Consider the following 41546-nt stretch of genomic DNA (forward strand, 5'->3'; position numbering starts at 1 on the left):
TGCAGATCCAGGAAGTCATTGATCAGGTTTGTCAGCCTTTTCGCTTCCTTATGAATCGTCTCAATATAACGCTTCTGCTTTTCAGGCTTCATCTCTTTTGTTAAAAGAAGTTCTGCAAAACCGAGTACGCTTGAAAGCGGAGTTCTTAATTCATGACTGACTGTGCTGACAAGCTCCGATTTCATTCTGTCAACTTCATAATCTTTCGTAATATCACGATGTACAAAAATGGTTCCTGTCCATTCTTTATCACGATAGACAGACATGCCATATACATCAAATACTTTTATATGATCATGATCATGATCAGATTTTAATGTATATCTGATTGAACGAGTTCCTTCGAATGCAGATTCAATCGCGGATTCCAAAAATGTTCTCAGTTCATCTTCTTCGTTCACTCTTGAAAGCATCCGTGCAAGCCATTCAGCACATTCAATCTTTTCATCCTCAGAAGGTTCTACTTCAAGCAGTCTGCATAAAGCTTCATTATGCTGGACCATACACTTCTCCTGGTTAATCAGCTGCAGCCCTTCTGTCATGTTATCAAGCATATCCTGTGTCAATTCTCTCGCGTACTTAATTTCATCGAAAGCGAGCAGTCGCTGAAATGCGATAGACATCCGCTGAACAAGCCCCTCAATTTCTTTACATTCAGTCTCTTCGAATGGTCTGCCAAATCGATTCGCTCTGAAGATCCCGATCAGTTCACCAGATGCACCGGTAATCTCAGCAGTCAGGTCATATACATAACTCTTTGGTGTATGTAGACCGTCTTCCTCAGGTCTCGCCAGTCTTTTACGTATTCTCAGACCGCCTTCAGCCTGATGAAAAGGCCCATTTACAATCTGCTGAATTTTCTCTGTTGAAACATTGATGGCAGAATAAGCGGAGTGATCTGCCATATACATCATGATCTGATCAAAAGCATACAGCCTGTTCATATACTGAACCATATCATCAAGGAACTTATAGCGATTTGATGTACTGGATAAAACACGATTCAAATCATTAAATAGCTCAAGCCGCCCTTTTGTTTCCTGCGTCTCTAGTAAAGTTGCAGCCAGCTGATCCTGCTGCTCATGCATCGCTTCCTGTTGAGCGAGCAGTTCTTCATTCTGTGCATGCAGTTCTTCTTCGTTATGCTGAAGAAAAGCTGTCATGTCGATAAAACTTGAAGTCAAAGCGCCCAGTTCGTCATTGCGCTCAGATTTTTCAATATCAGGTTTTCTGCCCTCCCTGATATCATTGGCAGCAACATGCAGTTTTTCGATCGGTTTAATGATAGATGCGATGACTTTCCACATAAATATAACCAGAATCAGAATCAGCACGCCTGTAATGGCTAATGAGAAAATAAATGAAGACAGCATGTTTTCAATGGATTCTCTTGAGACTTCATCGAGTCTCTGCTCAGATTCCGTCTCCACTTCTTTTGTATAACTCACAAAATCATTTACGGTAATATTCAATCCCGTTTGAGATAGCTCACGCAAACCTTCATAATCTCCAGCCTCTGCAAGCGCAATTGCAGCAGGAAGATTATTATTTTCATAATCCTCCATAAAACTGGTTAATTCATTTATTAGCAGCTGTTCCTCTGAAGTCAGATCAAGACTGCTGAATTCAGCAACTGCATCTTGGTACCTGTTCAGCGCGTCTGCCAGGCGTTCACGCTCCAAAGCAGATTGAAAAGCGTAGACACCACGCGCTCTGAAAAACACATCATTTAAAGCATCAGCCAGTTCTGAAGCCGCTTCCTGTCTTTCATAAATGTCCTGATGCTCTTCAAGCAGCTGATTCTGCTGCTGATTAATAAAGAACCCCACAATCAAAAAGCTGAGGAATACTGTAATGAAGACACCGGATGCAATAAATAAATATTTACTTCTCATGGTTTTCATCCGTTACTTTGCTCCATTAATCATATTTTCTACAAAATCACTCAGTTCAACCGGGCTGAACGGTTTTGCCATAAAATAGTCTGCTCCCGCTGCTTCCAGCGCTTCCCGATCTTCCTTTTGTGTTTTTGCAGTCAGCATTAAAATGCGCAGACTGCTTTTGACGGTCGGATCTAAACGCTCAAGCACATCACGTCCGGAAAGGCCCGGCATCATATAATCCAGAATGACAAAATCATATTCCCCGCTGCTCAGCTTTTGATACGCTTCATTGCCATCCACTGCTGTATCAATGTCAATTTCAAGGTTTTCCAATGTATCTTCAATCAGCATTCTCAGAATTTCCTCATCATCTGCAATTAGTAATTTATTCAACTGATTTCCTCCTTTTCACGCTTGGCTGGTTTAGTGATTCTGCTCAGACGTATCAGCTGATGCATGTGAACTGTACCTGCAAGCTCTGCTGTTTCACTAGTTAAATCAAATTGATAGCTGTTGAGATTTGATTTGACTCTGTCAAAATCATTACTCAGCATTAAGATGTCATTCCCATGACTCTTTTGCTGAATTCTGGCCGCCAGATTTACCGTTCTTCCGAAGTAATCCAGCAGATCATTCGCATTCACTGCGATCACCGGTCCTGAAGTAAGCCCAAGCTTTATAGATAGCTGCACCTGCTGTTCCAGATTGAATTGATCAATCCCATCCTGAATATCAAGGGCAGCCAGACACGCATCCTCTTCCCTGTAAAAAACAGCCATAACCGCGTCACCGATCGTTTTAACAACCGTGCCGCTGTGCGCTTTAATATGTTTCTTCAAATATCTGAAATGCTCACTCACCTGGTGATAAGCGCCAGCATCTCCCTCTTTTTCATATAATGCAGTAGAAGCTTTCAGATCACTGAAAAGAACTGTCATTGACTGCACACCAATCTGCTGATCTGGAGAGAGCACTTCCGAGGAGAAGAGATCTCTGAATAACTGAAGTGAAGTAATTTCAGCCGCAGTAACAGCCTGACCATTCCAATCTGTCTTCTCATACACCACAATGATTTCTTCATCAGAACGATTCATGATCATCAGCGAACCACCTGATGAACTCAAAGCAGCAGTTGGACTGTTCCAGTGTTCCCCGTCAAAAGTGTATGACTGGCTGTTGTCAGACTGCCCCTGCTCCATGACTTTATTATGTTTTAACAGTCTGACTCTTGTACGGCCTTCAGCTGGTGGATATTGCAGCTTTACCTGTGCACCTGGCGAAATCCTTCTTTGCGCAAGTACGTGTGACGATTTCGCAGGACCCGTCAGGCAAAATGTCTGGTCAGTCGCTTTACGCACTGAAGGATGAACTGAGAATTGCATTTCAATATACTGATCAAAGCTCATTTCATAATTGACCCCGCAAAGATCACAGTGAACCTGATCTTTTATTTCCTTCATTGAAGAGACGGTCGTTTTTGACACGCGGCAATTCGGACACATCAGGTGCCATTCCTGCATCAGCAGGCTTTCTTTTACTGCGTAAAGGAATAAAGTCAGCATTTCCTTGCGCGGAAACTGCCATTTATCAGCTATTACATAAGGCTTCATATGAAGCACCTCATCATCGCCGGCTGATTGAAGATGATAACATAATTGCTTTACCTGCTCAGGATAGGGGTGTAATGATAAGAGCTTGTCCGCTATTTTGTTCATTCTTCCCTGATCAATTTCCGGGGGTGATTTAACAGGCATGGTGTCATAGCCGCTATGGTGGTTTGATTCGATATATTTATCAAGATACTTCATAATTTCTTTTATTGATTTGAGTCCCGCAAGAGGAATCGCTGCGTGTCCAAGCACATTTGCAGGTGTGAACCTTGCAGTACCGGTTACCCGGGTGCCATAACTTCCATCAGCAAGCCGTGTCTCAGAATCCTCCAGGGCGACTTCCCATAAAAGAAGTCTGATCGGTCCGCTTTCGTATCGGCGCTCTACAGAATAGACTTCTTCTTTCACCCATTCAAAAGGGTGCTCCCGCCATTTTAAAGGAACTAATCCAAATGCTTTTGCTTTTGCATAACGAAACAACTTCTGATCTTCAAAGGCAGAGTCTGAAAAATCCACTGGAAATAGTCCCGATACACGATTCAAATGCTCAGTATCAGCCAAAAGATCCCATGCTTTTTGTCTCGGTATCGGGTAGTCTCTCTTAAAGACGTACAGTTTTTCTTTCATACAATCCCTCCTCAGTTTTCGTCAGTATACTGTTCTTTCACTTTTATGATTGCATCCAGATTATCGAAAAATGCCTCCACAAGGGCAGGATCAAAGTGCTTTCCTTTTTCCAGACGAATTAATTCCAGAATCTTTTCAAGCGGCCACGCTTCTTTATAAGGCCTTTTAGAACCGAGTGCGTCAAAAACATCAGCAATCGCCACGATCCTGCCATAGAGATGAATGCCCTCTCCGCTGCGGCCGGCAGGGTAACCTGATCCATCCCACTTTTCGTGGTGGTCCCTCGCAATCAATGCCGCAGCCTGAAGGATTTTTCTCTTTGATTTTTTAAAAATACCGTATCCAATTTCAGCATGGTTCTTCATTTGGTTAAATTCTATATCGGTTAATTTGCCCGGCTTATTTAATATGGCATCGGGAACCGCAACTTTTCCTATATCATGCATAGGACTCGCAAGCTCGATCAGGCGCGATTCTTCTTCTGACAGACCACTGCCTTTTGCAATCAGATATGAATAAGCTGCTACTCTTTTTACATGCTGACCAGTTTCACGTGAGCGGCTTTCACCAATATTCCCCATTGTCAGAATCATTTCTTTCTGGGATTCAATCAGTTCAGAGTACAAGATTGCTTTTTCCATTGACTGACCTGTATACGTAGCGGCGAGGGATAAATAAGTCGTATCTTTTTCAGTGAAATGTGAAGGAGAGGTCTGTTTGTTGACTGCCTGGTAAACACCGATCATTTCCTGGTCTGCATTACGGATTGGAATACATAAGATCGAATATGTACGATATCCGGTTTTCTGATCGACTGCCGGATTGAACCGACTGTCTTTATACGCATCATTAATAGAAATTGATTCACCTGAATGGTAGGCAGCCCCTACAAGACCTGAGTCAATGGGGATTTCAATTCTATCAATACCATGGGCAATCTTCGTCCATAGCTTTTTCTCTGAAGGATCTGCAATCCACAGCGTACAGCGATCAGCGAGCGTCAGCCTTCTGCCCATTTCAGCCATTAATAAATGCAGCTGATCCAGGTCATTTTCATGTGCGAGCTTAGATGCAAATTCAAAGATAATTTTCAGCAGTTCTTCTGCAGGAATGTCAATTGATGACCCAGAATGTTTTTTCATACCCGCTGTCCCCTTTTACAATTTTTCATTTTCTCTCTATATTCTATGATATATTAATTATATCAAATTAAAGAATAGAACTAAAGAACTACAAGAGGTGAAAAATGACGCCATTTTCTTATTTATTTCTTTCTCATCTAATTGGGGATTATTTGTTTCAAACAAGCTGGATGGCCGGACGTAAAAAAGATCATTGGCCAGCACTGCTTACACATTGTTTTGTATATACTGCAACGGTTTCAGTGGTTGCATTTCTGACATTCGGCGGGCTGTCTTTATTCGGGATTCTATTTATTTTTATTACTCATGTCCTGATTGATAAGCAGCTGGTTGTGCAGTGGTGGGTTACACATATTATGAGTCCTCCCCCCAGTGAACAGAAATGGCTGACGATCGTTGTTGATCAGACTTTTCATCTGATTGTATTAGCTATTGCTTTATTCCTTTAAAGAAAAAAATAGCGCTGATTGTCTGAGAGACAGTCAGCGCTATTTTTCAAGTGATAAATATTGATTCTGAAATTCCTGTGCCTGTATAGCCTCGCTGTAATGGTAGCCCTGAACAATCTGGCCGCCAGTCTGCTGATATAGGTGAAGCGCTTCCTGCGATTCAATTCCTTCAGCCACCGGTACCGCACCTAAGGTTTCAGCCATCTGAACCAGAGACTGAACTACTTTGAAAGCTCTATTGTCTGAAGTCATTTTTTTAATAAATGACTGATCAATTTTAAGAAAATCCACATTCACATCAACTAAATGGGCCATAGTATTGAATCCTGTGCCAAAGTCATCAATTGATATTTTTATGCCGATGTCCTGCAGCATACTGACCTGAGATACCCATACGTCAAGTTCTGTATTGATTCTTTCTGTCAGCTCAAGTGTAATATATGATGGATCAATTTGATAACTGTGAGTCAAGTGGGCAGTCTCTGTCACGAGGGATCCGTGAACAAAGTGGTTGCCAGAGATGTTCAGCGCGATATTTGTTAGTTCCTCACCCTGCTCCTGCCACTCTGCCTGCTGCCTGAACAAACGTCCAAGTGTCCATCTCTCAATATCTATAATCTGACCTGAATACTCTGCCTGTGGTATAAAACTGTCCGGGTACAGTACGCCCCGTTCAGGATGGTGCCATCTGATAAGTGCTTCAGCTCCAAACAATTCACCGGTCTTGACATTAATCTGAGGCTGGTAATATAGTTTGAATTCATCTGCCCGCATCGCCCTTTTGACTTCATCACTAAATGAAAGCTTCAAGGCTGAGACTGAAGCAGGTGGATTCATGTTCTTTTTACCATCTGAAGAAAACGGCGTATTCTTCGACGCCTTTACAGCAGCACTTCTCGGTGAAAAATAAGCGACATCCAACGTTAACACCCCTTCAGAAACCAGCGTATTTATATTCATTATAACGCACTCTATGATTATTTCATACTATTTTTTCTGAATTTTTTAATAATATTAAACAGGCCTTTATTCATAACTTTTTCGTTAACCATATTTCTTTTGATGCGCCTTTTTCATCGCAAGATATTCTTCATCTTCACGTACCTTGATCCACTTCTTTTCAAAAATCGAAGCAGACTCCGCTTTCTCTTCATCAATATCGCGATCATTGATATCACCGCTTTTATCGTACTTTTTTCCACCTTTATAATTTGCATAACGCCTTGAACGTGTATACCCCATCTGTATAAACTTACGTGCCATATCCATTCCGACAAAATCATTTTTATCCTTGTAATCCAAATACATTTGATAGATTTTTTCAGAGGATTCTTTTGCAATTCCAGGTGTTTTGAAGCGCCAGTGAGGAAGAATCTCGCTTTTATACGGTTCTACAAGGAGAACACCTTGCTCCCCCCGCCCCACTCTATATAATTCAGGCTGTTCCCTGAAATCAATGTTGTCGAAGTCTAAATCGTAATCAAATGCCATTGCTGTCAGCCTCCTTTGTACACCATACCCATTTTAAGAGCTTGGTAAAATAAAGGAGTATAAGAAAAGAGACTGGGACAAATTCTCAGCCTCTTAACCGTTTCGTTGCGTTTCAGGCGAACGCTTTCCGCGGCCGGGCGGTGAGCCCCTCCGGCTTCGCCGTATGACCTGTCCCTTTCCGCGAGCCGCCGATTTCCGCTCCACTACAATTAAATTCCAATCAATATACTGTTTAACTCAACAAAATAGATTGTTTATTCTTCATCTTTCAAGAAATGGCTGCTTTCGTTTTAAGTCTATTCAGTAAGTAACAGCACATGATCACGCCTGCCAGGCTTAATCCGCCGGCTCCCATGAAGAAGTAAAAGAAGGCATTTCCGCCAGCTGTCGGGGAGTTTGCGATCGCAACGCCTGCAACTATAAACATTCCGGCTGTCAGGGACAGCAGCATCATCCATCGCTTCAGGTCAGTCCGGAATGTGCGATATGCAATCAGAAGAACGATATACAACACACTTATCATCATAACAATAGGAAGCAGAGGCTGAAATTTTGCTGCATATACAAAATGATCAAGCTGTGAAATCTGTCCTGCATGCAGTACTTCTCCATTTAACAGCTGGGAAAATGGTGTTGAGTAAGCCCATTCCCATGGGTCGTCGATGATTGCACTTCCCTCATACCATGTTCCTGCCGCTGCAACTGCAAGAAAAGTAATGGCAACACTTAAATGAGTTGAAAACCCCTTCAAGAATCTCACTCCTTTCATGTCTCATTAATTAGAACTACAATTCACATTAATATTACCTTAACATAAATTTCCTGATACGTTCAGTTCAAATTGACATTTTTCCAAACTAAAAACCTGGCAAAAAATCTACATGATTTTTTGCCAGGTTTTATGATTATTCCTCAGTCAATTCCACGATTCATGCCATTTATCTCATAAGCTGCATTGGAATCTGCTGATATTTTTAATTGTTTGTGCTCTGACAGAGGGAACACTCTGCAGGTAAAAACTGCTTCTCCATCATTGACAAAGATCTCTGCAATACTGTGATCAACGATGATATCCAGCTGCTTCAAGTCCTGTGAGAGTGTGACTTCTCTCGTTGTGCCAAACTGCGGCTCTGTTACATGCTTCATTTCCGAACGATCCACTTTTACTTTTTTAGAAGCCTGATCATACGTGAGGATAAACTGTTCCTGATCTGAGCTGAACAGTTCAAGCTTTAAGCCGCTTATCTGTTCTGTATCAAGCTTTGCTCTCCAGGCCTTTTCATCTCCAAGCTCAATATCAGCTGATCCTGATACTTCTCCTTGTGCAACAGTTACACCTTTTAACAGCTCAAGCGACTCAGCCGGACGCTGCAATAAACGATTGCCGCTGCGCACTAATTCACGCGGCAATGTCAGGCAGTGTGCCCATTTGTTTTGATCAGTCGGGAAGTCCACTTCCCCTACACCTGCCCAGCCATACAATAGCCGCTTTCCATCTGCATCAAAGCTTTGCGGCGCATAGAAATCAAAGCCTTTATCAAGCTCGTGATATTCATCCACCTGGAATGACAGACCTTTTATATCAAGCGTTCCGGCTACATAGATTGTGTTGAAGACGTTATGATAATTTTCTCCTTCAGGTTCGATTCCCTGAGGCGAGAAGATCAGAAAGTCTTTTCCGTCAATCTCAAAGTAGTCCGGACACTCCCACATATAACCGGCAAGGTCAATGTCCACTGAAAGCTCCCCAAGAAACGTCCAGTTCAGTGCGTCAGGAGAATCGTAGACAATAATTGCACCGGTCTGATCTTCCCGCTGTGCACCCAGCAGCATGTAGTACTGCCCCTCTTTTTCAAATACTTTCGGGTCTCTTACATGACCTGTATAACCCTCAGGCACACTTTTAATCAAAGGGTTGTGTTCGTACTTACGAATCTCGCCATTCTCATCCATGATTGCCAGACACTGATGTGCATCCCTTGCTTCTGCATCATACTTCACATTGCCTGTGTAATATAAATACAGTTCGTCGCCTACCTGCAGTGAAGCGCCGGAATACGCGCCGTGGGATTCATAATCCTCAACAGGTGTAATGGCCGTGTCGTGTCTCTCAAAACGGGCAAGGTCCTTTGACGATACGTGTGCCCAGTGCTTCATCCCGTGATATGCACCATAAGGATACCACTGATAGAATACATGGTATTTCCCTTTAAACCACGCAAGGCCATTCGGGTCATTTAATAGTCCGTACTGAGGGTGAATGTGAAAGGATGGCTTCCACTCATCATGAGCCGACAGCTCTTTTAAAGCTTCAAGCTCTCCTTCTTCAGCCTCTAAAATTGTTCTGTATTTCGGTTCAGAATAACGGGTCATACTGGTCCTCCTCTTAAACATCAAAGCTTGGTTTCTTCACCTTTCCATAAGCCGCTGTAAATACTGCACCTAATGCAAGCGCTGCTACATTGGCAATCACGTAATGAAGGTGTCCGCCACCAGTGGTAGATACAATCGCAATACCAGGTACTGCTGTTGCACCGAATCCAAGTGCGTTAATATTCAGGAAGAATACATAAGCACCAGCAATCGCACTCGCAAGACAGCCTGCGATCAGCGGAAATTTATAGCGTACATTAATCCCGAACAGTGCGGGCTCTGAAATACCAAATAAAATCGATCCAAAAGATGAAATACCAATTTGACGCGCTTTTTTATCGTGCCAGCGAAGGTAAAGGTAACCAAGTACTGCGCCACCCTGTCCCATCAGTGCTACAGACATCAGCGGCATAATGAAGTTTAAGCCTGTATCTGCGATCAATTGTGCTTCCACAGCGCCAATCACGTGGTGAAGACCTGTAATTACGATCACCTGCTGCACACCTGCAAAAATAACAAATCCAACAACACCAAGGTTTTCAGTTGCCCATAGCAGACTTGACGTCAAACCTTCAGCAAGGAAACGGCCAATTGGTCCAACGATAATGAACAATAGTAAACCTGATAACGTTACAGTTAAAAACGGTGCCAGGAATAACTTAATCATGTCAGGAACGACACGCGTGAAGAAGTTATCCAGCTTTGCTACAACAAGACCCATCAGCAGGGCAACGATAATTCCGCCCTGGAATCCTACAAGCTCTACATTCAATCCTAAAATGTTGATCATTTCAGCATCAACATCACCACTTGCCACTGCATAGGCGTTACCAAGGTCCGGATGAAGCATAATTGCCCCGATGACAAGACCTAAAACGGGGTTACCGCCAAACCTCTTAGTAGCAGACCATACAACGAGCAATGGCAAAATCGTAAAGATTCCCGTAGACATAATCTGAATAAATCGGTTAATACCTGTAATTGCAGGGAACATGTCTACAACTGACTGTTCTCCAAACACCCCAGGCTGACTGAGCAGACCGGTGATCCCCATTAATAATGCAGCTGCTAAAAGCCCCGGGATAATCTGTACAAACACATCTGATAACGCTTTAATCCCGCGCTGAAATGCATTCTGCTTTTTTGCTGAAGCGCCTTTGACATCGCTAAGTGACATGTCATCCATTCCAGCCTGCTGCTGAAATACTTTATAGACATCATTCACAGTGCCTGCGCCAAAAATAATCTGCAGCTGGTCACCTGCAATGAATGCGCCTTTGACAAATTCAAGCTGCTCTATATCTTTTACTGAAATTTTGTCCTGATCTTCTGTGACGATCCGGAGTCGCGTTGCACAATGTGCCGCTCCCTGGATATTTTCTTTCCCGCCTATGAGACGAATGACTTCTTTAACAGTTGGTTCGTATTTTTGAAGCTTTCCACTCATGAAGTTTCTCCTTTCGACAAAGCCGGTTTTATGCAAAAACAGTGGAACCGGTTCCATTTTAAGTCTTTTTATAAGAACCGGTTTTTACGATTGTAGAACCGGTTCCACAACATGAGTTTAAAACAGAAATTCTAAAAATGCAAGACTTTTTGTAAGCGCTATTTTTTTCCTTTTACACTTTCGCCTTCACGGATTTTAAAATGTGGACGCTGAAGCTGATCAACTTCCTCAGACTGCATCAGCTTCACAATTGTAGAAGCTGCCAGATAACCTGTTTCCTGGTAGTCGAATTCAACTGTCACAAGCGAAGGATGAATCATTTTGGATACCGTGTACCCGCCGAATCCGCTGACTGAAATATCCTCCGGAATACGGTAGCCCTTTTCTCTGATTACCCTCATTGCACCTAAGGCAATGGTATCTGTCGCACAAATAATGGCTGATGCCTGTGAATGCTCCAGGCTTTTTTCAGCCGCAAGCATTGCACTGTCAAAGTCAAAACCGCTTCTGAAAAATTGTATATCTTCAGCTCCATTGTCTCTGCAGGCCGTTTCAATTCCTTTTCTCCTGCGCTGACCTACAGCAACATCTGTTTCATCCACCCCGATATACGAGATTTTTTTATGCCCTGCTGAAGCAATACACTCCCCCATTTTATAGCCGGCCTGAAAATCGTCGAATACAATACAGTGGGTCTGGTCTGTTTCCTGGCCGATGATTAACAGAGGTACAGTCAGGGATTCGATCAGTTCAAAGTGTGCAGGTGTGAGTTCCGTTGCAAACAGGATCATGCCATCAACCTTTTGACGCTGAAGATTCTGCAGACTTTCGATTTCTCTTTCAATGCTGTGACTCGTATTACTGATCAGCGTTGTGTAACCGCGGGTTCTCAGCTCTTCATCCATTCTGATCAGGATCTTAGAGGTAACAAACGAATCCAGAGCAGGCGCCACCACTCCCACAAAGCCTGTCTTTCTGGATTTCAGACTTCTGGCGAATGAGTTCGGCTCATAATTATGCTCTTCAATAATCCGTTTGATTTTTTCGCTTGTTTTCTGGCTGATGCGCCCTCCGTTTAAATAACGGGAGACAGTACTTTTTGCAACACCTGCCTGTTTTGCGATGTCATTAATCGTGACTTTCATAAAATCCTCTCCGTATCGTTTCTTTGAATTAAGCATAACGGAAATTGGGGATTTAGGTAAGTGGTGTAGTGAAACAGCAGTTGTAAGAGGATGGCTGAGTGATCGCCTGATGGTGAGGCGCTGGCGGCATTGCGTTCGGTGGCGGCGGACTTTCAGTCATTACATCACCTTGCAGGATGATTCCGCCACCTTTTGCGGTTATTCTATGATCCTCTACACCTATTCCATCACCTTTGATTCACTCTGGTTTTTTCACCTCACCTTTGCTGATGATTCAATCACCAATCTGATTAATTCCGCCACCTTTTTGAGGATTCAAACATGCTGTCTTAACTCACAACCTGATACGAAAAGTCAAAACCCAAGCATCCAAAAAAAGATGACACAAAGTGCCATCTTCCAATCCTGTTATCCATTAATCTCCCCGCATGCAATCCTTGCACCGGAATTCCCTGACGGATCTGTTTTGTAGTCATCAGGACCTTCATGAATCACAATGGCACTTCCATCCTCATCCAGCAGAGAATGCGTATTGTCTTTTTCAAGCGTCAGTTCTTTCACAGTTAATTCAAGGTCAATCGTACCGTCTTCATCAACCTTCAGATTTGGCAGGTCGCCGGCATGGTAACCCTTTGGATTCTCGAACCCGTGCTGCTTCTTTCCGGGGTTAAAGTGACTGCCGGCAGAATCAAATTCAGGTGGGGTACATACACCTGTTTTATGAATATGAACCGCTTTTTCTCCCGGCTCCAGTCCTTTGACAGACAGCTGAATGACGACACCTTCATCACTCTCCTGAAAAGTGGCTGTTCCGATTTTTTCGCCCCCGCTGTTCACCATTTCAGACTCAATCACTGGTACTGCGCTCGCGGGAACTGTACTGTCCTGAAGCATCTGACACCCGCCGAGCCCTGCTGCAATCATGCTGATGACAAGACCAATCGTATAGTTTTTCATAAAAAAGGACCTCCTATTCTAACAATAGGCTGTCCTGATTTTGTATAAATTAAACTACCTTCTTGCCATCGACATGAGTGTGAAACCGATGTTTGCCGGTCTTTCAGCTAAGCGTTTCATAAAATAGGTGTACCAGTCTTTACCAAACGGTACATACACAACCATGTTCCATCCTTCTTCAGCAAGTTCCTTCTGCTTCTCTTCCCGCATACCCTGAAGCATCTGGAATTCAAATTGTTCTTTCGGAATGTCATGCTCTTTTACAACCTGTTTCACAAAATCGATCATGTCATTATCATGTGTGGCAACCTGTGTATAATTCCCTTTCAACAGCTGCGTCTTGACCAGTTTTTTATAGTTTTCATCTACATATGATTTGTTATTGATGTCTACATCACGCGATTCAATATAGGCCCCTTTGACAAAACGGATTGCCGGAGAAAAGGGATCAAGTCTTTCAACGTCAGTCTCTGTTCTGAAAAGATTCGCCTGCAATGCAATGCCAATGTTCTCATGGTTCTCTTTTAATGTTTCAAAAACAGAGATAATATCCTCGCAGTTTTTGTATTCTTCCATATTGATTGTGACAAACACATTATACTTTTTTGCTTCCTTCAGAATTTCATCCATGTTCCGAATCGCAGTCTCTTTCCCAACTTCCAGTCCAACACTGAAAAGCTTGAGTGAGATTTGTGCATTCAGCTTTTCATCTCTGATGGCATGAATGGCTTTAAAGCAGTTATCAACATATTTTTTTGTATCTTCCTCTGTTTTTACAAATTCTCCGAGACAGTCAATCGTAGCACCAATTCCGTTACTGTTTAACTTTTTAACCTGCTTCACCATATCACCTGTTTTTTCCCCGCCAACAAAATGAGAACCGCCAAGGTCCATACCGTTACGTCTTGAAATATCAATGAACAGCTGATTATAAGCCAGAGTTGTAAAGAACTGATTTAAAGCAGATGCAATGATCATGAAAAAGCCTCCTTCTACTTTCAAGTTCTTTACTAATTCCCTAATTGATTCTTTAAAAACAAATGGATTTGAAATTTTCTTTTGACAGCACTGCGTGATAAAATAGGGATTGGACTAAACACTAAAGGAGTGCTAAAAATGGCAAAAACAGGTTACATTGATTTAACAAATGGACATAAAATTTCTTTTGAACTTTACCCTGAAGAAGCACCGGGTACAGTTCAAAACTTTGAAAAGCTTGCGAATGAAGGTTTCTACGACGGTCTTAACTTCCACCGCGTGATCCCTGGTTTCGTAAGTCAGGGCGGATGCCCAAACAAGAATGGTACTGGCGGCCCCGGTTACACAATTAAATGTGAAACTGAAGGCAACCCGCACCGTCATCAGCCAGGTTCACTTTCAATGGCTCACGCCGGCAGAGACACTGGCGGCAGCCAATTCTTCATCGTACACGAGTCACAGCCTCACTTAGATGGCGTGCATACAGTGTTCGGTAAAGTAACAGAAGGTCTTGAGCATGCACAAGGTATGGAACAGGGCGCAGGCATCAACGAAATCCGCGTGAACGGTTAATAAAAAATTTTAAAAAGCTGAGACAATTATTACATTGTCTCAGCTTTTTAAATTGTTTCGCTGCGCTTCAGGCGGACGCTTTCCCCGGGGACGGCGGTGAGACTCCTCGTCGCTGCGCGCCTGCGGGGTCTCACCTGTCCGTCACATCCCATTGGAGTCGCCACCTTACGCTCCGCTACACTTGGATTTCAATATAAATATTGTCTTACGTAATAACCTTTATAAATTGACACAGACTTTTTAATTTCATTCAATCATCCGTATCTGTCCACCAGTACACCAATATCATAAAGAGTATCATCAGAATGCCAGCTACAATGTAGAATCCGTCAGGCACATACTGTCCCCCAAAAAAGCTGAATAGCAAATGATCCCTCCTCACAGCTTAATTGATCTGTAAATAAACCAGCCCATTGAACTGAATAACAGTGTCAGAAAAACAGGCATGACCCCGGCTGACAAATTTGCACTGCCTCCGGTTCCGATCAACGTAAGTTCATATGTAATATAAGCAAATAATAACACGCAGAGGTTCTTTATGACATTCATCATTAATACACCGTTCAAGTATTGCTTCTCTGCATTTTCTTCAGTTATTTTCCCCAAATAATTATAAGTATGTGGCACTCTTTCCAGTGCAGTTAGGCTTCCCCACATGACAAAACCGATCACCGGCAGCATGATTGCACTCCATTTACCGCCAAATCCATCTGCTTCACCGGCTGCATTAAAGTGAATCGGAATCACATCTGAGAGGTTTCCCCATGAAATTGCAAGATATGCTGTAGCCACCACGAGTAAGATCAGCGAAATCAGACTGAATAGTTTTGCCCAAAAAGGTTTTTCGATTTGAATAACTGGTCTGTTTGGATGAAGCATAACATGTCCCCCTTAAATCATCTTACTCTATTATACGATTACCGCCTTTAAACGTTCCCTGCATCTTTATAAAAAGCTTTTTTAATAAAACACTTCGCTTCTCAACATTTTTTCTGAATGATCACTCACTCTTTTTAGTTCGATTTTCGACATTTTCCCAAAAAAATCAGGCTATTTTAAGAAAATAACGATCGATTCAGACATTAGATTATTTCATTAATGGTTTTATTTACATAATAAACATGAAAAAAGATTATACAAATCTTAAAAAGTTCATTCTTAATGTATAAGATTACGAGAAAATTTTCCCGATAAACAAACTCGGATTCCTCTGATAGGATGAAATTGTTCTCAAAATATTACGAAAAAAGGAGTCGGGAAAATGAAGAAAAGAAGTATGCTTATGAGTTTATTGCTTGCGGCAAGCTTATCTGTTCCTTCAGTGGCAGGTGCTGCACCTGATCAGGAAAGAGGTCAGGAAACATTCAGAGTATATGTTGAGGCAACTGGTGCTTCTGCAAAAAGTGCTAAGCAATCTCTGAAAGAACAGTATGAACCCCGCTGGGAATTGAGCGAAAACGGCTTTTCTACTGAAATGAATGAAAAGCAGTTCAACGCACTTCAGAAGAATAAAAATATCAAAGTAACAAAGGTTCAGGAAGTACAGCTTGAAACGGATGTCCGTGCAAGTGAATATGAAACAATGGCCGGGGAGTACCCGACTCAGCAAACACCATGGGGAATTAAAGCAATCTACAATAACCCTAACCAGACAACAACTTCAGGTGGTGCGGGTGTCAATATCGCAGTTCTTGATACAGGCGTTTTCACAAGCCACTATGATCTTGTCAACACTGTAGAACAGTGTAAGGATTTCACACAGTCTACACCACTTGTAAATGGTGCTTGTAATGATGCGAATGGTCACGGTACACACGTAGCCGGTTCTGCTCTTGCTGATGGTGGTAGTGATAAAGCCGGTATTTACGGCGTCGCACCTGATGCAGATCTTTGGGCTTATAAAGTACTGGGCGATAACGGATCAGGTTATTCAGATGACATCGCAGCAGCGATTCGTCACGCAGCTGATCAGGCAACAGCTACAGGAACAAAGACAGTCATTAACATGTCACTTGGTTCTGCAGGTCAGGACTCACTGATCACAAATGCAGTAAACTACGCATACAGCAAAGGTGTACTTGTCGTTGCTGCTGCTGGTAACTCAGGTCCAAACCAGGGCTCTATCGGATACCCTGGCGCTCTGACAAATGCAATTGCAGTAGCTGCTCTTGAAAATCGTCAGCAGAACGGTACATACCGCGTAGCAGACTTCTCATCACGTGGATATGCTGCAACTGATGGTGACTATTTCATTCAGCAGGGTGACGTTGAAATCTCAGCGCCAGGTGCTGCAATCTACTCAACATGGCCTGGTGGCGGTTATAACACAATCAGCGGTACATCAATGGCTACACCACACGTAGCAGGTCTTGCTGCGAAAGTATGGGCTGCTAACCCTGGTTACTCTCATACACAGCTGCGTACAGTGCTTCAAAACCGTGCAAAAGCGAACGATATCCTTGGCGGATACGGCGCTGCTTACGGCGATGATTATGCTTCAGGATTCGGTTTTGCAAAAGTGAACTAATTGACCTGTACGATAGTCAGGTCCGGCATATAGCGGGTTGCCCCTCGCGTTTGCCAAATTCAGCATAGTAACACTCTATTTTACCCCCTTTACACATATTTTAAAGGCTGTCCAAAGGAAGCAGAATCGCTTCAATGGACAGCCCTTTTTTTATTATTTAAAACAGTTTTCCCTGCTTATATAAAACGGTTGATAGCTTCATCACTGAATGAATGTAGCAGTTTTCACGAAGAGAATGCGGGTCCCCGAAGTATTTAGGAAGAATTGTCTCCATTGTCCCCTGCATTTTATCGTAAAGTTTCTTATAGATCTGCTCTTCTGAATAAAACTGTGTTTCCCTTCCCTGCAGCCATTCAAAATATGACACAATCACCCCGCCGGCATTAGCAAGAATATCAGGAACCACAATGACACCTTTTTCATTTAAGTAGTCATCTGCTTCTGCTGTTACCGGGGCATTGGCACCTTCAACAATGACCTTTGCCTTGATTTTATCCTTATTTCCGTTATGGATCTGCTCTTCGAGTGCTGCAAGCATTAAAACATCCACATCCATCGTCAGCACATCATCACGATGAAGAATGTCAGCCTGAACACCGCTTTCTTTAAGCTGCTCATCTGTATGAGGAAGATCCCCCTGATTTGAAGCAGTGTAAGAAACAAGTGCAGGTATATCCAGCCCGTCATCGTTAAAAAGCGTACAATTCCGGTCACTGACTGCGATTACTTTATTTTGCAGCTGCTGGCATTTAAAAGCCTCAAGTGCCGTCACTGACCCTACATTACCAAACCCCTGAACCGCTACCTTCAAAGGTTTTTCATATAGCGACAGGGCTGTTTTTGCATAGGGGCTGCCCGTTTTTTCAAGCCATGATTGCTGCTTTTTAATAAAATCAGACATCAGGTAGCGGAATGTGAAATAAACCCCTTTACCTGTGGCTTCGCGTCTGCCAAGAGAACCTCCGTTAATCACGCTCTTACCCGTAAAGCTTCCTCTGTAAGGCTGGCCCGGCTTAATATTTTTATATTCTCCCATCATCCAGTCCATCTCACGCTCCCCGCTGCCCATATCAGGCGCAGGTATATCCTTATCAGGACCAATGACATCAGCAAAATATTGAACATATTTTTTAGAAATCAGGTTCAGTTCTTTTGTGGTAAATTCACGCGGATTGACGACTACTCCACCTTTTCCCCCACCAAATGGTACATCGTGAAGTGAATTTTTCAGGGTCATCAGAAACGCCAGGTTAATGACTTCATCTTCATTTACTGATTCATGAAAACGAATTCCTCCCTTATAGGGACCCATTGCATTGTTATGCTGAACCCTGAAAGCAGGTATCCGCACAATTTCGCCTTTTTCAAGAACGATTCTGAGAAAGGATTTATGTATCTTGTTAGGTGTAGATAACACTGCCCCTAAAGATGAGAACGCTTTCTTTCTCGGTCCGTTTAGAAGATCCGGCAAAAACATTTTATCATCCATCAGTGCATCTAAAGATTCCTGTACGATTGATCTTGTCTGATATTGCATGTTCCATTCCCCCTTGAATGTAGTGAAATATCCTTACAATGACGGTACCCTAAATGAACTGTATATGTAAAGAGATGAGGTGGAGCTTTTTATTTCTCCCCCTCATCCGGTGCACCTGACTAACTGTTTGCAACTAAGCTTTATTCATTTTTCCCAAAGTTCATTCTTGCATATCTTCCTCTGATGATTTCATAGACTGCGTACAGAACCAGACCTGCTGCTGCAAGACCAAGCAGTACCTGTCCGTATGGCTGTGAAGCGATTTCTCCCAGTGCGCCATCAAGCCCTTTTGACTGATCCGGATTTGATGTAATGGCGGTCTGTATGAAAAAGAATCCCACCATTGCCAGCACAACGCCCCTGGCAGTCAGACCAATTTTTCCAGATTTACGTGCGAGTTTTTTCTCACTTTCACTCATATCGTTTATGATCAGCTTGCTCATAAACTTCTCCTTATAACCTGTATAAATGTTATATAACCCGTAGATAATGACGCCCGCACCTAATATACCGACAAGCCACTGACCAAAAGGCTGACCAAGCAGCATAGCGGAGATCGTCTGTTCTGAATTTCCTCCACCGCTCCCTGCATTCATCGCAATCTGAAGAGCGGATACAGCTAGCCCGGCATAAATCACACCGCTCACTGCATAGGCAATCCTTGTAGCAATTCCTTTTGCATCATTGCCTTTATGCTGAGGGTCGAATATTGCACGTACAATTTCCCACATTACATAAAAGAAAAGCCCAATCCCGACGATCCAGAGCAGAACTTCTCCAAATGGAAGTGTCGCGACCTGCTGAAGCGCACCTGATGTATCAGTCGTTTCGCCGCCTACTCCAAGTGCAGCAAGCAGTGCAAGTATTCCTACAATGCCATATACCGCACCTTTAGACATATAACCGAAACGTCCCAACCGGCGAACCCATGGTTTCACTTCCTCCGACGTGTCATTTGATTTCATTGTCAGCTGACTCATGATTTTCCTCTCCTTTTATTCCTCAATATTTTGTCCCTGAAGCTGACCAACACCGTTTTTCTTAATAATCGTGTCTGACATTCTTAAATGGGAAGCTGCTTCATACAGCATCTGAGAACAATTCGATTTGTCTGCTGGTTCTTCAGTATCAAGGCTGTAGCATTCTCCATTTTCTCTCTCGCTTGTCAGATCAGCTTTATAATAATAGTCATCATAGATAAATGAACCATCCCTGAATACAGTCAATCTCGGGTCTTCACTTAACAGGGAATTACCCATCATATACCCTTTATCCAGTCCGAGTAATGACAAAATCGTTGGCGCGATATCCATTTGTCCCCCGGTCTGTTCCATCACGCTGCCATCCTGCATGCCGGGCAGCTTCATAAATAACGGCACCTTCCTCCCGAGATTCAGGTAATCAACCGCTGATTCCGCCTGAGCCATCTCGGCCATGTCTCTTTCAGGCTCCTGAAGCCCGCTGTCATGGTCACCGTAAGCAACCACCAGTGCGTCTTCCCATATTCCTTCATCTTTTAGCTTTTCAACCATTGAACCAAATGCCCGGTCTACAAAATGAATATTGTGATAGTAATTCTGAATAATTTCTTCTTCAAGACTGTCCAGATTCAATTCTTTTTTATCATCTGGAAAGTCATATGGTGTGTGGCTCGTTAACGCCACCATAAAAGCGTAAAATGGATCATTCATCTCAACCATCCGGTCAACTGATGATAAAAAGAAATCTTCATCATTTAACGTCAGACCGATGATATCCCCTTCTGGAAAATCCGCGATGCTGTAAAAATGATCAAATCCAAAGTTTTCATATACTTCATCACGGTTCCAGAATGTTTTTTCAAACGCATGAAAGGCTGCCGTTTCATAGCCTGCTGACTCCATTTTTTCAGGGAGTGAATCATATGAATGATCAGGATATCTTGTATAAACCGACCCTGCCTTTAATGGATAAAATGAAGTGTTCAGAATAAATTCAGCATCCGAGGTTCTCCCCTGATGTGTCTGATGATAAAAGTTAGGAAAATACATGACTTCATTTTTAAAGTCATTTAAAAATGGAGTAATCTCCTGACCATCGATTTCCTGATCCAGCACAGAGTTTTGAAAGGATTCCAGCTGAATCACGATCACATTGGGCTTTCCGTCTAAAGCTTCATCAGCTGACCCTGCACGATTACTGTCAAAAAAGCGCTGCATCTCACTTAACTGAGAAGCAGTCAGCGTTTTCTCTTCAATGAACTGATCATCCAGCTCTCTTCCTATATCAAGTATATGGTGACCGATCATTCCGAGCTTGAAGTAATTACGCATATTAGATAATGAATCCTGCACAAGCCATTCATCCCGATCTGCTGCACTGATGACGAGCGGAGTAAAAAACAGAACGATACCAGTTACAGCAGCGATTAATGCAGCTTTGGAGCGCCTCTTCGCCGGATAATCAGCAAAGCTTCTTTTCCGGTCCTTTAACCGCAGCGCAGCCCAGATGAATGAATCTGCAAACAGCAGAAAATCTGCCGGGTAAATTAAATCCTCAAGGCCACCTCCAACTGCACCCATCTGCGGGATCTGAATAATCAGCGCAACAGACAGTAAATCTGTAAAATAACGGTAATACCATATATTAGACGCGATTAATATCGTAAGCAATATACTCAGATAAAATAAAACCCAGCGTCTGATGCGTGGTGAAATCCATAGAGACCAAAAAGAAATCAGTATAATGGCACCAAGACTAACAAAAAATAAATGAATACCGAAATAAGTACCTGTCGCAGGTCCTACGATGATCATTTTAATAAGTAAAATAAGTATAAAAATCAGATAGTCTCCATACATCAGCCATGCTTTTTTCAATTGACGACCTCCCTTCCGTGTTATCCTTTACCCTATGTAAAGTAGATGTAATCTGCATGAAATATGGAATTTCACATAGAAAAAGAGACAGGAAAAAATATTCCCGCCTCTTATTCGCTTATGCTAATTTAAACTGCTTTAACAGATCATTCAGCTGAACCGCTTCATCCTTAAGTGAACGTGCGCTCCGGTTCACTTCTTCCATGGAAGCACTTGATTGCTGTGATGTGGCTGACACTTCCTCAATGCCGGCAGCTGATTCTTCTGATACAGATGCAATGCTCTCAATGGATGAATTCATCACCTGTGTTGATTGGATGACTTCATTAATTGAGCCTGTTACACTTCCCACCTGATCAGACACACGGTCAATGGTTGTTTTCAATTCACCAAACAGTGCGCCGGTATGAGAGATTTTCGTTGTACCGTCTTCTACCATTTCATAGCCATCTTCTAAAAACGTGACAACTTTTTTCGCTTCCTTCTGAATGCCGCCGATAATATTCGTAATATCTGCAATTGAGGTTGTCACACCTTCAGCAAGCTTTCTGACTTCATCAGCTACAACGGCAAACCCTTTACCATGCTCACCTGCGCGCGCCGCTTCAATTGCTGCATTCAGTGCCAGCAGATTGGTCTGATCTGCAATCTGCTGAATGACTTCAGTCAGCTTGGCAATATCCGTTGTCTGCTGATCAAGTCCCTTCACCATTTCGAGTGACCCTTTTACTTTCTCATCAATGGCTGCCATTGTCTCTACTGATTCCGTCATCGCTTTACTGCCTTCATTTGTAAAAGACATCATCGAGTCAGAGTTCGCCTTGACCTGATTCTGATTTTCTTCAACCTGACTCATCACTGCAGAAAAGTCATTCATTTTTTCAGACAGATCTGAAGAGGAGTGCGCCTGCTCTTCAGCACCACTTGAAAGCTCCTGCATAGTAGAAGCAATCTGGTGGCTGCCTTCCTGCACCTCGTCTGCGTACTGGCTAAGGACTTCACTCTGGGAATGAACAGTGTCTGAAACAGCTGACACCTGGGTGAGCAGCTGTTTTAAATTCCCCTTCATTGTGTTGAATGAAGTGCTCAGCTGACCAATTTCATCTTTACTCTGATAATCCATATCTTCAACTGTCAGGTTGCCGTTTGCAATTTCATCCGCAAGGCCTACCACCCGATTCATCTTGCTTCTGATGCTACGGCTGATGAGGAACAAGGTGATGCAACTGATCAAAATAGACAAAACAACTGCTATGATCATCACAGTTATACTGGTGGCAATAGAACTTCTGGCCTCCGCCGTCGCAGCCGCACTGTCTTCCATCACTAAACCGGTTAATTCCTCCAGCAGACCCGCTGTCGTCCCTCTTAATTCCTGTGCAGCTACCCTTGAAGCAATTAATGCATCACTTCGATCGTCCGAATAATTCGGTATAATTTCATTCGTAAAAATCAAATCCATCGCTTCTTTATTTGCAATAATATTTTCAAAGATACTGATCTGACCTGGATCAGTAAGACCTTCCTGCAAACTAGTGGCGTATGTATCAAAGAGTTCACTTTCCTCTTCGTATTCCGTTATATACCTTTGGTCCCCCAGACTTACATAATCTGCTACACGTACATCCATCGCCCTAAATACTCCGCCTAAATAAATTGAGGTGACAGACCTTTCACTCCGGCGATCCACCTCTGCAGCGTTTTCTTCAATCTGTTTTAACTGAACAAATAGAATCACAGCGGTGATGACAAAAAATAATATCGTCATGAATACAGTGATCGCATACTTACTCCCAATCGATAAGTCCCGGAACCATTTCATCAGCATACCTCTTTTCAATCAAGTATTAATCTATCATTCTTTATAACTATAAAGAATGATAGATTAATACTTAACTACCACTGAAAGAAAATTATAAACCTTTTTTCTTAATAAAATTAGTTCTTTAGACTTACTAAATAATTTAAGTGATGATTTCTGATTCTAATATTTTTATTTAAACTCCTACTTACATCATAAAAATGACCAGCCTTTTATCGACTGGTCAATGTAAGCATATATGATTCTTTTTTAAGGATGCGCCCTGGTCTGTGGTGGTTTCTTTCTCTGAAACCAGTGGTCAACAGCACCACTTCCGCCCAGTACACCTGCAACGATAAGTGCAAATCCGGCAATCTGTCCAAGATAGACCGGCTCACCTAAAAGCAGTGCAGCGCCAGTAATTGAAAACAATAAATTCAAATTAGTAAAAACAGCTGATTCACTCGGTCCAATCAGACGGATTGCATTGTTGTAAATCATATGCCCGATCCCGGTTGCAATAAAAGCTGAACTGAAAAAGATTGCATAATGATAGCCTTCTCCCTGCAGCAGCGTCTGATAACCGCCCGGCTCTGAAAGCAGGCTGATGACACCCAGCATCACAGCTCCAAATACCATCATCCAGCCCGTCAGTACAAATACATCCAGATCCGTTGAAATTTTTTTAATTAAAACAAAGCTGATCGCCTGCGTGACAGCAGCCATTAAGATATACCAGTCTCCGGCGGCTACCTGGATATCGCCACTGCTCCCGGCGGCCATAACAAGAAATACACCTGAAAAGCCAATGATGATCCCGCCAAATTTAAGCAATGTAAGACGCGACTTCAGAAAAATAACCGCTGCAATTGCGGTAAGAATCGGGATTAGTCCGAGAATGAGCCCGGTGTTTACTGCTGTTGTTCCCTTCAGCCCAACTGACAGAAAATAATGATGACCGACAATATTGAATAAGCTGATCAGCAAAATGACGCCAATATTTCTGATCCCCGGCATAATCATCTTTTTCTGCAGTGCAAGGACTGAAAGCACCACCGCTCCGGCCGTCAGAATCCTCATTGATGTCATCGCTACAGGCGAAAATTCATCTACTAATACTTTCAGGGCTACCACATTCAGCCCCCATGCCACCATAATGGACACGAGCCATATATACGCATTGGATTGTGTCACCATTTCACCTGATTTCTATAATTGATTACGTTTTTGTATTAATTTTGGTCTTAACGTTTTAGAAAGTGCCTTTGCTTCAAGTACACGGTCATACTGGCTGGCCCTCGGTGCAGAAGAGAATAACAGCTGGTTTACTTCATGCACTGATACACGCGCAGGATCCCGTTCGACACATGTTAACACATCCCCCGGCTTAACGGTTCCCTCTTTTAGCACCCGGAAATAAAAGCCCGTATATCCTGATTCCCTCATACGGACAATCAATTCCGGCTTATGATATCTGGCTGCGATTTTAAAACATGGCTGTCTCGGCTCAGTCACTTCAATGATTGCCTCACCGAATTCGAACCTGTCACCAATATGGGTGTTTTGCTCATGCAGCCCTTCAGTTGTAATATTTTCACCGAAAAGCGCCGCCCCGTCACGCATCTCCATCCACCCATCCCAAAATGAATAATGGTCATACGGATACAAACAAAGCGCTTTTTCCGTTCCGCCATGGTGTTCAGGCGTCTGCTCATCTTCAGCAAGACCCGTGTAAGATAAAAACATTCCCTTCTCAATCGGCTGCTTTAACAGCGCACTCGGAAACGTTTTTTTACCAAATGTAAGCTCCGTAATTTTAGCAGTATGTATGGCAAGAACTTTAAAAGTTGTCATTGAATCCTCCTGAATTTCAAATTGTTTCTCTTTTATTTAATGGCTTTATTAAAGTCCATTATTGTTTTTGCACAGATGTTGATTGAAGCAGAAGGGGTCGACTCCTGTGGCAGGAAAGGACGTGTGAGGCCTAGGCGAAGCCTGCGGGCTCACCGCCCGGCCACGGAAAGCGTCCTCCTCTCGCTGCAAGCAACAGCCTACTCTAACAGAGCCCACTAAATAAGTACAGTATACCTCACTTTTAGATTGAACTGAAAATGAACAGGGTAGAGAAAGAGTAAATCAAAAAATCAGGAGTGATGGAAATGGATACATACAATCTTATTATTAACGGTGAAGAAACCGGACAGGATCTTGAAACAATTGACGTAATCAACCCGGCTACGACTGAAACCATTGCAACAGTGCCTAAGGGTGGAAAAGAAGAAGCGGTGAAAGCTGTGGATGCAGCCCACAATGCCTTTAAAGACTGGTCAGGACGTAATACGTATGAGCGCAGTGCATTATTAATGAAATGGGCAGATTTAATTGATGAGCACACAGATGAACTTGCACGTCTGATGACCATTGAACAGGGAAAGCCGCTGAAGGAAGCTGCAGGCGAAATATCCTATGCAAATGGCTTTATCAAGTGGTTTGCTGAAGAAGGAAAGCGTGTCTACGGTGAGACGATCCCTTCATCAAAAGGAGACAGACGCCTGTTTGTCCATAAGCAGCCTGTTGGCGTGACAGCTGTGATTACGCCGTGGAATTTCCCTGCAGCCATGATCACCAGAAAAGTGGCACCTGCACTCGCAACCGGCTGTACAGCTGTCATTAAGCCGGCTACTGCAACCCCACTGACTGCACTGCGGCTCGTTCAGTTGGCGAAAGAAGCAGGAATCCCGGACGGCGTACTGAATGTTGTCACAGGCAAATCGTCAGAGATCAGTGAAGCCTGGCTTGAAGATACACGGGTCAGAAAGCTGACATTTACAGGTTCAACAGAAGTCGGCAAGTCCTTGATGAAGGGTGCAGCTGACACCATGAAAAAAATCTCACTGGAGCTCGGCGGTCATGCACCTGCAATCGTGATGGATGATGCAAATCTTGAAAAAGCTGTAGACGGTGTGATTGCAACGAAGTTCAGAAACGCAGGTCAGACTTGCGTTTGTGCAAACCGTATTTATGTACATGAGGATATTGCAGAGGCATTTACAAAACGTTTTACTGAAAAAGTGGAAAACTTACGACTCGGGGACGGTCTTGAGGAAGGCGTTGACCTTGGACCACTCATTAATGAAGATGCAATCGAGAAGGTAAAAGAACATATCGAAGATGCGAAAGAAAAAGGCGCGACAGTAGAAACGGGCGGTGAACTGCGTGATGGTCTGTTTTTCAAGCAGACGGTTCTCTCCGGTGTCACGGACGATATGCTTTGCATGAATGAAGAAACGTTCGGACCGGTTGCACCAATTACTACTTTCAAAACTGAAGAAGAAGCAATCGAACGTGCGAATGATTCAATTTATGGACTTGCGGCTTACGTGTTTACTGAAAACATTTCAAAAGGCATCCGTATCAGTGAACAGCTTGAGTATGGCATTGTCGGACTGAATGATGGTCTGCCTTCTGCTCCTGAAGCACCGTTTGGCGGGTTTAAGCAGAGTGGTCTTGGACGTGAGGGTGGCCATCAGGGGATTGAGGAGTTTCTTGAGACGAAGTTTATTTCGGTCGGGTTGGATGAATAGGATATTTTTAAGGAAGGTGGGGCGATTGAAATTCGCTTCACCTTTTTTTGTTTTTAAATTAAAACTGGCTCACTGCGCGCCAGGCGGAGGCTTTCCGGACGGTGGTTGCCGAGCCTCCTCGGCTTCGCCTGTGGGGTCTCAGCTTCCCACTAATCGTCCCGGAGTCCCCGCCTTCTGCTCCATTCGCCTATTATTCATTAAAAAGTAACCACGAATCTTCTAAGCCCAGTTTAACTTAAAGTTATCAGACACATGGAATCCAATATTCAGACCAATAGTTTTTTTTCAAGTGTTCTTGTCCATTAGATTTATCAATAAACTTTATTAATTCTCTTAATATAATGTGTTGAGCCGCAACAGAACTTACTGCATTTTCTAAATTACCTTTAAAAACATTTGTAATTCTATCATGCTTAATTGCTTGATAATCTTCCCACCAACTTAAATTAGCATATGGTTTTGAAGAATTAATTTCCTCAAAAGGAAAAATTAATATATCATCATCATTTATAGTATTTATACCCGTTGCTAAACCTAACTCATTACTCATATTTTTTTCAATTACTTTAGCATAATCCTCCATCGAGAAATACTTACCTTTACTTTGCACACCATAATTTTTGCAAAGTTGTTTAAGTAACGAATCAATTTCCGAACATGCTAACAGTAATATAGAGGCAAGCTCATCTGAATAAGTATTTTTGTTTTTATCAGAATGTGTAACATATTGGTTGGTTTTCACTAACATTTTTTCAATTGATAAATAATACTGCCAATGCATTTCAAATAATGATCTGTCCAATAATTTATATCTCCTAGTTTTAAAATTACTGTATTTAAATTAATAATTTTTCTTGAAATAAAGTAGTTCCTTTTCGATATGAAATCCCGCACGCTGGTATAGTCTGATGGCGGTTTGGTTGTTTTTGCTAACGCAGAGGCTGATTTCTTTGATCTGCTGCTCTTCAAGCAGCAGCTGCATGACTGACCTGAGGAGTGTATAGCCTGCTCCTTTCCCTCTTGCGGCTTCATTAACAGCCAGGTACTCTACTGAACCTTCGCCGAATTCCGGATCTGATTCGGCATAGATATACCCGATGAACTGACCCTGATCGATCGCTGCCAGTAATGGACGGCTTGGGTTTGCTCTGTTTAAAATTGTTTTAGCATCATAGTAGGTTTCCGGAAAAACCTGATGATGCAGCTGTTCAAAAGCACTGAATTCATGATCTGATAATGCTTTGATTTCCATAGTTTCTGCTGACTTCCCAGGAGTGAATTGACTGGCTTTCAGTATGACTTCTTCTCCTTTTTGATCAGCTCCGAGACTGTTCATCCATTCAATTGCACTGGAATTTTCGTGTCCATAAAAGCCATACAGTGTAGTGCCTTCTGGAATCATATTTAGCAGATTGTTCGCTCTTTCTGACCAGTCTGCGCCGCTACTGTTAATAAACGGCCCCCACATTTCACCGCTTCCATCTTCATAATCAAGGATCAGCAGATCATCATTGAACCAGTAAATATGTTCTTCTGCGATCTCCTCATGGATTGTTTTTGCAATTTCGTCTGCATCAGTTCCGCAGTACCCGACGTATTGCGCTGCATCTTTATTTGCAGCGGCAATTCGGTTTGCCGCTTGTTCAGCTGTCTTCATCATTTATTTCCTCCCAGCACTGGTGACAATACAGATCTTTTTCGTGATAGATCCCGTCCAGGAAGCCATCCGCACAATAAACCGTTTTTCCACATCTGATACATTTTCCGACAACTTCGCGCATGATCTCACCTCTCCCCTTTTATTTCCATTTAGCTGATATAATTCCCTGCAAATTTTGAAAAAAGGACTGCCTTAGTTTGGCAGTCCTTTCATTCAACCGGTTCCAGCAGTCCCATCGTCAGGCACAGATCAAGCGCGAGACGTTTTGTACCTTTAGGGAATTTAATTTCAAGTCCATCTTCTGAAAAACCTTCAATCCGTCCAGTACCGAATACGCGATGCTTCACTTTCCTTCCCACTTCAAGGTCTGAAACTCTTCTTATTGCATTCGGATTTTGAGGCATCCTGCTTTCATCCACCTGCTGCGCTTCAGGCGGATTAATAATTTTATTAACTCTCAGTAAAAACGGTGAGGGGTTTGTTTTACTGCCTGCTCTGTTTCTATATGAAAGCAGCTCAAGCTCCTGTTCGGCGCGCGTCATTCCGACGTAAAACAGCCGCGCTGCCTCTTCCATCGGATCCTTATTTCCCTTGTCCTGCTCCTTCACATCACTTTTAGAAGGAATGACGTCTGCAATCAGATCAAGCATATACACCTTTTTAAATTCCAGACCCTTGGAGCTGTGAAGCGTTGAAAGTGTGACAGCATTTTCGTGTTTATTGAACTTCGACGTTTTCAGTAATGACTCCAGCTGCTTCAGACGATTTGCAAAAGCAACCATTCCTGTTTCCTTTTGCGCAATCTGTTCCAATGTAGAGAGAACATCATGCAGATATTCGATAGAGAATCCAAGGTTTTCACTCATCTTCTCAAGTGCACGATCATAGCCCGCCTGCTCTCTGATCAGTCGGATCACGCGGTACGGCTCGCCGCCTTCCATTCTTTCAAAAGCACGCTTCAGTCCATTAATCTGCTTACGCTGATAATCCTTGAGCGAGGTCAGGGCAAGCAGCCTGTCAAAAACGCTGCCTTCCTCCGGCTGCTTTTTCAGCTCAAACAGCTGCTGGCGCGTCACATAGCCGAGGCACTTCATTGAAATCTTCTCAAATAGATCAGTGCGTGTGTTATTAAATGTAAGACGCATAAAATTCAGGATATCTTCTACAATCCAGTGGCTGAAAAACCGTACATCTGAATCCTTCATATAAAACGGAATCCGGGCACGTTCAAGTTCATTCATGATGAGAATGGAAGAGCTGTTGGTTCTGTATAACACGGCAGCGTCCCTGTAGTCTTCAAGCTTTGAGAGTTCCTGTGCAAGGTAGGCTGCCTGATCCTCATAATCAGGAAATACCTTGATGCTGACAGGCTCTCCCTCATCATTTTCAGTAAACATATTCTTTTCATAACGGTTTTTGTTCCGTTTAATAAATTCATTCGCCGCATTCACAATCTCAGGTGTGGACCGGTAATTCTGCTCCATCATTAAGATATTTGCTTTAGGATATACCTTTTTAAAATCAAGCAGATACTGCGGTTCTGCAGCACGCCAAGTATAGATCGACTGGTCATCATCCGCTACCACACACAGATTCTGGTGAGGCTCAACCAGTTTTTCAACAATGGCATGCTGAACGAGTGAGGTATCCTGGCTCTCGTCTGTCAGCAGGTGATCATAGCGCTGCTGATACTTTTTTAAAAGCTTCCTGTCCGACTCAAACGCTTCAAGTGCCAGGGTGAGCATATCATCATAATCAAGCAGCAGCTTTTCCGGATCTTTTCGTTTTACCGCTTCGTACTCAGCTGCTATCTGCTCTGCATTCGTGACCTCGCATGTAACTATGCTCCATTTTTTTCTCGGCAGAAGCTTGTTTTTAATGAGGCTGATGTAATTTGACATGTCTTCAAGCTGATCATCTGTCATCGCTTCCTTGTTAAAGCGCTGGAATAACGTGCGTAACAGCAGTTTTTTGTTGGCTGTATAATCAGCCGGGTCTTCCACAGGTCCTTCAATCAGCTGCCAGGCTTTATTCTCTTTTCTCAGATAATCACGGACTACTGCAAATGCCAGGCTGTGAATCGTCGAAAAATCCACTTCAGGTAATGCCGGAAACATTCTTTTGTAGCGCTGCTTCATATCATCCGCGGCTGCTTTACTGAATGTAACACCTTTGATACGGACTGGATCCACACCTCGCTCCTCAATCAGATGTCCGATCCGCATCATAATGGTCGTCGTTTTACCAGACCCCGGAGATGCAAGCAGCAGAAGCGGACCGTCCCCATGGAGAACAGCCTGCTTTTGCACCTCATTCAGATTAACGCCAATCTCATTCTTCTTTCTTGTAAAATAATCTGCCATATCCGTTCGTCTCCTGTAATCTATTCTGTGATTATCGTAACACTGATTGGGGTTTTTGAGCAGGGGGGAGATGGTCATATTGTGTTGGGTCGGGGTGATATGGCATTCATTTGGAGGGATTGCTGCAGCTCCGGCTTGGATCACGACAAGTTTCCGGGTGTATCGCTACAACCCCGAGCCCGATTGCTACATCCTCGGCCAAAACAGCGACATCTCCCCCAACCCAGCCACCACACCAAAAAAGAAAAACCGCCTCATCAGCGGTTTTCCTAGACTAAAATTTCCTGTTCAATTTTCTTCATCTCATAAAACATCCCGCGGGCAGCCATCAGTTCATCAAATGATCCTTTTTCAGCAATCCTTCCGCCGTCCATCACGATGATCTGATCCATTTTCTCAAGACCATTCAGCTGGTGACTGATCAGACAGACTGTTGCATCTTCCGTACGTTCTTCAAGGTAGCGCATGATTTCAGCTGAGGTCACGTTGTCAATTGAACTGAGCGGCTCATCCAGCAGCCATAAGCTGCGTTTTCTGAGCAGTGCCCTTGCAATAGCCAGCCGCTGACGCTCTCCGCCTGACAGGTTCTCTCCTTTTTCCAGGACCGGATCATCCAGTGTGAATCTTGAAAGCTTCACTTTCTCAAGCATCCACAGCATTTCTTCATCCGTCAGTCCTTCCCTGGCAATCTGAAGATTATCCCTGATGGTGCCGAAGAAGAAGTGATTTTCCTGCATGACGACATTCGCTTTTTCCCAGATGTCTTCAGACTTGATGTGACGAATGGATTTATCCTGAAGTCTGATTTCTCCCTCGTTTGTTCTGAGTACACCAAGCAGCAGTTGAAAAATGGTTGATTTCCCTGAGCCGCTCGCTCCTACAATCGCCGTTTTTGAACCTGGCTCGATTGTAAATGAAGTATCAGCAATCGCCGGCCTTTCTTCTCCTTCATGTGTATAGGAAACAGACCCGAAGGATATCGCCGGCGCTTCATCAGTCAGCGATTCGAACGGTTCCGCTGCAGTGACAGGCTCAATATCTGTTACTTCGTTTAACCTTGCTGAAGCTTTCCTGCTGTCTTCTAAATGAGGCGGCAGTACAGCCATTGGCGCTGCATTTTCAAATATATTCAGTGACAGCATGACAAGCATCGCAAGAAATACCCCGTCCAGCTGTTCCTGCTGAACAAGAACGACACCCGCTGCCAGCACGGCCCATGAGATCAGGAGTCCTGCTGCCTGATTCACAGACTGGTTGAACATACTCTGACTGCTGCTTTTTTCCTGGTTTGCGATATAAGCGGCGGATGACTGATGAAGTGACACTTCTTTATCATCCAGCTGCTGATAAATTTTCAGATCACGGAATCCATACAAAACTTCAGCTGTGTCAGTAGAAAGTGCGGCACGCGATTCTCTTACCTTCTCTTCAATCTTCTGTCTGCGCATTGCAAAGATCGCGGGAATAATGAGTCCCGTTAACAGCAGGCCTGCTGCGAAAATCAGCGGAAACCAGAATGAATAGAAGGTGGTGAAAATCATGGCACTTAAGAATACAAATACAAGAACAATTGGCGGATAATAGACGCGTAAAAAGAAGTTTTGAAGGCTTTCCACGTCGCCTGTAATTCTCGCCAACAGATCACCGCTTCTGAATTTCTGAAAAATACCCGGCGCCAAAGGCTCAAGCTTTTCAAAAAAGCGGACGCGGATACCGGCCAGAATGTTAAAGGTTGCACGGTGAGAGACCATCCGCTCTCCGTATTTTGACCCTGCCTTCACCAGACCGAACACTTTTATAAAAGCAATCAGCAGAGTGAGTGTATAGACTGGCGGAAGAAGCGCAGCTTTGGAAATTAAATATCCGCTTGCTGCAAACAGACCTGCAGCCGTCACCCCGCCAATATAACCGAATAGAACAGAGTACCAGACGTTTTTCTTTTCAGCTGCGATTTGTCTTAACACAATTTCGAGTTCACGCATGTGCGCCACCCCCCTGGACCATTTCCTGATAGGCAGGCTCAATTAATAAGTCGTGATGTTTCCCATTCGCTTTCAGATTTCCGTCTTCAAGCATCAGGATCTGATCAGCATTTCTGATTGTATAAAGTCTGTGTGCAACTGTAATGACTGTTGCGTTCTTTGACAGTTCCTCCATTGAAGCGGTCAGAATCTGTTCCGTTTTCAGATCAAGACCTGTCGTCGGCTCATCAAAGAGAATCACCGAAGGCTTTTTCAGAAAAGCTCTTGCAAGCGCAAGTCGCTGCTTCTCCCCTCCTGAAAGTCCTCTTCCACCTTCTCCGACAGGTGTATCAAGTCCTTTTTGAAGCGCTTCTATCAGCGGTGTTAACCCTGCTTTTTCAGCTGCAGACTCAATCTCGCCACGCGTTGCTTCCTTTTTACTTCCGATCGCAATATTATCTGCAAGCGTACCCGAGAAAATAAACGGCTGCTGAGAGATATAGCTGAGCTGATCAAACCAGCTCTCTTCCTCATAATGCGAGAGCTCCTTGTCATTCACTCTGATCGCCCCTGATGACGGCGCAACCAGGCCGCTCAGCAGATTCAGCGCAGTGGATTTCCCTGATCCACTTTTACCGATTAATGCTACATTTTCGTATGGTTTAATATCAGCCTGTAATGGTCCGAGGCTGAACCCTTCTTTTCCATATTGAAAAACAGTCTGATCAAACTGAATGTGCGGCGGTGTGCCGGGCGTCAGTTTTTCACTACCCCAATTCACACGGTCTTCCTGCTTTGAGAGCTCTTCATCAATTAATTTAGCAGCGCCGATACTGCCGCGCCCTGTATGAAAAGCATTTCCAAGCTCCCTGATCGCCACGTAAAATTCAGGCGCTAAGACAAGCATGAAAAATGCCGTGAAAAATGTGACACTCTCAAAATAAATTAGTCTCAGTCCGAGTTCAAGCGCAACCAGTCCCACACCAAGCATTGAAATGTATTCAAGTGCCAGCGAAGAGATAAATGCAATTTTCAGTACTTCAAGTGTTGCATCCCTGAACTTCAGGCTGCTGTCTTCAATCGTATCCCGCTGTTTCTTTGCCTGACCGAAAAGCTTAAGCGTAGTCAGTCCCTGCAGTGTATCAAGAAATGTTCCTGAAAACGCAGAAAGCTGTTCAAGCTGTTCTTCAGATTTCTTTTGCGTTTTAATCCCGATGATGATAAAAAACAGCGGGATAAACGGCGCTGAAACAAGTAATACCGTTCCCGTAATCCAGTCCTGCCAAAAGGCTGTTACGATAATCATTAAAGGAATGAAAGCAGTTAAAGTGAGCTGGGGAATATACTTACTGAAATAACTGTCCACCTCATCCACTGCATCCATCAGCACGCTGACTTTGCGTCCGGACTGCCCCTGAAGTGAAGCCTGTACCGGATTCCCTGCGTATTTTTCAAGCAGCTTCTCACGGATTGTCTGCTTCACCTTTGCTGCCAGCCATGCGCCGGTCCGTCCACTTGCGTACGTCAGCATTGCACGGGCAATCAATGCCAGTGCCAGCCATCCGAATAGAGGTACTACATCCGAAAGGGATGCTCCTTTTAAAAACACTTCATCCACAATTTTGACGATAAAATACGCCTGCGCAATGATACTTACGCCGGTCAAAAAAGCGATCATGACCATGAGCAATTGTGTGCCTTTATATTGCTTCGCATATTGCGAAAGTTGATTCATAGATCAAATCTCTCCGATCATTGATTATTGACGATATTGTGAATAAATTCACATATTGTGTTAATCTTATTATAAATGATTATACGTGATTTTTCACGGTATAGGATTTTTTGAGCATATTTGTATGTAGGAATTAATAAATCAATTCGAACCGGTTCACTGCGCTTCAGGCGGACGCTTTCCCCGGGGACGGCGCTAAGCCTCCTCGTCGCTGCGCGCCTGCGGAGTCTCAGCTGTCCGTCACATCCCGGTGGAGTCGCCGCCTTACGCTTCGCTCACCTCAGCAATAAACTATTACAAAAATTGAGCTTTTAAAAAGCACATAACACTGTCGTTATTTAAACCAGCCCTTCTCCCTAAACCTCGAGATGGCTTCGATGCGGTTTGAGACTTCGAGTTTGTCGAGTATGACTGAGATATAGTTGCGGACTGTTCCGTTTGTGATAAATAGTGTACCCGCAATTTCTTTTGTTGTTTTGCCTTCAGCAATCAGTTCCATGACTTCTCGTTCACGTTCTGTCAGCGGGTTTGCTTCTGTCAGTGCCATATCGACGAGCTCCGGTGCATAGATTCTGCGTCCTTCCATGATTGTACGGATTGAGCGGGCAAGCTCTTCGCTCGGGCTGTCCTTTAATAAATAGCCGCTGACACCTGCGTTTCTGGCTCTTTCAAAATATCCGGGTCTTGCGAAGGTAGTCAGGATAATCATTTTACACGGCTCATCCTTTAATTCCTCGGCTGCATCAAGTCCTGTTTTGAGCGGCATTTCGATATCCATAATACAAATATCGGGCTTGAGTGATTTTACGATTTCTACCGCTTCCTCACCGTTTTTTGCCTTCCCGATCACTTCCATGTCATCTTCAAGATCAAGCAGGGAACCAAGCGCTCCGAGCAGCATGGTCTGATCTTCAGCTAATACAATTCTGATCATTGCGCTTCCTCCTTAGACACCTGCTTAAGCACGGTTGGAACACAAATCGTGATACTTGTGCCAAGACCGCTTTCTACATCCAGTGTGCCATTTACAAACTCCAGACGTTCTCTCATCCCTCTTAATCCATTCCCTTCAATTGAACGGTCCATCGAAAACCCTTTGCCGTTATCTTCAACAGTTACTTTTAATTCTTTCGGAAGCTGTTCAATCGTAACTTTACAATGCGTGGCACTGCTGTGTTTTACTACATTGGTAACAGCTTCTTTAAGACACATGCTGATTACGTTTTCCACTAAAAGGGGGACATTTTCAAGGATTGGATTGCCTTTAACTTCAGGTTTGATCTGTGCAACGTGAAGCAGCTCACGAATATGTGTAATCTCTTCATCAAGCTTGGTCCCTCTCATATCTGATACGAGCTCTCTTACTTCTTTTAGTGCCGTGCGGGCTGTCTGGTTAATATCTATCAGTTCACTTTTAGCACCATCAGGGTTTGCCGTGATCAGCTTTGCCGCCAGATCACTTTTCAATCCGATCAGTGATAGCTTTTGACCAAGTGTATCATGCAGGTCTCTTGCAATCCGCTGCCGCTCTTCCATCACCATCAGGTCTGAAATCCGCTTCTGTGCGTATTCAAGCTGACCTTCAAGCTTCTCCCTCTTGATTCTGTTGTATGAATTGAGCGGAAGTAAAATCACACCGATGATCGAGACGAGCACGAATGGGAACTGCGTGAAAAACAGCTGGTCCTGAGTAAAGAATGCGATGTTGACTGTGATAATTGTAGAGCCTACCAGAATGCCGTACAGTGTGAAGAACCCCACTTTATGCTGGACGCTTGCGATCATAAACGAAAGGAAAATCGCAAAATAAACAAATCCGAATAAGATCGTCATCGCGATACTGATCGCAATGGCAATTCCCACCCAGACATAATTCACCCAGCCTTTTGTCAGATAGGTCAGCCGGTAAGCCGCAAAAAACACCAGAATCATCGCCACACCTGTTGAAATTTCCACCCATCCGGATGACCTGAAAATAAAGTAAAAAGGCAGCATACAAAAGATAATCCAAATATATATATTTAACCCCGTATTTTTCGGAAAAATGTTATACCATTTATGCACAAGCATTCCGCCTTTCTCTCGTTTTAGTATAGCACGGATAAAAGATTGTTCAGAAGCATCGACTTTATGAAAAAACGCCTGAAAGGTATTCAACCCTTCAGGCGCTTTCCATTTATGATCTCGTCTGCATCCGACGAAGTTCAATTGACATTTTTTCTTTCTTAATCTGTCTTTTCACTTCATTGAAGCTGACAAATGTTTTACGTGATTCATCGTAAAGACGGAATTTTATTGACTCAAGACTTGAACGCATCGTAATCGTCGTCGCCTTATGAAGCGGCGGTGTTGATTCATGCGCTTTTTCAAGATGATAGTTCGGCACTCTCGGACTTAAATGGTGTACATGATGATAACCGATATTACCAGTCACCCACTGGAGCACTCTTGGCAGCTTGTAAAACGAGCTTCCATCTACCGCAGCCTTCACATAATCCCACTCAGACTCATCCTCAAAATAGGAATCCTCAAACTGATGCTGAACATAAAACAACCAGATCCCAAGGAAGCCTGAGATAAACATGATCGGCCCATGAACCAGCAGGAACGCTTCCCAACCAAGCCATAAAATCATGCCAGTATATAAAACAACAATTGAAGCATTTGTAATATAAGTGTTTTTACGCTCTTTTTTACGCGCATCTTTCCTGTTCATACGGTTTGTCACCAAGAACAGATAAAGCGGTCCAAGACCAAACATGACAAGAGGATTACGGTACATTCTGTAAGACAGACGCTCTTTCCACGAAGCCTTTTTGTACTCTTCCACTGTCATAATCCAGATATCGCCTGTTCCGCGCTTATCAAGATTACCACTTGTTGCATGGTGAATCGAATGCTCACGCTTCCACTTTTCATATGGAAACATCGTCACGATTCCTGTTAATGTTCCAACAAGGTTATTCAGTTTTTTATTTTTGAAAAATGAGCCGTGGCAGCAATCATGGAAAATAATAAAGATTCGTACGACAAACCCTGCCGCAACGATGCCAAGACCTAAAGTTAATAAGTAAGAAATCTCAAGACTCTGGTACGCCAAAAACCATAAAATAAAAAATGGCGGTATGGTATTGATCATTTGTCTGATACTTGCCTTCATATCTGCTTTTTCATAAGGAGAGACACTTTTGCGCAGCTCTGCTGTTTTTTGTTTACTCATGTTTTCCTCCTTCTGTAACTCTTATGACCTCATCATAAAGCTTTCCCCGAAATAAAATAAGTCATGAGTGTAAGGAATAAGATATGACAAGTGTCATATTCGAAAAGCGGAAGCAGGCGTTCAGGTCCGACAAGCATAAGACGCGGGGCGGAAAATGGGCGGTCTTCCCATTTACCGATGCGTGGCTTATGACCCGAAGAGCTAGCGCCTGGAGTGATATGTTAACAGAATGGCGGAATTGCTTCACGCCCGGCCCAAATTGCTACAGCTTCCCGGGTGTATCGCTACAGACTCCTACCTCAATTGCTACACCACTGCACAAAACAGCGCTACACGCTTCTTCAAACTTGTATGAACTTCTAAAAAACACGCTTGAAATCACCTTACTTGCACATACTACCTCCGAGGTGAAAAAGATGAAAACTTTCTTAGCTGCAACGATCAGCTTTCTGCTATTTTATTCAACTGCAGCTGCTGATGACCGGCAGACACTTTTAAACGAGCGCTTAACTTATTATGCTGCCTACCACCATCAGGGTGTGCCGTGGTATTATCTTGCTGCGATTGATCAGTTCGAACGGAATATTCAGCCGCTCCGGCAGGATATAGAGAAAAAAGATGGTCCGCTTGCATTGACGATTCCTGATGATCGCTGGTTTGGTCCGCTTCATCCGGATCAGTCCAACCTGTCACCCTATTTCATTGAATTTTTTGGTGGAATCGGACAGGATGTAAATGGAGACGGGAAAGCTGATCCGAATGACCCTGAAGACATTTTCGGATCAATGGCGGATTATATTAACAGTTACGCTTCTTTTAATGAGGCATTAAATGCTTATTATGAACGGAAAGAGTCTGTCAGTCAGATTCTCACGATTGCGGAATTATATCAGCAGTTCAACACGCTGGACCTTTATACACACGTGTTCCCTTTACACAAAAATTATTTATACAGCTACAGAAGTACCTGGGGCGGAAAGCGGGGCTGGGGCGGCCGGCGGATGCATGAGGGAACCGATCTATTTGCGGGATACGGGACGCCTGTTCTCGCAACAACGTTTGGAAAAATAGAAGCGCTCGGCTGGAATGACTACGGCGGATGGCGTGTCGGCCTCAGGGATATCCATAACGTTTATCACTACTACGCTCATCTCTCCAGTTTTAAAGAGGGATTAAAGCAAGGTGATATTGTAAAAGCCGGCGATCTGCTCGGTTATGTAGGGAGCTCCGGATACGGTAAAGAAGGCACAAGCGGAAAATTTCCTCCTCACCTTCATTACGGTATGTATATTGATAACGGCAAAAACCAATGGGCGTATGATCCATATCCTTCGCTTAGAAAATGGGAATCAAGCTGACCTGCACATTTACTGAGCAGGTTTCTTTTAGTTACCCGAAAGAACGCTTATAATGAATTGCGTGACATGACATTTCCGATACATGAAGGAGGATCATAAAAATGACAAAGAAATTTTTAGAATCATTCACATTTAAAAATGGAGTTTCACTAAAAAATAGAGTGCTGATGGCACCAATGACGAACTTTTCTTCAAAAGATAACGGTGAAGTAACAGATGAGGAGCTGGCATACTACCGCGTACGTTCAGGCGGAGTAGGTGCAGTGTTAACTGCAGTTGCCAACGTAACTGATGACGGCAAAGGGTTCCACGGGGAAATCGGGGCGCATCGCGATGATCTTGTACCGAGTCTGAAAAAACTTGCTGACACGATAAAAGGTGAGGGTGCAAAAGCGATTTTACAAATCTTCCACGCAGGCAGAATGGCGCCTCCTGAACTGCTTCCTGACAATCAGACAGTAAGCGCCAGTGCAGTTGCTCCTGAACGTGAAGGTGCCATGACACCGCGCGAGCTGACAAATGATGAAATAGAAAACATCATTAAAGCATTCGGTGACGCAACCCGCCGTGCAATTGAAGCAGGATTTGACGGGGTGGAAATCCACGGTGCAAATACGTACCTGATTCAGCAGTTCTTCTCACCTCATTCAAACAGACGTGAGGATAAATGGGGCGGATCAGTTGAAAAACGTATGACATTCCCGCTTGCAGTCATTGATGAAGTAAATAAAACAGTGAAAGAATTCGGCGATGAATCATTTATCGTTGGCTACAGACTTTCACCTGAAGAACGTGAAGAGCCTGGTATCACAATGGAGGACACGCTGACATTTACAGATCGTCTTGCACACGAAGACCTTCATTATCTGCATGTATCTGTTATGGACTTCCACCAGGGATCAATGCGCGATGAGTCTGATACAACATCACGTGTTCAGCTGATCCAGGACCGTGTTGGCGACAGACTGCCGATTATTGGCGTCGGTTCACTCCACACGCCTGATGATGTTGAAAAAGCAATGGAAGGCGGCGTACCACTGATGGCACTTGGCCGCGAAATCATTGTGGAGCCTGAGTGGATTCAGAAGGTTGAAGCAGGCCGCGAAAGTGAGATCAGAACGTCACTTTCAGTTGACGACCGTGAAGCACTGACTGTACCGGAACCGTTATGGCAGGCTATTGTCAATACAAAAGGCTGGTTCCCGGTAAAAGAACATCAAAACGCATAAGATAAATGGATGAGCCCGGGCTTTGCCTGGGCTTTTTATATACATTGAAAAACCGGACCTCCAAAAAGGAAGCCCGGTTCAATGACTAGCTGATTATCGAAGGCTCAGGAATGAACCGTTGTGCTTGTTTTCTTTATCCACAAGCATCAGGTTTAACCCAAGGCCAAGATCAAGATTTGATGCAAATGCATTGTCATCGTCTTCAGATGAAAGTCCTGATGCTACACCAAGATCAGTTGCAACGCCAAACTCATCTTCAGAAAGACCAAGATCAAGTGCATTAGTTACATCTGCAAATAGTGAAGAACGATCTTCTTCATCTTCGCTTGAAAGATTTAGACCAAGGTTTGTGTCATTTGAAAGAGAAGACATGAAATCTTCATCCTCTTCACTTACGAAAGAACCTGAAAAATCATTAACCAGGATACCGTTTAGTCCAGTTTTTGAATCTTCATCTTCAAATCCTGCACCAATTGTTCCACCAGTTACAGCATCTAATGAACCTGATGTCATGTCATCATTTGACTCAAACGCACCATCAAGGCTGTTGAAAAGTTCTCCGCCAAGGAAAGAGCTGTTTTCTTCATTTTCAGCTTTCACACCAAAACCTGCAGTTGTATCGTTAGAAACATCCGCTTTTACTTCATCTTCATTCACAACGAAATCTGAATTCAGATCATTTGAAGCATCTGCCATCACTTCTGCACTCTCTTCTTCACCCTCAGCTTTTAGACCAAGTGATGCGTCTGTCTGTGCATCTGCGTTTGCAGCAACCTCATCTTCGTTTACTGTTAGATCTGTGTTCACATCATTTGATGCATCTGCCATTACTTCTGCACTCTCTTCTTCTCCTTCAGCTTTCACACCTACTGAAGCGTCTGTTTGTGCATCTGCATTTGCTGCTACTTCATCTTCGTTTACTGTTACGTCTGTGTTCACGTCATTTGAAGCATCTGCCATTACTTCTGCACTTTCTTCTTCTCCTTCAGCTGTTACACCTACTGAAGCGTCTGTCTGTGCATCTGCATTTGCTGCTAC

At 43.5% G+C, this 41546-nt stretch carries 35 protein-coding genes (1 of these 35 only partly in view); 6 read left to right on the top strand and 29 right to left on the bottom strand.

The window, feature by feature from the left end:
- The 4 genes in view from UFB30_RS13850 to UFB30_RS13865 are tightly spaced (at most 12 nt apart) and all read right to left on the bottom strand, a layout consistent with a single transcriptional unit that may run on beyond the window.
- A protein-coding gene (locus UFB30_RS13850) for an ATP-binding protein (RefSeq protein WP_322422286.1) crosses the window boundary here: on the bottom strand, positions 1-1895 show its 5' portion. 862 nt of this gene lie to the left of the window's left edge; 1895 of the gene's 2757 nt are visible here — the first part of the coding sequence; its start codon is at positions 1893-1895; the stop codon falls past the left edge of the window.
- Positions 1896-1907: 12 nt separating this feature from the next.
- The gene (locus tag UFB30_RS13855) at positions 1908-2276 is read right to left on the bottom strand and encodes a response regulator transcription factor (RefSeq protein ID WP_322422287.1); all 369 of its coding nucleotides are present in this window, start codon (positions 2274-2276) and stop codon (positions 1908-1910) included.
- On the bottom strand, positions 2273-4120 hold the full coding sequence (locus UFB30_RS13860; protein WP_322422288.1) for an adenylate/guanylate cyclase domain-containing protein: 1848 nt from the start codon (positions 4118-4120) through the stop codon (positions 2273-2275). The genes UFB30_RS13855 and UFB30_RS13860 overlap by 4 nt, the downstream gene beginning before the upstream one ends.
- 11 nt (positions 4121-4131) lie before the next feature.
- Positions 4132-5262, bottom strand: coding sequence for an HD domain-containing phosphohydrolase (locus UFB30_RS13865; protein ID WP_322422289.1), 1131 nt, complete (start codon positions 5260-5262; stop codon positions 4132-4134).
- Between the two features lie 104 nt (positions 5263-5366).
- On the opposite strand from UFB30_RS13865, the gene UFB30_RS13870 reads away from it, so the two are divergent.
- On the top strand, positions 5367-5711 hold the full coding sequence (locus tag UFB30_RS13870) for a DUF3307 domain-containing protein (protein ID WP_322422290.1): 345 nt from the start codon (positions 5367-5369) through the stop codon (positions 5709-5711).
- 39 nt (positions 5712-5750) lie between these two features.
- On the opposite strand, the gene UFB30_RS13875 is transcribed toward UFB30_RS13870, so the two are convergent.
- The 8 genes from UFB30_RS13875 to UFB30_RS13910 form a co-directional block, all read right to left on the bottom strand.
- Positions 5751-6632, bottom strand: coding sequence for an EAL domain-containing protein (locus tag UFB30_RS13875; protein WP_322422291.1), 882 nt, complete (start codon positions 6630-6632; stop codon positions 5751-5753).
- A gap of 123 nt (positions 6633-6755) precedes the next feature.
- Positions 6756-7202: a DUF4385 domain-containing protein gene (locus UFB30_RS13880; protein ID WP_322422292.1), complete on the bottom strand. Its 447-nt coding sequence runs from the start codon at positions 7200-7202 to the stop codon at positions 6756-6758.
- Positions 7203-7470: 268 nt separating this feature from the next.
- Positions 7471-7953, bottom strand: a complete 483-nt coding sequence (locus UFB30_RS13885) for a YjdJ family protein (protein WP_322422293.1) — start codon at positions 7951-7953, stop codon at positions 7471-7473.
- A 161-nt stretch (positions 7954-8114) separates the two neighbouring features.
- Positions 8115-9575, bottom strand: a complete 1461-nt coding sequence (locus tag UFB30_RS13890; RefSeq protein ID WP_322422294.1) for a glycoside hydrolase family 32 protein — start codon at positions 9573-9575, stop codon at positions 8115-8117.
- Positions 9576-9588: 13 nt separating this feature from the next.
- Entirely contained in the window at positions 9589-11022 is a 1434-nt protein-coding gene (locus tag UFB30_RS13895; protein ID WP_322422295.1) for a PTS transporter subunit EIIC, read from the bottom strand.
- 158 nt (positions 11023-11180) lie between these two features.
- A complete protein-coding gene (locus tag UFB30_RS13900) occupies positions 11181-12167 on the bottom strand; it encodes a LacI family DNA-binding transcriptional regulator (RefSeq protein WP_322422296.1) in 987 nt (328 codons plus the stop codon).
- 408 nt (positions 12168-12575) lie between these two features.
- On the bottom strand, positions 12576-13124 hold the full coding sequence (locus UFB30_RS13905) for a superoxide dismutase family protein (RefSeq protein WP_322422297.1): 549 nt from the start codon (positions 13122-13124) through the stop codon (positions 12576-12578).
- Positions 13125-13178: 54 nt separating this feature from the next.
- Complete coding sequence (locus tag UFB30_RS13910) at positions 13179-14102, bottom strand: proline dehydrogenase family protein (RefSeq protein ID WP_322422298.1); 924 nt, start codon at positions 14100-14102, stop codon at positions 13179-13181.
- Positions 14103-14240: 138 nt separating this feature from the next.
- On the opposite strand from UFB30_RS13910, the gene UFB30_RS13915 reads away from it, so the two are divergent.
- Entirely contained in the window at positions 14241-14675 is a 435-nt protein-coding gene (locus UFB30_RS13915) for a peptidylprolyl isomerase (protein ID WP_322422299.1), read from the top strand.
- Positions 14676-15053: 378 nt separating this feature from the next.
- On the opposite strand, the gene UFB30_RS13920 is transcribed toward UFB30_RS13915, so the two are convergent.
- Positions 15054-15554 carry an SdpI family protein gene (locus UFB30_RS13920; protein WP_322422300.1) on the bottom strand — a complete coding sequence of 167 codons (501 nt, stop codon included), beginning with the start codon at positions 15552-15554 and terminating at the stop codon, positions 15054-15056.
- A 382-nt stretch (positions 15555-15936) separates the two neighbouring features.
- Here UFB30_RS13920 and UFB30_RS13925 point away from each other — a divergent pair, with 382 nt between their 5' ends.
- Positions 15937-17202: a S8 family peptidase gene (locus tag UFB30_RS13925; protein WP_322422301.1), complete on the top strand. Its 1266-nt coding sequence runs from the start codon at positions 15937-15939 to the stop codon at positions 17200-17202.
- A 157-nt stretch (positions 17203-17359) separates the two neighbouring features.
- Here the strand turns inward: UFB30_RS13925 and UFB30_RS13930 are convergent, their stop codons facing one another.
- From UFB30_RS13930 to UFB30_RS13955, 6 genes are all read right to left on the bottom strand, one after another.
- A complete protein-coding gene (locus tag UFB30_RS13930) occupies positions 17360-18739 on the bottom strand; it encodes a Glu/Leu/Phe/Val family dehydrogenase (RefSeq protein ID WP_322422302.1) in 1380 nt (459 codons plus the stop codon).
- Positions 18740-18879: 140 nt separating this feature from the next.
- Positions 18880-19719, bottom strand: coding sequence for a DUF1206 domain-containing protein (locus UFB30_RS13935; protein WP_322422303.1), 840 nt, complete (start codon positions 19717-19719; stop codon positions 18880-18882).
- 15 nt (positions 19720-19734) lie between these two features.
- Positions 19735-21597 (bottom strand): LTA synthase family protein, encoded by a 1863-nt coding sequence (locus tag UFB30_RS13940; RefSeq protein WP_322422304.1) that lies wholly within the window; start codon positions 21595-21597, stop codon positions 19735-19737.
- A gap of 118 nt (positions 21598-21715) precedes the next feature.
- Positions 21716-23419, bottom strand: a complete 1704-nt coding sequence (locus UFB30_RS13945; RefSeq protein WP_322422305.1) for a methyl-accepting chemotaxis protein — start codon at positions 23417-23419, stop codon at positions 21716-21718.
- Between the two features lie 249 nt (positions 23420-23668).
- Positions 23669-24592, bottom strand: a complete 924-nt coding sequence (locus UFB30_RS13950; RefSeq protein ID WP_322422306.1) for a DMT family transporter — start codon at positions 24590-24592, stop codon at positions 23669-23671.
- A gap of 15 nt (positions 24593-24607) precedes the next feature.
- On the bottom strand, positions 24608-25252 hold the full coding sequence (locus UFB30_RS13955; RefSeq protein WP_322422307.1) for an MOSC domain-containing protein: 645 nt from the start codon (positions 25250-25252) through the stop codon (positions 24608-24610).
- Between the two features lie 305 nt (positions 25253-25557).
- On the opposite strand from UFB30_RS13955, the gene UFB30_RS13960 reads away from it, so the two are divergent.
- On the top strand, positions 25558-26982 hold the full coding sequence (locus UFB30_RS13960; protein WP_322422308.1) for an NAD-dependent succinate-semialdehyde dehydrogenase: 1425 nt from the start codon (positions 25558-25560) through the stop codon (positions 26980-26982).
- A gap of 244 nt (positions 26983-27226) precedes the next feature.
- On the opposite strand, the gene UFB30_RS13965 is transcribed toward UFB30_RS13960, so the two are convergent.
- The 9 genes from UFB30_RS13965 to desA all read right to left on the bottom strand — a co-directional run bounded on the left by UFB30_RS13965 (position 27227) and on the right by desA (position 37921).
- Complete coding sequence (locus UFB30_RS13965) at positions 27227-27784, bottom strand: hypothetical protein (protein ID WP_322422309.1); 558 nt, start codon at positions 27782-27784, stop codon at positions 27227-27229.
- Positions 27785-27823: 39 nt separating this feature from the next.
- Positions 27824-28642 carry a GNAT family N-acetyltransferase gene (locus tag UFB30_RS13970; protein WP_322422310.1) on the bottom strand — a complete coding sequence of 273 codons (819 nt, stop codon included), beginning with the start codon at positions 28640-28642 and terminating at the stop codon, positions 27824-27826.
- Positions 28626-28763: a hypothetical protein gene (locus tag UFB30_RS13975; protein ID WP_322422311.1), complete on the bottom strand. Its 138-nt coding sequence runs from the start codon at positions 28761-28763 to the stop codon at positions 28626-28628. The genes UFB30_RS13970 and UFB30_RS13975 overlap by 17 nt, the downstream gene beginning before the upstream one ends.
- 88 nt (positions 28764-28851) lie before the next feature.
- Positions 28852-31005, bottom strand: a complete 2154-nt coding sequence (locus UFB30_RS13980; RefSeq protein WP_322422312.1) for an ATP-dependent helicase — start codon at positions 31003-31005, stop codon at positions 28852-28854.
- Positions 31006-31274: 269 nt separating this feature from the next.
- Complete coding sequence (gene cydC, locus UFB30_RS13985) at positions 31275-32987, bottom strand: thiol reductant ABC exporter subunit CydC (RefSeq protein WP_322422313.1); 1713 nt, start codon at positions 32985-32987, stop codon at positions 31275-31277.
- The gene (cydD, locus tag UFB30_RS13990; RefSeq protein ID WP_322422314.1) at positions 32980-34701 is read right to left on the bottom strand and encodes a thiol reductant ABC exporter subunit CydD; all 1722 of its coding nucleotides are present in this window, start codon (positions 34699-34701) and stop codon (positions 32980-32982) included. Before cydD ends, cydC begins: the two co-directional genes overlap by 8 nt.
- 334 nt (positions 34702-35035) lie before the next feature.
- A complete protein-coding gene (locus tag UFB30_RS13995; protein WP_322422315.1) occupies positions 35036-35635 on the bottom strand; it encodes a response regulator transcription factor in 600 nt (199 codons plus the stop codon).
- Entirely contained in the window at positions 35632-36765 is a 1134-nt protein-coding gene (locus tag UFB30_RS14000; protein ID WP_322422316.1) for a sensor histidine kinase, read from the bottom strand. Before UFB30_RS14000 ends, UFB30_RS13995 begins: the two co-directional genes overlap by 4 nt.
- Positions 36766-36877: 112 nt before the next feature.
- Entirely contained in the window at positions 36878-37921 is a 1044-nt protein-coding gene (gene desA / locus UFB30_RS14005) for a Delta(5) desaturase DesA (RefSeq protein ID WP_322422317.1), read from the bottom strand.
- A 416-nt stretch (positions 37922-38337) separates the two neighbouring features.
- Here desA and UFB30_RS14010 point away from each other — a divergent pair, with 416 nt between their 5' ends.
- Together UFB30_RS14010 and UFB30_RS14015 are read left to right on the top strand one after the other, a co-directional pair.
- The gene (locus UFB30_RS14010; protein ID WP_322422318.1) at positions 38338-39279 is read left to right on the top strand and encodes a M23 family metallopeptidase; all 942 of its coding nucleotides are present in this window, start codon (positions 38338-38340) and stop codon (positions 39277-39279) included.
- Between the two features lie 101 nt (positions 39280-39380).
- Entirely contained in the window at positions 39381-40508 is a 1128-nt protein-coding gene (locus UFB30_RS14015; RefSeq protein ID WP_322422319.1) for an NADH-dependent flavin oxidoreductase, read from the top strand.
- A gap of 93 nt (positions 40509-40601) precedes the next feature.
- On the opposite strand, the gene UFB30_RS14020 is transcribed toward UFB30_RS14015, so the two are convergent.
- Positions 40602-41546, bottom strand: a 945-nt coding sequence (locus UFB30_RS14020; RefSeq protein ID WP_322422320.1) for a prolipoprotein diacylglyceryl transferase, incomplete at its 5' end; no start/stop codon positions are given.

The sequence above is a fragment of the Jeotgalibacillus haloalkalitolerans genome (assembly GCF_034427455.1).
Taxonomy (GTDB): Bacteria; Bacillota; Bacilli; order Bacillales; family Jeotgalibacillaceae; genus Jeotgalibacillus; species Jeotgalibacillus haloalkalitolerans.

Bases quoted from the DNA above. Each gene is read 5' to 3' on its own strand.
- UFB30_RS13920 (WP_322422300.1), bottom strand. From the start codon at position 15,554: ATGCTTCATCCAAACAGACCAGTTATTCAAATCGAAAAACCTTTTTGG.
- UFB30_RS13905 (WP_322422297.1), bottom strand. From the start codon at position 13,124: ATGAAAAACTATACGATTGGTCTTGTCATCAGCATGATTGCAGCAGGG.
- UFB30_RS14015 (WP_322422319.1), top strand. From the start codon at position 39,381: ATGACAAAGAAATTTTTAGAATCATTCACATTTAAAAATGGAGTTTCA.
- UFB30_RS13955 (WP_322422307.1), bottom strand. From the start codon at position 25,252: ATGACAACTTTTAAAGTTCTTGCCATACATACTGCTAAAATTACGGAG.
- UFB30_RS13925 (WP_322422301.1), top strand. From the start codon at position 15,937: ATGAAGAAAAGAAGTATGCTTATGAGTTTATTGCTTGCGGCAAGCTTA.
- UFB30_RS13935 (WP_322422303.1), bottom strand. From the start codon at position 19,719: ATGAGTCAGCTGACAATGAAATCAAATGACACGTCGGAGGAAGTGAAA.
- cydC (WP_322422313.1), bottom strand. From the start codon at position 32,987: ATGCGTGAACTCGAAATTGTGTTAAGACAAATCGCAGCTGAAAAGAAA.
- UFB30_RS13890 (WP_322422294.1), bottom strand. From the start codon at position 9,575: ATGACCCGTTATTCTGAACCGAAATACAGAACAATTTTAGAGGCTGAA.
- UFB30_RS13975 (WP_322422311.1), bottom strand. From the start codon at position 28,763: ATGCGCGAAGTTGTCGGAAAATGTATCAGATGTGGAAAAACGGTTTAT.
- UFB30_RS13930 (WP_322422302.1), bottom strand. From the start codon at position 18,739: ATGCAATATCAGACAAGATCAATCGTACAGGAATCTTTAGATGCACTG.
- UFB30_RS13960 (WP_322422308.1), top strand. From the start codon at position 25,558: ATGGATACATACAATCTTATTATTAACGGTGAAGAAACCGGACAGGAT.
- UFB30_RS13980 (WP_322422312.1), bottom strand. From the start codon at position 31,005: ATGGCAGATTATTTTACAAGAAAGAAGAATGAGATTGGCGTTAATCTG.
- UFB30_RS13995 (WP_322422315.1), bottom strand. From the start codon at position 35,635: ATGATCAGAATTGTATTAGCTGAAGATCAGACCATGCTGCTCGGAGCG.
- UFB30_RS13870 (WP_322422290.1), top strand. From the start codon at position 5,367: ATGACGCCATTTTCTTATTTATTTCTTTCTCATCTAATTGGGGATTAT.
- UFB30_RS14010 (WP_322422318.1), top strand. From the start codon at position 38,338: ATGAAAACTTTCTTAGCTGCAACGATCAGCTTTCTGCTATTTTATTCA.
- UFB30_RS13860 (WP_322422288.1), bottom strand. From the start codon at position 4,120: ATGAAAGAAAAACTGTACGTCTTTAAGAGAGACTACCCGATACCGAGA.
- UFB30_RS13915 (WP_322422299.1), top strand. From the start codon at position 14,241: ATGGCAAAAACAGGTTACATTGATTTAACAAATGGACATAAAATTTCT.
- desA (WP_322422317.1), bottom strand. From the start codon at position 37,921: ATGAGTAAACAAAAAACAGCAGAGCTGCGCAAAAGTGTCTCTCCTTAT.
- UFB30_RS13895 (WP_322422295.1), bottom strand. From the start codon at position 11,022: ATGAGTGGAAAGCTTCAAAAATACGAACCAACTGTTAAAGAAGTCATT.
- UFB30_RS13945 (WP_322422305.1), bottom strand. From the start codon at position 23,419: ATGAAATGGTTCCGGGACTTATCGATTGGGAGTAAGTATGCGATCACT.
- UFB30_RS13970 (WP_322422310.1), bottom strand. From the start codon at position 28,642: ATGATGAAGACAGCTGAACAAGCGGCAAACCGAATTGCCGCTGCAAAT.
- UFB30_RS13910 (WP_322422298.1), bottom strand. From the start codon at position 14,102: ATGATCATTGCATCTGCTTTAAATCAGTTCTTTACAACTCTGGCTTAT.
- cydD (WP_322422314.1), bottom strand. From the start codon at position 34,701: ATGAATCAACTTTCGCAATATGCGAAGCAATATAAAGGCACACAATTG.
- UFB30_RS13880 (WP_322422292.1), bottom strand. From the start codon at position 7,202: ATGGCATTTGATTACGATTTAGACTTCGACAACATTGATTTCAGGGAA.
- UFB30_RS13865 (WP_322422289.1), bottom strand. From the start codon at position 5,262: ATGAAAAAACATTCTGGGTCATCAATTGACATTCCTGCAGAAGAACTG.
- UFB30_RS13900 (WP_322422296.1), bottom strand. From the start codon at position 12,167: ATGAAAGTCACGATTAATGACATCGCAAAACAGGCAGGTGTTGCAAAA.